This window comes from Nafulsella turpanensis ZLM-10, assembly GCF_000346615.1.
Lineage (GTDB): Bacteria > Bacteroidota > Bacteroidia > Cytophagales > Cyclobacteriaceae > Nafulsella > Nafulsella turpanensis.
The window spans coordinates 1-57,671 of sequence record NZ_ANNU01000024.1 but is presented as its reverse complement, the minus strand read 5'-3'; the positions used below and the strand labels follow the sequence as shown (position 1 = coordinate 57,671).

Genomic DNA, 57,671 nt, shown 5'->3' with positions numbered 1-57,671 from the left:
ATCCGCTGGCACATGATTGGCCACCTCCAGCGTAACAAAGTAAAATACATTGCTTCCTTCGTCCACCTTATCCATTCGGTCGATAGCTGGAGACTGCTAAAAGAAATAAACAAGCAGGGAGAGAAAGTGGGCAGGACCATCAACTGTCTTTTACAGGTTCATATTGCCCGCGAAGAAACAAAGTTCGGCTTGAGTGAAGAAGAATTGCTGGAGCTCCTGCAGTCTCCGGAATTTGCCGCCCTGGGGCACATCCAGGTTACAGGACTTATGGGAATGGCAACCAATACCGAAAACCTGGAACGGATACGGGAGGAGTTCCATTACCTCCGGGAGCTCTTCGACCGTATCAGGACAGACTATACCTTACCTAATGCGGAGATGAAGGAACTTTCCATGGGTATGAGCAGCGACTACCTTACCGCCCTTGAGGAAGGAAGTACGATGGTACGCATTGGTAGTGCCCTCTTTGGCAGCAGAAATTACCATTGAAAAACTGGCACTAAGGTACTATTGAAACAACACACCTGCCGGCCCCATTGGGACTTCCTTCCTGAAGATGAGCCGCTGCAGAATTTTCTGAAAACTAACCTCCACCACCTAACCCGAATGATATGCAAAAAATTTTCTTACTCTGGAGCGCTGCCCTCGGGGCGCTGGGAGTGATGATTGGTGCCTTTGGCGCACATGCCTTAAGTGCTATGCTCGAGCAAACCGGCCGCACGGCCACCTTTGAAACTGCCGTTAAATACCAGATGTACCATACGCTTGCTTTACTGGCTACAGCTTTACTCCTCGGCAGAGCAGAAAGCCGGTGGTTTGAATATGCAGGCTGGGCCTATATTGCCGGCATTATAATATTTTCCGGCTCACTTTACATTCTTTGCCTGAGCAATGTTGGCAAATGGGGCGCTGTAACTCCTATTGGTGGACTGGCGCTTATTGCTGCCTGGGTTTGCCTGTTTATAGGTGTTTTTAAGAACCTGTAAAAGAACTGCTCTTCCATCGGGAACCCCAAAAAAAAAGGGGCTGCTTTTTAAAGCAGCCCCTTTTCATTTCTCACTAATTCTATTTTTACTTAGTCTCCTCTTTTTTGGGAGGAAGTATATTGCCTACCATTTTTACCCTTTCCTGGGAGTTTACCGCATTGGAGATAATGGTAATCACTTTCGTTTGCCCTCCCATTTTTCCGGCACTGTTAAAAGTCACTTTCAATTGAGCAGTATCGCCTGGAGCAACAGGATTGCGGGGCCAGTCGGTAGCTGTACAGCCACAGGTTACATTTACGTTGGTGAGAATAAGCGGCTCAGTACCTGTGTTTTCGAAGGTAAAAACATGCTCAACCTTGTCGCCCTGGTAAATATCACCAAAGTTGTACTCGCTTTCTTCAAAAGTAATTCTGGGGCCGGCCTGAGTCGATTTTTCCGCCACAGGCTTCTGGGCAAATACGGCTACACTTACAAAAAGAGCCAGGATGGTAAATAATACTTGCTTCATATTTTTGTTGGTTATTTTGGATGATGTTTTCTCTACTACCACAGGCAAAAACAATGCCTTTCTCATTAACAAATATTACGAAAAAAAATTCTTATTGAAATTAATTAAATATAATTCTTTGGTGGCACGGGTAATGGCGGTATACAACCAGCGGATATATTCCCGGTCTACCATCTCTTCGGTAAGGTAGCCCTGGTCTACGAAAACCGCATCCCACTGCCCTCCCTGCGATTTATGGCAGGTAAGTGCATAGGCAAATTTTACCTGCAGGGCATTCAGATAGGGATCTTTTTTTAAGGCTTCGCGCAGCTCCTTCTTCTTCGACAGGTCGGCATAATCCAATTTTACTGCTTCGTATAGCTTCCGGTAATCTTCGGACGATAGGGAAGCCTGGGGCGTGTGAAGGGTGTCCAGAATAATTTTGGCTTCGAAAGGTGGCACATCCGGATAATCTGTCAGGCGCAGTTCCAGGGTGGCGAAGCGGTAGCCATAAAGGTCTTCGAAGTTCACAATCTTCATTACCTCCACAAAATCGCCGTTTGCCAGAAAGTTGGCTGGCGAATCGGGAGGCAGGTAGGTATAATTGTTACGAACTATCATCAGGTAGTCGCCGGCATCAATTTCGCTTTCGCTATACTGGATGACCCGCCGGATATACTGGTTATATTGCACTGCCGCTTTATTGGATCGGGTAATGATAATGGCATTTTCCATCCCGAATTTATTGTAGGCATAGCGGAGTCCATCTTCCAGCTTTTCACCCGTCATCCGGTAGGTATCTTTAAAAGTGCGGGTAACGAACTTAATAGAGAAAGCTTCTTTTTGCAGCTCATTCCGCAAATTAGTGGCATTAAACAAAATACCGCTATCATGCTCCTGCCGCATTACTTCTGTAAACTCTACCTCCTGTACCTGCAGCCGGAGGTGGCGCTGCAAATAATTAATATCCAGGGCAGGGCTTTGCTGCTGATGCACCGGTGGCAGCTGCGCACTGTCGCCAATCAGCAGTAGCTTATTATTTTCATGGGCATAAACAAAGTCAATTAAATCCTTCAGCAATCCGTTATGGCCTACCTCTGCCACATCAGACAGCATAGAGGCTTCGTCGATAATAAAAATGGTATTTTTAAAATAGTTCTTCTGAAGGTCAAACAGGAGATCATCTCCTCCTCCAGGTTCTCCTGCCTGCCGGTAAATAATCTTGTGGATGGTATAAGCCGCTTTACCGGTATAGGAGCTCATTACCTTGGCGGCCCTTCCGGTAGGGGCCATTAGTGCAAAGCGGTAATTGAAGAGCGGCAGCGTCTGCACCAGGGCGCTCACCACGGTGGTTTTTCCCGTACCTGCATAGCCACGCAACAAAAGGGCTTGCCGGCTACCTTCAGGCGCCTTTATAAAGCTGTCGAGCAGGTTAAAGAAACGCGACTGCCCACTCGTCGGCTGAAAAGGAAATTTTTTAAGAATGATTTGGGAAAATAAAGGCAAATTAGATGGATTTTAATGTCTGTTCTGAAAAGCTTTCAAGTTTGCTTTCCTGAAACATAAGTAAAAAAGAAGCGAAACCCTTACGGAGCCCTATCGTCCGGGAAAACGGTTGCCATGGAAGTAGTAGCCTTTGCTGCCAAATGGCGCACTTCCTGCCCCTTACTATCATAGCTGACATCCCACACCTCTGCTTCACAAAAGTTAATTTTCCTGCCCTGCTTTAGGACACTGCCCACCACATGCAGCTTTACTCCCACGGCAGGCCGGAAGTAGGAAACTTTTATTTCAGCCGTCACCACATGCTGATCTTCCGGCACCAGGGTGTAAGCCGCAAAACCAGCCGTAATATCGGCCAGGGTAGCAACTAAACCTCCATGAACAAAGCCTTTCTGCTGCTTATGCTGCTGCTCTATTTCCAGCCATCCCTCTGTCCTTCCTTCTTCAATTACACTTAAGTCAAAGCCGATCAGGTGCATGAAATGCTGTCCTTTTAAAAATTTTTTTACCCTTTCTTTATAATCTTTGTTATAGGTTTGAAGCATAATAAATTATTTTCTGCTGCAAATATAAAACATAAGCAGGAGCTTCCAGAGGATAAAAAAGCTTTTCGGAAGCAGCTTTGAATACCCAGAAGCATATAATAGGGGCTCTATAACAATAAATAGCATGAGCGATCGAGACTTCATACATCAAAAATACGGCAACCGTCTCCGACTCAGGGTTTGTGGCATTTGTATAGAAAACGGGCACATTTTACTGGTGCGCCACAAAGGGCTTGGAGAAGAAGGCGAATTGTGGCTACCCCCCGGCGGTGAAGCAGAATGGGACTCTTCCCTGCCTGATAACCTGAAGAGGGAATTTAAAGAGGAAACAGGCCTGGAGATTTCGGTAAAAGATTTTCTTTTTGTTCACGAACATTTACAGGCCCCGTTACATGCAGTAGAGCTTTTTTTTTCAGTGCAACGAAAAGGAGGGCACCTACACCGGGGAACAGACCCCGAACTTAGTTCGCAGGAGCAAATAATACAGGAAGTTCGCTTTATGAATTTTGACGAATTAAATAGGATGGGGATGAAGAAATTACATGCTCTTTTCCATGGCTGCAGCAGCATGGAAGAGCTAAATAATAAGGCCGGATATTTCAAATTTGAAAAATAATCAATAAAATAGCGACTTCATTCACTATGTTTTACACCATAAAATTTTTATACTTGCATTTAAAATCACGGAAAAATGACTAGAATATTTACTATTTTACTTTTTGTAGTAGCCATTGGGCTGGGATACTTCCTCTACGATTCTATCAGAACTGACATTAATCAGGAGCGGTTGATAACCTCTACTGAAGAAAGGGTTATACGCAAACTGAAAATGATTCGCGATGCCCAGATTGCCTACCAGGCCGTACGTGGTGAATATACCGACAACTGGGATTCCCTGCTGGGCTTTATTGATACCGGTAAAATGTATATTGTACAGAAAAGGGAAAGGGTTATAACGCTTGATTATGGTGCAGATAGTACCATCGTGAATTATGATACTCTTGGTACGGTAAGTGTAAGAGACTCCCTCTTTAACGAGAGAAAATATCCTGACTTTAACCTTGCGGAACTGCCGATAATTCCCGGAAGTGAAGGCAAACGTTTCGAACTTTTTGCCGACCAGATTACAAAGGGAACCGGTGCTGTCGTAGATGTTTTTGAAGTAAAAGATGTGCATGTAATTAATCCGGAGCGCCGAGGAGATGTTGGCCCTGGTCCGTTAAGAGTAGGTTCAAGAACAGAAGCCACCACTCAGGGAAACTGGGAATTTTAATTTGAATACCACCGAAGCATATTATAAACTACGCCAGAAAATAAAAGACGGTAAGTTCGACATTGACCAGCTGGAACAATACAACTTACTCTTACAGGCCGGCGATAAGGAATTTCAATTAATTATTGTAGATTCCAAAACTCACCATTGCCTTTTACTGGAGCATTATGATTTATTCGGTATAGATACAGAAGAAGACTACCTCCAGATACTGGAAACGCTTTTCCGTGACCATCACCTCCTGATGGCCGGCTTCTGGAATGGGGTTAAATTTTCTGTAAAAAACCATAAGTTTTGCCTGGTACCCGCCTCGCTTTTCGATAAAGAAAAGCTGGGCGCGTACCTACGGCTGAACTGCCATATTGATGAGCAGCGCGAACGGCTTTTTTACTACAAGCATATTAAAACAAATGCAGTAACCGTTTTTGCTGCCAATAGCCGCCTGATTGAGTGGCTCCACCAACGCTATCCTAACCTCCACCTACAGGTACTCCACCACACCTGCGCCTTTACCGAAGGCATCCTTCAGTATGAAGACCACAGCAGTCAGCAGGATCTCTTCCTGATGCTGGAGAATAATGTACTGACGGCCGTGGTTACAAACAGCAGAAAGCTGGAGTACTGCAATATGTTTTACTGTCGTACCGAACAGGAATTTGTACGGTATGTTATGCTCATCTTCCAGCAGTTACAGCTCGACAGAACCACTACCAAAACAATTTTATGGGGCAGCATCGATACCCAATCTTCTTACTTTAATGCCCTTGCCCCGTATATCAGAAATATTTCGTTTGGAGGCCGCCCCAGGTTTATCCGTTTTAATTATATGTTCGACGAAGTACCGGACCACCAGTTCTTCGACCTGTACAGCATTTACGTTTGTGAATAATGGATAATAACAAAAGAGTAGCCCTTTTCCCCGGCTCCTTCGATCCCTTTACAAAAGGCCATGAGGATATTGTACTTCGGGGGCTGAAGCTGTTCGACCAGATTATAATTGCCATTGGCTACAACAGCCAGAAACAAAACCGCTATATTGAGATCGACCGGATGATCGGCCTGATAGAAAAGAGCTTTGCCAATGAAGAGCGGGTAAGCGTAATAACCTACAATGAACTAACCGCCGGCCTGGCGCATAAAACAGGCGCTCGCTTTCTGCTGAGGGGCCTGCGCAATACCACCGACTTCGAATTCGAAAATTCGGTTTCGCAAATGAACCGCTACCTGTTTAAGGAACTTGAGACAGTTTTTCTGATTACCTCCCCTACTTATGCCGCTATTAGCTCTTCCATTATCAGGGAAGTACATAAATATGGTGCCGATGTTAATGAATTCCTTCCCTACGAATTATAGAGGCAGTTCTTTCAGATAAGCCTGGTGCTTAATTTGTGGTATTTCTTAATGACGTGCCGAATGCTCCTGTAAGAGTTCACCATCGCCTGGTTTACCCCCTTTTCATCCATCCAGCAAACATCTGTTATACTTTCCTCCAGCTGGGGCTTCATCTGGCTATCGTCCAGGCAGTCGAAACGGTACCAGTAGGTCTTTTTCAGGTGCTTTTTGCCATTCCGGACATACGTATGCCAGGTATGCGTAATTTTATCCGACAGCCGTACTTTTACATTACACTCCTCCTCAACTTCCCGTAAGGCGCCCTCTTTCTTTCCTTCCTTTTTCTCCAGCTTTCCTTTCGGCAAATCCCACTTCCCCTTGCGAAAAATCAGAAGAATTTTATCGTCTTTTTCTACGATACCTCCACCAGCCTTTACAATCTTGAACTGACTCCTTACGGCCTTCTTAATACTTTTGTACTCATCCGGTTCAACCGAAAAGGTTATGCTGTCAAGCTCCTTAAACTTCTTTTCCTGCATCAGGTTTATCAGGGCCTGCACCTGGCTCCGGGTAGCCTCTTTCACCAGCACATCATCAATCAGTTTTTTACTGTCTATATTATCGGTACGTCCATTTAGCTGCACATCATAAATATGGTGGCTGTGCTCTTCGGTCGCTCGAATAAGGTTAACAGAGATATCATTTATGAAGATTTTCATAGAGTAAGGGTTTGCCCTGCCACAAAGCAAAAGAAAGATGCTCTACCAGCAAAGACAAAAATGATTAATTTTATTACTTTTAATTTGTTTACGTAAATTCGCAGCATGAGCATTGCAGATAATACTACCCAGATTGCCCGTGATATCGCCACTAAGTTACTGGAAATAGGCGCCATAAAGCTTAGCCCGGAGCAGCCTTTCCAGTGGAGCTCGGGCTGGCATTCGCCCATTTATTGCGATAACCGCCTTGCACTTTCCTATCCCGATATACGCAACTTCATTAAGAGGGGTTTAAGTAGCTTAATCAGCCAGCATTTTCCTGCAGCAGAATCCATTGCTGGTGTTGCTACGGCAGGTATACCACAGGGAGCCCTGGTAGCAGATGCTTTACAACTCCCCTTCGCTTATGTTCGCTCAAAGCCAAAGGGCCATGGAATGGAAAACCTGATTGAAGGGCACCTGCCTGCAGGCCGGAAAGTAGTGGTGGTGGAAGACCTGGTCTCTACCGGAGGAAGTTCTCTAAAAGCAGCCGAAGCACTTAGATCGGCAGGTTGTGAAGTTTTAGGCATGGCCTCCATTTTTACCTATGGATTTGAACTGGCGAAGGAAAACTTTGCCGCGGCTCAGCTCCCTCTCTACAGCCTGAGCAATTACAACATTTTAATTGAGGAAGCAGAAAAACTCGGACTGGTAACAGCCGGTGAGATAGGTTCACTGGAAGCCTGGCGAAAAGCCCCCGAAAGCTGGAAGGGAAGGTAAATCCAGCTTCTTCCTTAAAACTTCTCCTCTACTCCTAATCCAAAAAGAGCGAAATCGTATTTTACCGGGTCGCGGGAGTCGAGCAGCTTTAAATTTTCGGTTAGCTCCAGGGCCGTTAACCAATCGGTTTGTTTGCGACTGATGAGGCCAAGTTTGCGCCCTACCCTGTCCACGTGCACGTCGCAGGGGCAAACGAGCTGAGAAGGCTGTATCTGTTTCCAGATGCCGAAGTCCACTCCATTATTATCGTGCCGAACCATCCAGCGAAGAAACATCAGCAGGCGTTTACAGGCCGCCTTCCTGGCAGGCGTTGCCACATGCTTGCGGGTACGCTGAGGAGCATAGGGCAGGCTAAAGAAGAGGTTATGAAAACCAATAAGACCCGGACCTACATGAGTATCGGCAGGTGATAAGTGCTGTACAAAGCCATCTTCCAGCGAAGGATACCTGCGATAATACCAACTCAGAAACTCGATAAAGTAAAGTGTATCGGTGGTATTAAATGTGCGGTGCTTAAACTGAAGAAAGCGTTTCAGGTCCTCCTCCTGGTGGTGGAGCATAAAATCATGAGGAGCCCAGTCCATCAGGGCAAATAGTTCCCTGCATTTTTTAATAATGGTTTTCCGCTGGCCCCAGGCCAAAACAGCTGCCCAAAAACCGCTGATTTCAATATCCTCCTTTTTTGAAAACAGGTGCGGAATACTTACCGGGTCATCAGGAATAAAGGAAGGCTGGTTATATTTTGCCACCTTCTCATCAAGAAAAGGCTTTAACTGCTTTATTTTTTCAGAAACTGCTTTATCCATTACACTAAATCTGCGGCTCGTATAACCATACGCTCTTTGCCGTTAAACCATTCGAGGAGCACCCGCTCGGCATCCAGCTGGCGCACCTCCCAGTCGTAAGTAGGTAAGGTACATAACTTCTTAAGCCTTCGCCGGACAGGATCGATATATACCAGATCAAAAGCTTCCAGCTCATGCTCCTTTACCGAGTGCCATTTTTGCAGCAGTGCACCCTCAAAGCAGGTGAAATGAAACTGCCCCCATACATGCTGTTGCAGGTCAGGAAAACGGGGACTGGCATTTAACTGAAAATAAGGAGGCCCGAATAAGACCTCATCAATTTTTCGTTTGCTTAATTGCAGGCCCTCCAGGTGAAGGAAAGTCTGCCATTCTTCCTCCTTTTCTTCCTCCAGCCCTCCGGCTGCTGATAACCGGGCCAAGAATGCAGAAAGGTGGGAAAGTAAAAGAATTACTCCTGTGAAAAAGAGCGAGAAAAGGGTAATAAAGGGGTATAGGACTATAAAAACAATCTTCCAGAGTATTTTAAAAATATTTTTCATTTGGCGCAAATACTAAAGCTTCAGTTACTCTTCCGTAGGTTTAACAGGAAAGAGACGGAAACCTCACACGCCGCGTAAAATATTTTGCAGAATAGGACCTATCCCACTGGCAAAAAACTCTACGGCAATTACCATAATAATCAGGCCCATGAGGCGCATCAGTACTTTATTTCCCGTAGATCCTAACACCCGAAGAATTTTACCGGCACTCAATAGTATCACCAGCGTTAGTACACTTATAAGAAGCATTACCAGAACGAGTGCCACTTTTAACCCGACTTCATGCGCATCTTCCATTAAAACAATCGAATTGGTAATAACACCGGGTCCGCAAATCATTGGTATGGCCAGCGGAGTGATGGAAATATCGTCTTCTTCATTACTACCTTCCATCTCCGACTGGGTAACCTTTATCTTTGAATTTTTGGCCTGCAGCATTTCATAGCCCATCTTAAAAAAGATAAACCCACCCACAATCCTGAGTCCATTGATGGAAATACCGAAAAAATTAAAAATAAGCTGCCCGGTAAAGGCGAAAAACACCATGGCTATAAAAGCCGCAATCAGGGCCTTTCGTGCCACTACAGCTCTTTCGGCAGAATCCAGCCCGGAAGTCATTCCCATAAAGACCGGCATAAGCCCCAAAGGATTCACAAGCGTTAAAAAAGAGGTAAAGCAAAGAAGAGCAAAAGAAAAAATTTCGTTCATGAAGAAAAGCAGTGTTTAAGCAGCGTATAAAATAAAAAGCCTGCAGATGGGTTCCTGCAGGCCGGGAATTTAGTTAATTTGTAGCCTTAAGGAACATAGGTGAGGCGAACAGGAAACTTATCATTATAAGCCCCCAACTTTTCAAATGCCTTTTGCGAAAGCATAATCAGTACCTTATCGTTGGCCCCTGTAGGAGGTAGAACCCCAACAACCCTAACAAATACACTAAGGTTATTCATTTCATTGTGTACCTGCATAATGGTACCAATAGGTGCGGTGCGGTGCAGTGCAAGGTATTTTTTGGTATTAATAGAATCGGTAATAACCATGGCCATTCCCAGCTCTGTCATTTTCCTGACACTGGTACGATCTGCAGTGGCATCCTTGAGCTCTGTCTGTGAAGGATCGCCAATCTGGCTAATGGTTACCGGGTTCCTGTTATACTGGTAGTCTGTGGGGGCTTCTTCTTTTTTCCCGTTCCGGATAAGCCGCTCCTCTTCTTTGCCGGCAATCCCTTTACTTATCCCTACGATAAGCTTCTGGCCTATGGCCAGGTTATTAGTAGCGAGATTATTCCATTCCTTCAGCTGCTCTTCGGTGGTGTCGAAAAGGCGGGAAATACTGTAGAGGGTTTCCTGGCTTTGCACAGTATGAATAATTTTTCCGGCATAATCGAGCGCGTTGTTTTTCGGCTCTCCTGCAGCAGTATTTGCACTGGTCCTGCTAGTTCCTGCATTAGTGGCAGGAGCGGCTACCAGCAGCCTATCCCCCAGGTTAATGGCATCGGTGGTTAAATTATTCCATTCTTTTAGCTGGTCAACCGTTACATTGTACTGCCGACCAATACTGTACAGCGTTTCAGATTTTGTAACAATATGGTACTTTTCTTCAACCGGAGCATGGAGAACGTATGGAACCCGGAGGATGGCTCCGACCTTTAAACCCGCTTCCGTCTCCGGATTATATTTCACCAATTCCTCTACAGAAACATTATACTTATTCGAAATGGCATAGAGGGTTTCCTTTGGTTCTACCTTATAGAGAATAAACGTTTTACCATTGATTATTTCAGATCCTACTGAATCGCCCGGAACGCTGTACCCGGCCAGCACCGGCGAAACAGCCGCAAGGGTTAACATCATCAATAATAAAATAAACCATCTATTACATTTCATTGCTTTCGCTGATTCTTTTTCCCTTTTCAAAAATACGCCTTTTGCATGCAACAAAAAAGAAAAACCCATTCCTTCCTTTTGCAGACCTTATTTTACTTCCTTCAGTAAGCGGCTGAAACATTAAATCTCCTGAAAAACTTTTCCCTATGTGCAGTATAATAAGAATAATGGTTTAATCAAAATTGCCCCGCCTTCTCCTTTAGCGGCTAACATTCACTGCCCGAACAGATTATATGAAACATCCAGCCCCTTTCCTGCTGTTATGAAAAGCAAGACTATACTTTTCATTTAGAGACAAAGGTATTGTGCTATCTTTTTCGTAAAATTAAAACTTTAACGATGGTTTTAAAACATGTTGAAAAAGAAATTTAAAACAGAGGCATGGAGCAGTATCTTTCTGCTACTCTGCCTTTTTACCCTAACGGTATCAGCACAGAATGCCCCTCCCGCTGAGGAGGTGAAAGTTTTTGTAATGGAGCTGCAGGGCCCCATTGATCCCCGCACCAATCGCTATACAAAGCTGGCACTGGAGGAGGCGACTGAAGAAAAGGCCGATCTGGTAATTATTGAGATGGATACCTATGGCGGCGCCTTAAATGATGCCGATGAAATCAGAACCCGCATTCTCGAGTATCCTGCGCCGGTATGGGTATTTATTAATAAAGATGCCGCCTCGGCAGGTGCCCTTATATCCCTGGCGGCCGACTCTATTTATATGGCAAATGGAGCCAGTATAGGCGCTGCTACCGTAGTAAGTGGCACGGGAGAAGCTGCCCCGGATAAATACCAGTCGTACATGCGTTCTATTATGCGATCGACCGCCGAAGCCAATGGCCGCGACCCTCAGATTGCCGAGGCCATGGTCGATGAAGACCTGGAAGTAGAAGGCGTCAGCAAAAAAGGCGAAGTTATCACCTTTTCCACCAGTGAGGCTATACAACATGGGTTTGCAGAAGGCCAGGTACAAAGTATTGAAGAAATACTGGAACGTAACGGGATAGAAAATTATGAAATCATTCAGTATGAAGTAAGCCTGACGGAGAAGATTATATCCATTTTCATCAATCCTTTTATCAGTGGTATCCTTATCCTTGTAATTGTAGGAGGCCTATACTTTGAGCTGCAGACACCAGGCGTAGGCTTTCCACTCGCCGCTTCCATTATTGCACTGGTGCTGTACCTGGTGCCTTACTACCTCAACGGCCTTGCCGAAAACTGGGAGATCCTCCTGTTCTTCGTGGGGCTGGGGCTTATTATAGCAGAGGTGTTTTTTATTCCCGGCTTTGGAATAGCGGGTATCAGTGGACTCTTTATTACCATTGGTACACTCATTATTATGATGCTGAATAACGATGCCCTCAGCTTTGAGTTTGTAGATGGGGAGCGTATTTTAAAAGCCGTACTGGCTACCATTGCCGGTATGTTAGGGAGCCTGGTGTTTATTTTTGCAGGCGGACTACGTTTTGTCAATTCCAATGCCTTCCGCAGGGTGGCACTCGAAGATACTCAGGATAGTAAACAGGGGTATACCGCCAATTACAGAACAGAAACTTTCATCGGCAAAAAAGGAACTGCGTATACGGTGTTGCGCCCGAGCGGGAAAATACTCCTCGACGGAGAAATTTATGATGCCTATACCAGGGGCGATTATATTGAACGGGGAGCCAAAGTGGTAATAGTAGATGATCGCGGTTCCTCCTTTAAAGTTAAACTGGAAGAATGAAAATAATAGGAATTATTCCGGCCCGCTATGGTTCCAGCCGCTTTCCGGCCAAAGCGCTGGCCAACATAAAAGGGAAACCGATGGTACAGTGGGTGTGGGAAAAAGCCAAAGCCTGCACTGTGCTGGATGAGGTAATTGTCGCCACCGACCACCCTGCCATTTATGAGGCCGTTGAAAAGGCCGGCGGAAAAGCCTGCATGACGAACGAATCGCACCAGAGCGGCACCGACCGCTGCCATGAAGCCCTCATGCAGCAAAAAGAAGCCTATGATTATGTGATCAACATCCAGGGCGATGAACCTTTTATTGACCCTGGGCAAATAAAAGCTTTAGCCGCTCTTCTTAATGGGCAGACCGAACTGGCCACGCTCATGAAGCGCATCAAGGATCCTGCCTACCTCTTCAGCCCGAATACCGTAAAAGTAGTGGCCAATGAGGTGGGGCAGGCCCTGTACTTCAGCCGCTCCCCCATTCCGCACATCCGTAACCAAAAGGAGGAGGAATGGCTGCAGGCTCATTCTTTTTATAAACACATTGGCATATATGCCTATCGGGCCGACGTGCTGGAGAAAATCACCCGACTCCCTCCCTCCTCCCTTGAGCAGGCCGAATCGCTGGAACAGTTAAGGTGGCTACAGGCAGGCTTTCGCATTCAGCTGGCAGAAACCAGCCTCGAAAGTATGGGCATCGATACACCCGAAGACCTGCAAAGAGCACTGGCCTTTTTAGACTCAAAGGACTTATGAAAAAAGGAAAAGAGGTATTTGTGGCACCTAACGCCACCCTTATAGGACAGGTGGAGTTGGGCGACGAAAGCTCCGTATGGTTTGGGGCGGTTTTGCGCGGCGATGGAGATAAAATAGTGGTAGGTGCCCGCTCTAACATTCAGGATGGGGCTATTGTTCATGTAGACCCGGGAGTTCCCGTTCATATAGGCGAAGATGTGGTCGTAGGCCACGGGGCCATTGTCCATGGCGCTACCGTTGACGATAGTAGCTTAATAGGAATGCGGGCTACCCTGCTCAACCGGGTAAAAGTAGGCAGAGGCTGTATTATTGGTGCTCATAGCCTGCTGACGGAAGGTACTGAAATACCTGATTATTCGCTGGTAATGGGCACTCCGGGCAAGGTAGTTAAACAGCTAAGTCCTGAACAGGCCGAAAAGATTAAAGAAAATGCCGCCCGTTATGTAGAACTAGGAAAAAGGTACTTGAAGGGGGAGTTTAAAGCGGAACCCACCAGGCTTTAAGTTTTCCTGCACTAGTCCATTTAACAAAAAAAGCCTTCCTCATTGCTGAAGAAGGCTTTCTATATCTGTAAAGAGTATTACTTACTGAATGCTTCCACCCTGTTATCGAGGTCGGTGCTGTAAACCGGGAAGCTGATTTTGATGAGAGCATACAAGCCTTTGCCGCTTACTCCGGGGCGATAGCCGAATTCTCCATTGTAGGCCCAGCTGAGGTTCCTGTTAAATTTACCGTCAATACCTGCCCTGAAGCCAAACTTATTCTTTCCAATGTTTTCTGCACTATAGGCAGTTCCATCGTGGTACACATCGTTAATACCCACATTGCCTGCTACAATAAAGTCGACATAAGTAGTTAAAATCAGGTCTTTAACCAGGTCGCTATAGCTACGGTCAGGGTCAATAGCCACATTTTTAATCCAGCTGTAAGAGGCTCCCACGTAACCGCCCTGCATGCTAACACTGGAGAAAGGGTGCTCGATAGTAGCCGGTAAAAGGTTTCCTTCCACATCCGGCAGTTCCAGTCCTTCTTCTATCAAGCGGTCGAGCGCAAAGTTTGATTTATAGGCGATGGCACCACCACGGGCACCAATAATTTTTCTCACCTTCGTCGGTATCATGGATTTTTCCGGAACCATGGATTTCCACTTATTGGCATTGGAGTACCGTTGTGAATATAAGTAGATAAAGGTTTCCGTATCCTCTTCCCAGTCTTTAATATGGTACGTGCCGCCTACTTCAAAGAAGTTAAAGATAGCCGGCTTATTATCGATATCAGGTGAGTTGTAATGGGCAATATTCCGCTGGTAGTCAGTCTGGCGGAGATACGGTTTACGGAAATGGGCGCGAAAGTCGAACTTATCTGCCCAGTAATAAGTCGCTTCCACTCCAAACCCTACATTTACATTGGTCGCGAACAATTCGGTATACACTGGCTGGAACTGCACCCACAGCTTATTGATTTCGTAGGGAGCATCATAAAGCGTTTCGTAGGTAAGTATCTTTTTCTCATTTCTGTTTCCCTGGGCAAATAAGCCATCGGTAACGAGCAGAAAAAAGAATAGTGCAGGTAGTAGTATTTTATTCACAGCGTGGGCATTAAGAGGTTAGGAGACTGAGCCTTCAATTCAAAATTAAATATACAAAAAGACTTTAATCCGGCACCATCATCGTCAGGAGCATGCAATGTTTTAGCAAAATTTACATTTTATCTTGAAAAAGATAAGACCTAACCAGATAAATAAATAGTAAAAAAATGCTACATTTATCTTAAATAACAAATGATTTTTGTATGCGCCACTTAGCCGGCCCCTGCCTCGATTGCGGAAAACCACTTACCGAAAGCGATCACTTCTGTCCTAACTGCGGACAGGAAAACCGGGAACTGCAGCTCAGGCTGAAAGACCTGCTAAGCGACTTCATGAGCAATTATTTCGCTTTTGACTCCAAACTGGGACGGAGCCTTCACCACTTCTTTTTGCGGCCCGGCTACTTAACCAGGCACTATAACGAAGGCAAGAGAGTGCGTTACGTGCACCCTCTACGCCTCTATCTTATTATCAGTGTACTCTTCTTTTTCTTTCTTTCCTACCTTCTTGCTTTTCAGCTTCAGGAAGCTTCCTTTCAGCTGATGGCCAATGAAAAAAGTTCGGTCACCAACGAAAAAGATAGTGTTGCCATGGCACAGCTTAGGGAAAATCCGCGATTTTCAGCGGCAGCCGATACGCTCATTCCTCAGGCCGAATCGAGCGTGGATGGATTTCAGAAGATACTTCAATGGATAGGGGATAAAGAGATGACGGATGAAGTCCTGATGGATTCTCTGGGCGTTCAGCAGGCAACGAGAAATAGTGAAAACTTTCAGCTCCTTTTAAAACAAAGCCGACGGGTAGTACAAAAAGACATGGATGTTTTTATCCCCTACGTGCTCAAAAACCTTCCGCTGATGATGTTCCTGCTCCTGCCCATTTTCGCCCTTTACCTCAAAATGCTGTTCAGGAATAAGCCAAATTTCTACATCAGCCACATTATCCATGCACTGCATATACATTCCATGGCTTTTCTTCTCCTCAGCCTTTTCCTGATTATCGGCTGGGCCAGTGGTTATTTCTTCTTCTGGGTAACTTTTCTGCTCATTACCCTTTATGCCTTTCTCTCTGTAAAACAGGTATACCAAAAGGGGTGGGCCCGAACCCTGCTTAACTTTTGCCTGCTCGGCATGTTCTACTTCAGCACTTTCTTTGTCTTTATGCTAGCCGAAACGGCTTATTCCTTCCTTACCTTTTAAGCAGAATGGATAGCTTTAAGGCTTTCGAGATTGGCCTGCTGCAGCTTTTCAACTTCTTTACCTGCAATAGCGGCCGAAACAAAGAGAGTTTCGAATTGCGAAGGCGCAAGATATACCCCCCGCTCAAGCATAGCCCTGAAATAACGACCAAAAAGAGCAGTATCGGACTTCCTGGCAGTTTCGAAATCCACTACCTCTTCATGGGTAAAGAAAAGGCTGTACATAGAACCGATTTGATTGATGGTGTAGGATAAATTCAGGCTGTTAAGGTTTTCCCGCATCCCCTTTACAATCGCGCCGGTGGTTTGCGCTAACTGCTCATAAACCTCCGGGTGCTCATTCAGGTAAGTAAGCATAGCCATACCTGCCGCCATAGCTACCGGGTTGCCGGAGAGGGTCCCTGCCTGGTAAACCGGACCGACCGGCGAAACAAAATCCATTATTTCTTTACGGCCACCATAAGCACCTACGGGCATTCCGCCCCCAATGATTTTACCTAAAGTCGTGAGGTCGGCCTGCACGCCAAAAACTTCCTGAGCCCCTCCTTTTGCCAGCCTGAAGCCGGTCATAACCTCGTCGAAAATCAGCACAATACCTTCCCTGTCGCACAGGTCGCGTAATCCCTGTAAATAACCTTCGCGCGGCAGCACACAGCCCATATTGCCGGCAACAGGCTCCAGAATAATCGCTGCTACCTTTCCTTTGTTCGCACTTACCAGCTCCTCTACTGCCTGAAGGTTATTAAAAGGTGCTGTAAGTGTATCCCTGGCGGTTCCTTCCGTTACACCAGGGCTATCTGGCGTGCCCATGGTTATCGCTCCACTGCCGGCGGCAATCAGGAAAGAATCGCCATGCCCGTGGTAGCAGCCTTCGAACTTAATAATTTTTTCCCGCCCGGTGTACCCGCGTGCCAGCCGAACCGCTGACATGGTAGCTTCTGTACCGCTATTGACCATGCGTACTTTTTCTATGGAAGGCACCATGCTGGTAATAAGCTCGGCAATTTCAATTTCCCGGGCTGTTGGGGCTCCGAAAGAAAGTGAAGCAGGAATGGCCTCCATTACCGCTTTATTAATACGCTCATGAGCGTGCCCCAAAATCATGGGCCCCCATGAGTTAATCAGGTCGATATAAGCATTTCCATCTTCGTCGTGCAGGTAGACCCCCTTCGCAGATTTAATGAACAGCGGGTTGCCGCCTACTGCTTTAAAGGCTCTTACCGGCGAGTTAACACCCCCAGGTATAAAATTTTGTGCGTTACTAAAAAGCTGGCTGCTTCTATCGTTCTTTAACATAAAAATGGTAATTCTATAAACTTAATAAATCAATTTATTGGCTGCTCCAGGCCTCTCCTCGGCTACCCACGCTTACTGGTAAACCAGCTCGAGGGCAGAATCCTTAAAGCGCACAATGGGTACGCACTGATTGTCGTTTCCTTCCGAAAAGTTATAACCGGTACACAGCAGGCCCTGCTGATAAGGACCGTTAACGGCACCCTTCTGGAAGAGATTACCTCTTTCGGCCATCATCCTTCCATAATACATCATCAGGTCGTAGCCGATATAGGCAAAGCGGGAAGGCATATGATTAACTTTTTCGAGATAGCGCTCTCTGAAATTCTTGAAGCTTTCGCCGGTATAATTAATATATTCGGGAGCGACAAAGTATACTCCCAGGCGCTCCAGCTGCTCGAAGGAGACAAAGTTTTTCCGCAGCCAGGCTTCCTGTCCAATCATGGGCAAACCATCGCCCCGGCTCATTAGCGCACTCAGAGAGTTGGCTACAATCAGTTCGTCTTCCGAGGCTACAAATACGTGGCCCAGAGAGTCCTTGCTAAGGCGATGGCCTTCCTTCAGCATCGTGCGGATGTCCTTCTCTTTTCCGTCTTTTTCTACCGGTACAGGAACCAGTAATTTTTTAATCAGGTTTTCTTCACCGGCAGGGATTTCTTTTATCATTTTAATGCGGAAGCCTGCCTCTTCAATCGCCTGCTTATAGCTGTATGCCAGCACCGAATCACGTTCTTTCGGGCCATAGAGAATAACGGCTGTAGAATCTTTAAAAGTTTTGGCAGCAAACTCAGCCGCTTTCTTTCCCTGGGTTTCGATGGAAGGTTTAAATAGAAAGGAGTATGGGTTGTTGCGAATCACTTCGGAATTAACCGAGAGAGGATTCACCATATTAATCCCTTCGTTATAGGCAAACTCGTATGCAAGCTGAGCCGGACCAGGAAAGAGCGGCCCAACCAGTAAATCCATCTTCTTCATTTCCGGCCTTGCCAGTAAACTTCTGGCCATCAGGCTATCGCGCTCCACATCGTAGGCATGCAGTTTTATATTAATGTTTTCTTCTGCCAGCTCCTGCTGGGCAATTTTCATCCCTTCGTACAGATCCAGCACAAAATAACGGTCATGCAAATTGGTGGCCGCCTCCAGATCTTTCATCAGAAAAGGCAGAAGCACCGCTACATGATACTGATCCTTACGTTCCGACTTACCCAACACCGGCTCCTCAAGCAATAACTCTCGGTCCAGCTGATAAGTCTGCACCAGGCTTTCAAGATATGCCTGATCCTGCGCATGCAAAGGGAGCCTGCTTATTTTTCCGGCGATTACCTTTGCAAGGTATTTAGCCTCCGGGTGCCCCTTCAGGAGGTTGCGCAGTAGCTTCAGGTCCTCTTCTTTGGCTAAAAAGAAAGCTGCCATCTCCTCTGCATCAGCCTTTACGCCGGCATTATCGATTTCTCCAATCAGTTCAACAGCTTTACGATAAGCCTCCTCTTCAAGGTATACCCTGCTAAGCCAGTAGTTCACCTCCGGCATTTTATCCCAGCCGGCATACTTCTGCCGTACCTGCTGCAGCATGGCTTTAGCCTGTCCTAATTCCCCACTTTTAATAGCAGAGAGGGCATAGTAAAAAGAGGCATATTCGGCAAACGAATTGTTCTTCTGCTGTACGGCCAGCTCCCGAAAAGCATCCATCGCCTGGTCCCAACGCTCCTGCTGATACAGGCTTTTGGCGCGAAGGTACATTTGCTGGTAATCATTTTTGTTCTGGCCAAAAGCAAGCTGCAAGGGCAGCATGAGTAGCAACAGAATTAAAAACTGGTTTTTCATGCACATAAAATTTATTCCCATTCAATGGTGGCCGGTGGCTTGGAACTGATATCATACACCACGCGGTTCACGCCTTTTACCCTGTTAATAATTTCGTTTGATATATCGCCCATAAATTCATAGGGCAGGTGATACCAGTCGGCCGTCATGCCATCGACGCTGCTTACCGCCCGAAGGGCCACTACAGATTCATAGGTGCGCTCGTCGCCCATCACTCCTACGGATTGAATCGGCAGAAGGATAGCGCCTGCCTGCCAGATCTCATTGTAAAGGCCTGCTTTTTTCAGCCCGTCAATAAAGATATGGTCTACCTCCTGAATTAAGGCCACTTTGGCGGCGGTAACATCGCCCAGAATGCGGATGGCCAGCCCCGGACCGGGAAAAGGATGGCGGCCAATGATGGCTTCGTCTATTCCGAGGGTTTTACCCACCAGCCGCACTTCATCTTTAAAGAGCGTATTAAGAGGTTCTACGACTTTCATCTTCATCCGCTCTGGCAAACCGCCCACATTGTGGTGCGATTTTATGGTAGCAGATGGTCCTTTTACACTTACCGACTCAATTACGTCGGGGTATATGGTGCCCTGTCCCAGCCACTTCACGTCCTGAATGCTGTGGGCTTCGGCATCGAACACCTCTATAAACGTACGGCCGATGGCTTTTCGTTTATCCTCCGGGTCTGTTAAACCTTCCAGGGCTGCATAAAAGGCGGCACGGGCGTCCACTCCTTTTACATTTAGCCCCATATGCTTGTAAGAGTCCAGTACCTGCTGAAATTCCCCTTTTCGCAGCAAACCATTATCTACAAAAATACAGTATAGGTTCTTTCCTATTGCCTGGTGAATAAGCATGGCTGCCACTGAAGAATCGACGCCCCCGCTCAAACCTAATACTACCTTATCCTCTCCCAGCTGTGCCTTTAAGCCATCAACAGTCTCTTCAATAAAAGTTTTGGGGGTCCAGTCCTGGCTACAGTCGCAGATGTGGACGACGAAGTTCCGCAGTACAATTTTACCTTCTGTAGAGTGGGTAACCTCCGGGTGAAACTGGATGCCGTAAGTCTGCTCATCCTGAATTTTATAAGCAGCCACCCGCACCGATGGGGTACTGGCAATAATATCGAAATTTTCGGGCAACTGCGAGATGGTATCACCATGCGACATCCACACCTGGGAGTTAACAGTAATCTCCTTCATCAGGTCCAGCTTATCGTTTACCTCATGGAGGCGCGCACGACCATATTCGCGGATGGTGGAAGGCTGCACATAGCCTCCGTTTTTGTGCACCATCAGCTGGGCGCCATAGCATACCCCCAACACAGGCACTTTGCCACGGTAGGCACTCAGGTCCACATCGGGCGCATCTGCTTCGCTAACCGAACAGGGGCTGCCGGAAAGGATAACTCCCTTTATATCTTCTGTTAAAGGAGGCGGATCGTTAAAAGGGTGGATTTCGCAATAGACATTTAGCTCCCGCACCCGTCGGGCGATGAGCTGGGTATACTGCGAGCCAAAGTCGAGGATAAGGATTTGTTCTTGCATGCCAACAAAAATAATACGACTGCAGGGTTTATACTAAAGATTAGAAGATAAAAAGCATTTATTTTCAGAGGGACTCCCCTGCTGCCTCTCCTACCTGCTGAAAGCCTTCCGTATTTGCGATTTTATTCCTATTAACCAAACCTAAAAAATTCATCCTGCCTATAATCCATCAAAAAATGAGGGTCATAAAAAAAGCCGCCCCGTCTGTTCACGAAGCAGCTTTCTCCTCTCGAATAAGTGTTTTACTGGATATTCCAGAAAATCGTAATCTGGTCATTCATTTCAATTTCCTTCACCTCCATACCTGCCGATTCCTGTTTAGGAGCTGCAGAAGCTGCACGCATGTCCATTTCGTACATTGGCAGGGGATGTACAGAAGGTTGCCCGTAGACAATGTGCTGGATTTTGCCTAAGGATACACCCGATGCCTTGGCAATAACTGCCGCTTTGCTCCGGGCATCCGCTATGGCACGCTGGATTAGCTTTTCCTCCGCCTCTTTCTTCGCTTCATCGGAAAGGGTAAAACCAAAATGAAAGAGCGCTTCCGCCCCCTGCTCTTTGGCAAAAGCTTCCATCAGCTTAGTAACTCTTTTGGGGTCGCGCTTAAACTTCAGCTCAATATGCTGAGTGGCGGCATAACCAATCTGCCGGTACTCCCCTTCGCGCCACTCTCCGTTTTCCTGCACATTGAGCTGGCTGGTCTTTATTTCCTCCCGCTCAAAGCCGGCTTTCATCAGCTTCTGCTGCAGGCGTTCTATTTTGGCATGAAGCTCTTTTACCGCCTGGTTAAAATCCGGGCTGGTGGCCTTAACCGTCATGTTGAGGACCGCCAGGTCGGGCACTACTTTAAGACTGCCTGTTCCATCAATTTTTAAGGAAAAGGTTGGCGGTAAGGGCTGAGCAGTGGTTACCTGTGCCTGGGCTATGCTCAGCGTAAGAAATGGCAGCAACAAAAAGAGATAAATAGATGCTTTTTTCATAATGATAAAAATTAGTTCAGGTTTTGAATGCAGGCACTACAAGCTACTAAAAATAAGCAGTCCTTTCAAATACATGCTCTTTTACCGGAGCTCCGGCCTTACAGGCAGTAAAGCAAATGCTATACCAATTAATCTTTAACCTGGCAGTCGCCTGAACGACACTCTTCAAAACATCACTCATCTGACTGATTACCAATGGATAAAAAAGTAGCAGGTAGTTTCTTCATCAAACTTCCACACCAGCACAACTAAAGGGAGATTTAATGCCTAACATTTTCTATTCCTCAGCAACCAGCCTCACAATACGCCTTTGGTACTCGGCAAATTCTGGAGCTGGTTCGGGTCCTGCCGAATAGCCATCCGAATAGAGCGAGCCAGTCCCTTGAAAAGGGCTTCGATTTTATGATGCTCATTTTCGCCCGAAACCTTCATGTGGAGATTGCAGCGGGCAGCATCGCTAAAGGATTTAAAGAAGTGGTAGAACATTTCGGTAGGCATATCCCCTATTTTCTCCCGCTTAAACTCTGCCTCCCACACGATCCAGGGGCGACCGCCAAAATCAATTGCCACCTGGGCCAGGGCATCGTCCATAACCAGGTGAAAGCCATAACGCTCCATGCCACGCTTATCGCCGATAGCCTTCGCAAAAGCCTCTCCTAAAGCCAAGGCAGTATCTTCAATGGTATGGTGCTCATCTACCTGGAGATCTCCTTTTACCTGCAGCTGTATGCTTACTCCACTGTGCCGGGCCAGCTGGTCGAGCATATGGTCGAAAAAGTGCAGACCCGTTTGTATATCGGCAGTACCTTTACTATCGAGCAGCAGCTGCAGCTGGATATCTGTTTCTTTTGTAGTGCGGCGGACTTCGGCCGAGCGGAAAGGCAGTAGCACGAAATCAGCTATTTCATCCCAGTTGGTCGAGCTAAGCTCCGCATCCGGAGCGCCTGATTCGCCGATAAAAATAGCTTTACAGCCCAGGTTTTTAGCCAGCTGCACATCTGAAAGCCGGTCGCCGATTACATAACTGTTGGTTAGGTCGTAATCGCCTGCCAGGTAAGAAGGAAACATACCAGTGCCGGGCTTGCGGGTATCCAGCCCTTCGTGCTCAAAGCTCCGATCAATAAGGATATTGTCGAACACCACCCCTTCAGCCTCCAGAATATCCAGCATTTTCTGATGAGCGGGCCAAAATGTTTCTTCCGGGAAACTCCCGGTACCTAAACCATCCTGGTTCGTCACCATTACCAGCTCATAATCCGACTGTTCAGCAATACGTCTGAGGTTAGAAATGGCTTTTGGGATAAAGGCGAGCTTTTCGAGCGAATCGACCTGAAAATCAGTTTTCGGCTCTACAATTATGGTTCCGTCCCTGTCTATAAATAAGGCTTTTTTCTTTTCCTCCATTTTATTTTCTTTCAAAGTGGAGCACCGTAACTGCTCCCTATTCCAATATTTTTTGATGCACGCATAAAAAACCAGGAAATATTATGCAGAATAGAGAGCGAGCTGCTCCAGTAATAAATCGTTTTCTTCGGGTGTTCCTACTGTTATCCTGAGGCAGTCTTCGCAGAGGGCAACTTTTGAACGATCGCGAACAATTATTCCCTGCTTTACCAGGTATTCATACACCTGCCGGGCCCCCTTTACCTTCAGCAATACAAAATTGGCATCACTCGGGTACACCTTTTCTACCAGTGCCAGATCCTCCAAAGCCTTCACCAGTCTTTCGCGCTCATGCAAAATGAGTTTAACATGCATTTCCATTTTATCGAAATTGCGCATGGCATTTAATGCCCGTTCCTGCGTAAGCTCGTTAATATTATAGGGAGGCTTAATCTTATTAAGAATGGCAATTATTTCCGGCGAAGCCATGGCAATACCCAGGCGGAGGGCGGCGAGGCCCCAGGCCTTACTAAAGGTCTGCAGCACTACCAGGTTAGGAAACTCCTCCAGCTTTTCGGTCCATGAATTTACCCGGGCAAAATCGATATATGCTTCATCGACCACCACCAGGCCCGGGAAGCTTTGAAGCAGGAGCCGAACAGCCTCCGGATTCTGCAGGTTGGCCGTTGGGTTATTGGGTGAGCAAATGAACAGGATTTTACTTTGTGCATTAGCCGCTTCCAGAATAGCCTCCACCCTTGGCTGAAAATCGGAGGAGAGGAGCAGTTCCCGAACCTCCACATTATTAATATCGGCACTTACCTTGTACATGCCGTAGGTGGGCGGCAGAATAATGATGTGGTCCTGCCCTGGTTCGCAGAAGGCGCGAATCAGCAGGTCGATGGCTTCGTCGCTGCCATTGCCCAGAAAAGTTTGCTCCTGTTCCACACATTTTATTTTTGCCAGCATTCGCTTTACGCGGTACTGGTAAGGATCAGGATAACGATTGTAGTTCTCCAGGGTGGCTGAACCAAGCGGGTTTTCGTTGGCATCAAGAAAAACAGCCGCCTCGCCCGAAAACTCATCGCGGGCAGAGGAATAAGGCACCAGCTTTTGGAGGTGCGGACGCAGTAGTTGAAGTAGTTCAGCCATTATTTTTTATTTGCTGTAGTCGGAGGCTTACGGCATTGGCATGGGCCTGCAGGTGCTCTGCTTCGGCCATGGTTTCAATTGCAGGGCCAATATTCTTAAGCCCTTCTGGACTAATTTCCTGAAAGGTAATCTTCTTCACAAAACTATCGACCGATACCCCGCTATAGGCCCGGGCAAAGCCATTGGTCGGGAGCGTATGGTTGGTACCCGAAGCATAATCGCCAGCCGATTCGGGTGAGTAATTCCCGAGGAAGACCGAGCCGGCATTTATAATTTTCTCCGCCACTTCCCCGTAATTATGCACGCTTAAAATCAGGTGCTCAGCGGCATAGGCATTCAGCAGGTCAATAGCATCTGCCTCCCGGGATACCACCAGGAAACGGCTGTTTTCCAGTGCCTGCTGTGCCATTTCCTTCCTGGGCAGGTCCTGAAGTTGCGTTTCCACCTCTTTCTGTATAGCTTCGGCTATTTCTTTGCTGGTGGCAACCAGCACCACTTGGCTATCGGCCCCGTGCTCTGCCTGCGACAACAGGTCGGCCGCCACAAAGGCAGGATGAGCAGAGACATCGGCATATACCGCTACTTCAGACGGACCGGCAGGCATATCGATGGCAATTCCTTCCTTTGCCGCTTTTAACTTGGCTGCTGTTACATACTGATTTCCGGGGCCGAAAATCTTATCTACTTTCGGAACACTTTCCGTCCCATACATCATGGCTCCAATGGCCTGTGCCCCTCCGGTTTTAAAAACTTTACGGATACCCAGCAAATGAGCAGTATACAAAATGGCCGGATGAATTTTTCCGCTACGGTCGGGCGGCGTACACAGCACAATTTCTTTACAACCTGCCAGCCGTGCCGGAATACCCAGCATCAGAACGGTAGAAAAAAGGGGCGCTGTACCTCCGGGGATATAGAGACCTACTTTTTCAATGGCGACACTTTTGCGGCTGCAGCGAACACCAGGCATCGTTTCTACGACCAACCGCTCCCCCATCTGGGCCTTATGGAAGGTTTCAATATTTTGCTTTGCCAGCTGAATCGCTTCCTTGAGTTCTCCATTGATTTCGTCCGCGGCAGACAGCAACTCATTGTCCGACACTACCACCTCTTCCAGATGAACCAAATCGAACTCAAGAGCAAATTTAAGCAGGGCGCTATCGCCATTTCGCTTCACCTTTTTCAGGATGGGCTTTATAATCTTCTTTATCCTTTTCTGTTCCTGCCTTGGTCTCTCTAATAATTCCGGCCATCGGCTCCGCTCCGGATTCACAATTATTTCCATTCCGTCTGTAATAGTTTTCAGAAAAATAAGCTATAAAATCATTTTTTCAATCGGGACTACTAAAATTCCTTCGGCACCGGCTGCCTTCAACTGGTCAATTACCTCCCAAAATTCCTCCTCCTGAATAACGGAATGCACAGAATTCCAGCCCTTTTCTGCAAGCGGCAAAACCGTTGGACTGCGCATACCTGGCAGTATCCGGATTATTTCCTGCAACTGATCTTCAGGCGCATTGAGCAGGATATATTTATTATTTTTGCCCCGCTGTACGGCATCTATCCTAAACAGCAGGCGATCCAGTATTTCCAGCTTTTCGGCAGATAAGGCTGTGCCTTTGATGAGCACCGCCTCTGATCGGAAAATGGTTTCCACTTCTTTAAGGCCATTCATAAACAGCGTACTTCCGGAGCTTACAATGTCGCAAATGGCCTCGGCCAAACCAATGCTTGGCGCAATTTCTACCGAGCCGCTAATTTCATGGATCGTTGCCTTTACCCCTTTCTCCTTGAGATATTGCCCGAGGATAACAGGATAAGAAGTGGCGATATTGCCACCTTCTAAATCTTCCAGGCTATTATACTGTGCATTTTTAGCAACTGCCAGCGATAACCGGCATTTTGAAAAGCCCAGCCTCTTGGCAATGGTAACCTCCCGACCTTTTTCCACTGCTACATTTTCACCTACAATACCAATATCAGCCACGCCATCTTCTACATAACCTGGTATATCGTCGTCGCGCAGGAAAAGGAACTCAATAGGGAAATTGGCTGCTTCGGACTTTAATTTACGCATGCCATTGGAGAATTTGATGCCACACTCACGGAGGAGGCTGAGGGAATCTTCGCTTAAACGTCCACTTTTTTGAACGGCGATTCTTATTTTTTCCATAAAAAAAGAATTTGGGCAAACTGCCTGAATAGGCGTGAAAGTAATTAAGTAAGGCTAAAAGGATTTTCCTGAAGAGGAAGAGGTGTGCTTATGCACAATGGTGATGGTGGTGTACATGAGTAGCCTGCCATGCTGTTGCGTGGTGATGATGGAGGTGGATATGTAACTGCATACTCATGTGGTGCAAATATAGGGAAGAAGCCGAACAATAAAAATAAACTTAAAAGAACAGGCCCTGAAAGAGATGCCTGTTCTTTTTAATTGCTTTGAAGTACATTTATTTTTTAGGGAGATGCTTTTCAAGATAGGAAGCCAGCATCCAGCTGTTTTTCTCCAGGTCTCCAACATAGCCCCCAATCAGGTCGATAGTTCCTTCGTCATTGGCATCGCCTGCAACCTCCAGCACTTCGCGCCCAAGGGCAATAAGAGCAGTAAAGTCTTTCAGTACCTCATTTACCATGGATGTATCGTCCATATCGCCGGAAACTTCTTTTATTCGCGACACTTTCAGGTAGTCTGAAAGCTGACTCAGGGGCTGCACTCTCAGCGTTAAAATACGTTCTGCGATGTCATCTATTTTTTCGTTGGCATCGTTATAGAATTCTTCAAACTTCTCGTGCAGCACGAAGAAGTGATTGCTTTTTAGGTTCCAGTGGAAATTTCTTAATTTCTGGTAGTGAAGATGGTAGGCCGCCAGTAATTCGTTCAGGCTCTTCGCTACATTATCTACTTTTTGTCTGTCTAGTCCTAAATAGTCCATTTTATTTTAGAAAAGTTCATTGAGTTCAACCGGCAAAGACATTCTTTGCCCTTCCTCTCTTTTTTAACTGTTGAAGGGCAGAAGAGTTTTGCTAAACATCAATTTAGAAAAGGACTGAAGGACACAGATAATCGGGCACCTGATGGGCAGGTAGTTTAAATTTATTCATAGCCAAAAAACAGGAGTCATTGTAAAATGGAAACCCTCTTATCCGCCAGCCTTTTTGGCTTTAAAGCCTTCTTTGTGCAGAATTTCCAATACCTTATCGCGAAAATCTCCCTGAATCAGAATTTCACCATCCTTTACCGTCCCTCCTACTCCACACTTGCTTTTGAGCAGCTTTCCCAGCTCTTTTAAATCGGCTTCGCTGCCTACAAAGTCGTAGACGACCGTTACTACTTTACCACCTCCCTTTCGGTCGAGGCTAACCCGCAAATCCTGCTGCTGAGGAGGCAGCGTTTCCTGTTCCTCCTGCCCTTCCTGCTGGTATTCAAAATTTGGGTCTGTAGAATACATAATCCCGACCCTGTTCTTTCCTTTATTTTTTTTACTCATTTGCTGCTTGCTCGTTGTTAGTTTGAACAAAAATACTGATTGGAGGAAGATGTTAAAATTTTTCTATTCTGATATTCCCTCATTCAGACATTCGATTATTTTGCCAAAAGGTGACCTATACCAAAGGTAATAACATACGCCAGGGTAGCCAGGGCCATTTGCTTCAGGTACGGATCAAGAGCCGAAGCTGTTTCTTTCTCTTTTACCGCTTTTGCATTGATTACCAGGAGCGGCACACTCAGCAGGAACAACCACTGCCAGGGCGATCGGTAATTGAGCAGCACATATATTGCCGATGCCAACAACCCGCCACCTAGAAGGAGCCAGTGGTAAAATACAGCAGCCCTGCGCCCAATACGCACCGGAATGGATAATTTTCCGGCAGCCTTATCGGAGCGGATATCGCGAATATTGTTGAGGTTGAGCACCGCCGTGGCAAAGAAGCCGCTGCTGGCTGCCGGAAGGAATAAGGCAGGCTCAACATAGCCTGTGTGGAGGTAAAAGGTACCCAACACTCCTACCAGACCAAAAAAAACAAATACGCTGATATCGCCCAGACCGGCATAGCCGTAAGGTCGTTTCCCGGAGGTGTAGGTAATCGCCGCAATAATAGCCAGCACACCCAGCCCCAGAAAAAATAAAAGTTCCTGCCAGCTGAAATCAATGGCTACGGCTAATAGTAAAACCCCGGAAATAAAAGACAAACAGGCAAATAGGATCATCGCCTTGCGCATATCTGCTGCAGAAATATGCCCCGCCTGCACTGAGCGGGAAGGCCCTTCCCGTTCCACACTGTCTGCGCCATGAATGCTATCGCCATAATCATTGGCCAGGTTCGAGAGTACCTGCAGAAAAACGGTTGTCAAGGCCGCAAGCAATAACACCTCCCACTCAAAAGCACCATAAAAAGCAGCCAGAAAGCTTCCTAAAAATATACTGGCCAATGCCAACGGCAGGGTACGCGGACGGGCAGCTGCTACCCATGCCCCCCTCTTACTTACTTTTTTCTCCATCCTTTAAATAATGGCTTGCTACTTCAGCACCACTTTTAGCACAAACTTAAGCCAATTTGCCATAAAAAAAGTGGCTGGCCTTTTCGGCTCGCCACTTTCTTATTTTACTTTTTGCGTTTATTTACGAACTTTCTCTACAATCTCGTCATCCATAGGGTTAACGCCGGATGGATAAAAGCCGATTACTTCCCCATTCTCATCAATCAGAAACTTGCTGAAGTTCCAGCTGGGCTCCTGCCCTGACTGCTCCCGCAACCATTCGTAGAGCGGGTGCTGGTCGGCTCCTTTTACACTTATTTTAGAGAACATCTGAAACTCCACGCCATAGTTCTTTTGGCAAAAGTCGGCAATCTGCTGGTTGGAACCTGGCTCCTGGCTGCCAAAATTGTTGGCAGGAAAACCAAGTACAGCTACCTTATCGCCATATTCCTCATGCAGTTTTTGCAGGTCTGCGTACTGCGGGGTATACCCACACTCCGAAGCCACGTTCACCAGCAGCACCTTTTTGCCTTTATAGCGCGAAAAATCAATTTCTTCGCCATTCAGGGACTTTAATCGAAAATCATAAAAATCACTCATATTCTTAAGCTGGTTTACACCCACTTCCTGCTCGCCGGTAGTCTCACTACAGGATTGCAACAGAAGCAGACAAATAAAAAATGATACTCCTAAAAAATCTCTCACTTCTCTTCCAATAAACGTCTTCTTCAATTTAAGAGATCATGGAAGCATATTATACTATGAACTGAAATGGAGAGCGGCAGTTCAATAATCAGCTCTCCCTGTATAACATAGCCTAAGCCTCCATCCCTAATCTACCTTTTTATGATACTTATCACATCCTTTCCGGCACCTCTATCCCCAGCAGGCCCATGCCCATCCGGATGGTGCGGGCAACGGCAGAGGAAAGGGCAATCCGGAAGTTTCGGCGCAGCTCATCCTCCGCGTTAAAGACCGATACATCAGTATAAAAACGGTTATACTCCTTTGCCAGGTCATACACATACTGCGCCACAACCGATGGAGCATACTCTTCGCCGGCCAGTCTCAGCTTATCGGGCCACTGGCTCAGCTGGAAAATCACTTCCCGCTCGCTGGCCTGCAGCTCTTTTATTGCACTATAATCCACATCCTGATAAGGAATTTCGAGCTGATCGGCCCTGCGCAGAAGACTGGAGATACGGGCAAAGGTATACTGGATAAAAGGCCCGGTATGCCCCTGGAAATCCACCGACTCCTGCGGGTTAAACAGCATCCGTTTTTTAGGATCTACCTTCAGGAGGTAATACTTGAGAGCACCCATTCCAATAATGTTGTAGAGAACTTCGGCCTCCTGGCTTTCGATATCTTCAAGCTTCCCTAACTCCTGAGTATATTCTTTTGCTGTATTCTGCATTTCCTGCACCAGGTCGTCGGCATCCACAACGGTTCCTTCACGACTTTTCATCTTGCCGCTTGGCAGGTCTACCATTCCATAGCTCAGGTGGTAATTTCCCTTTGCATAAGGTCGGTCGAGTTTGCTCAGCAGACTAAACAGCACTTTAAAGTGGTAGTCCTGCTCGTTACCCACCACAACAATGGATTTATCCATGCCAAAATCCTGGTACTTCAGGTCGGCAGTGCCCATATCCTGGGTAATATAAACAGAGGTACCGTCGCCACGAAGCACCAGCTTTTCATCCAGCCCTTCTGCGCTCAAATCTGCCCACACAGAGCCATCTTCCTTTTTAAAGAAAACACCTTTTTGCAGGCCTTCTTCCACAATATCTTTACCGAGCAGGTAGGTATTGGATTCCTTGTACATTTTATCGAAGCGTACACCTATTTTCCGGTAGGTCTCATCAAAGCCTGCATATACCCACTCATTCATCTTTTGCCAGAGCGCGACTGTCTCTTCATCGCCTGCCTCCCACTGCTGCAGCATTTGCTGTGCTTCTTTAATGAGCGGCGCTTCAGCTTTGGCTTTTTCCTTATCCATCCCCTCCTCTGCCAGCGCTTCTATCTGCTTCTTGTATTCCTTATCGAAAATTACATAGTACTTGCCAATCAGGTGGTCGCCCTTCATACCGGCACTTTCCGGGGTTTCGCCATTACCCCACTTCTGGTAAGCCAGCATGGACTTACAAATGTGAATGCCCCGGTCGTTCACCAGGTTTACCATGGCAACGGTATAGCCGTTTGCTTTCAGGATCTCCGAAACGGAAAAGCCGAGGAAGTTATTCCGGAGGTGGCCCAGGTGAAGGGGCTTATTGGTATTGGGTGATGAATATTCTACTACCACTTTTTTTCCGTTGGCCGGCTGCTGTCCCCAGTGGCTGTCGCGGGCAAGGTCGGCAAACACACGCAGCCATGCCTCTTCGGCAATTACCATGTTCAGGAAACCTTTTACGACATTAAAGTCGCTGATAAGGGCCGACTTTTCTTTCAGGAACTCCCCTATTTCTGTAGCGGTCTGGTCAGGACTTTTTCGGCTGATGCGGCTATAGGGAAAAGTGACGAAGGTATAGGTTCCTTCAAAGTCTTTGCGTGTGGGCTGCAGCTTAATTTCCTGCAACTCCAGGCTATGCTGGTACAGCTCGCTAAACGCCTGCTGAATATAAGGGGTAATCTCTTGTTCTAAGTTCATCAGCTTAATAGTAGTCTTTAGTCAATAGTCCTGAGTAAGGCCTTTTCTTCAGCCTGCCTTTTATCTAAAGTAGTAGTTCGGGTTCGGCCATTTATCTCATTTCTGCAAAAAAAAGCAGCCCAATCCGGACAAAGATAAAAAAGGAAAGTGACACTCCGTCAGATATATCCCCGGAATGCCACCCTCTTTTTGTTTTATTTATGGCTAAGTTAAATTTTAACCTCTGCCGAACGATTTTCGAGAGCCTTAACGGTCGATTCAATAATTTCGAAGGCAGTTTCGGCCATGGCATTGTGTTCGTCGAGGGTAGGGTTTACCTCCACAATTTCCCATGCGCATACTTTTGGGTGCTGCACAAGGAGTCGGTTCAATTCCTTGGCCTCATCTTCATATAAACCATTTGGCACGGGAGTACCTGTTCCTTCGCTAATTGCGTCGGGGTCCATGCTGTCCACATCAAAGGAAACATACACCAGGTCGCAATCGGCCAGGCGGGAAAGTGCTTCTTCTGCAATAGCTTTTACGCCTTTTTCACGCACTTCGCTAACTGTAAAATTGCGGATACCATGGTTTTCCATTAAACAGCGCTCCGGCTCTTCTGTACTACGAACACCAATAAATACCACATCTTCCGGTTTAATTTTAGGGCCATCCACTCCTATTTTTTTTATCTCCTCCCACTCCTGCAGGGTCGACTCTTTCGGGTTATTGACCCTGCATTCCAGGTTATCGATAGCCGCGGCAATGGCCAGCGAAAAGCCATGCATATTTCCGGATGGCGAGGTATAGGGAGTATGAAAATCGGCATGAGCATCGATCCAAATTACTCCAATGCGCTTATCCGGGTTGGCATTCTTTATTCCGCAGATGGTACCGGCAGCCGTAGAATGGTCGCCGGCGAGCACTACAGGAACAAAGCCTTTATTTATGGTGTCGCTGATTGTCTCGCAGGTCCGCTCCAGCATAATCCGCACTTCATGAATATGTTTGGCATACGGATTTTCAATATCCAGGAAGAGTGATTCGTTAATAGTGGGGACAGCAGTTGTTTTGTATTTACGAAAGAAATCTGAACCTTTATTAAGTGAAGCCGTTTTAATTGCACCTACGCCTAAGCTTGCTCCGCGGGTTCCGGCAGCCAGTTCCGAACTTACTTCGACTAATTTTAACTTTTCCATTTTGCAAAGATTATTATTTTAACCAAATTTTGCAGCTTAACCTATACAACCTAAATCCTTAGAATGAGAAGTTACGCCGATCTGATTCATCAGACCTTTTATTTTCCTACCGAAGAATTTAAAGTAGAAAATAACGAGTTGATTTTTAATGGTGTGCCTTTGATGGATATCATCAAAGAGTATGGAACACCGCTAAAGATCACGTACCTACCCAAAATCAGTAAGAATATTCAGCAAGCGAAGAAGCTTTTTTCGAAGGCTTTTGAAAAGCATGACTATAAAGGTAACTATACTTATTGCTACTGTACGAAATCCTCGCACTTCAGCTTTGTACTGGAAGAGGCTCTAAAAAATGACATCCATCTGGAGACCTCTTCAACTTTTGATATGCCCATTATCAAAAAGCTGTATGAGCGCGGAAAGATAAGCAAAGATACATTAATTGTTTGTAATGGCTATAAAAGAGAGCAATATAGTAGGTATATCACCGACTTTATAAATGAGGGCTTTAATAACTGTACGCCTATACTCGACCACCTCACAGAACTCGATTATTACGAGCAGCATGTAAAGGGAGAATTTAATGTAGGAATGCGGGTAGCCTCGGATGAAGAGCCAAACTTCGACTTCTATACCTCCCGCCTGGGTATCCGCTATAACGATATTATCGATTACTATAAAAACGTTATCAGCAAGAGCGAAAAAGCCAGGCTTAAAATGCTGCACTACTTTATTAATACCGGAATAAAAGACACCGTGTATTACTGGAGTGAGCTGAGCAAGTTTGTGCAGATGTACTGCGACCTGAAGAAAATTTGCCCTGAGCTGGATACCATCGATATCGGCGGAGGCTTTCCAATTAAGCTTTCGCTGCACTTCGAGTACAATTATGAATACATGATCGACCAGATTGTATTCAACATTAAGGAAATGTGCCGCGAGAACGATGTACCCGAACCCAATATCATTACCGAATTTGGCAGCTACACGGTAGGCGAAAGCGGCGCCACTATTTACTCAGTTATTGGTAAAAAGCTTCAGAACGATAAAGAGCTCTGGTATATGATCGACGGCTCCTTTATTACACAATTGCCCGATGTATGGGGACTGAATCAGAAATTCCTGATGATGTCCGTCAACCACTGGAACAACAACTTCCATAAGGTAAACCTTGGCGGGCTTACCTGCGACAGCCACGATTTCTATAATTCAGAGGCTCATACCTCGGAGGTGTACCTACCTAAAATAGAGGAGGGAGAAACGCTGTACATGGGCATGTTCCATACAGGAGCCTACCAGGAGTCGCTTGGTGGCTATGGCGGCATTCAGCACTGCCTCATCCCTGCCCCTAAGCACGTGATTATTCAACGTGATGAAAATGGCAATATCCAGTCGGAGCTTTTTGCCGCTGAGCAGGATAGCGAAAGCATGATGAAGGTACTGGGCTACTAGGGCCGTAAGAAGTATTAAGAGCTAAAAAGTGATTAAAATGAAGGCTGGTACAAACCGGCCTTTTTTATGCCCCTGATGTTTTAATAGTTCAATGGCTTCCTGATTTTCTCTTTTGAAAATCCTCTGTTCTGCCTTTATACCCTGCAGGGGAGCTGGAGGAGGCAGTTTAAAAGAATTCAGGACTCAGAGATAAAGTAGTGTTTCTGCACGGTCGGCTGTTACGTGACTGCCATTTTTCTTTGTTTGCCAGGGAAAAGCAATATTTACCAACACCCTCAATTCATTGTAATTCAATTATTTACCACTCATTGGTGTTATCATGGGAAAAGACATGGACTCCTGCATTCTAAAAAACTAAAGGTTTTTACTATTTTTGAATTTTCCTAAGCAAAACCGAAGTGAGTAATTGTATTGTAATTATACCGACCTATAACGAGATTGAAAACATTGAGGCGCTCATCCGAAGGATCTTTACTCTTCCGCGCGCCTTCGATGTGCTCATTATTGATGACAACTCACCAGACGGAACAGCTGCTAAAGTGCAGGAGCTACAGGCTGAATTTGGAACCAGGCTACACCTGCTGGAACGCTCCGGAAAACTGGGTTTGGGCACCGCCTACATTCTTGGCTTCAAATATGCCATTGAACACCAGTTCGAGTATATATTTGAAATGGATGCCGACTTCTCTCACAACCCGATGGACCTCATCAGGCTCCATGATGCCTGCGCTTCAGAAGGCTATGACCTGGCGATTGGCTCCCGCTATGTAAAAGGAGTAAACGTGGTTAACTGGCCGATGTCGCGGGTACTGATGTCTTACTTTGCCTCTCATTATGTTCGCTTTATTACCGGCCTTCCCATACACGACAGCACCGCTGGCTTTAAGTGCTACCGCCGAAAGGTGCTGGAATCTATTAACCTGGACAAGATTCGCTTTGTAGGATACGCCTTTCAGATAGAGATGAAGTTTACAACCTGGAAGTGGGGATTCCGGATTAAAGAGGTACCCATTATTTTTACCGAACGCGATAAGGGAGAATCTAAAATGTCCCGGCATATTTTCCGGGAAGCGGTGATCGGCGTCATTCAGATGAAGCTGAAGTCCTTCTTCAGGAAATACCAGCCTGAGCAAAAGAAAATTAAGGGAAAGGACAAAAATAAAAGTATACCAGCTTAACGAAATGAAGCAGGAGTTCCTCTGCAAAACAGGCTACTTGGTTTTGGTATAGCAGAAGCAGCTTTTTCTCCTTCTCAGCCTTTCACCTCTTGGACAGAACCCTTCTACTAGGAAAACTTAATGGCTTTAATTGGCCGGATACGGGAGATTACCATAGTAGGGACCAGCATCATTAATAAGCCTAAAATCAGCACCAACACGTTCAGCAGAATAATCAGCGACCAATTCCATTGTATCGGCACATAGTCCATGTAGTAGTTCTGCTTATCGAGCGGTATCAGGTGGAAGTAATATTGTATGGCCGCCAGGCCAAGCCCTATGATATTCCCCCACATAATACCCCTTGCCACCATCAGCATACCGTTATATAAAAAGATACGGCGCAACAGGCTGTTTTGAGCGCCTAAAGCCATAAGGGTACCAATCATACTGGTTCGCTCCATTATCAATATCAGCAGAATTGAAATGATATTGAAAAAGGCCACGAACAGGATAATGGTCAGGAAAATAACCACATTACGATCCAGCAGCCCCAGCCACTCAAATATCTGGATGTTTTTATCCGTAATTTTTTCAACGAAGTAATTGTAATCAGTCGCTTCATAGAGCGCTTCCTGTGCCGCATCCAGCTGGTCGAAATCCTTTACAAACACTTCGTAGCCTCCCACCAAAGTATCGGGCCAGCTATTAAGTTGCCGAATCAGGTTCAAATCACCTAAAATAATGGAGGCATCAAAATCTTCCATGCCGGTGCTGTATATTCCTTTAATTTGCAAAGGCCGAAAACGCGGAGGGTTTTGCACGAAGTACATCAATACTTCATCGCCCAACTCTAGCCTTAGCTGGTCGGCTATTTTCTGGCTCACCACCACTTCGGTCGATACGGCCGTATCGGTATACTGGGGAATTTCCCCTTCTACCATATTCTCAATGAAGTATTCCTCACGAAAATCCGGGCCAACCCCTTTTATCACCACCCCCTGCACTTCTTCTTCTGTCTTGAGCAAGCCGGGCTTATAGGCGAAGGCCTGTACATGCTCAATAAAAGGATATTCTTCCTGCTCAAGCGCAAAAGCCTGCCCGGAAGACAGGGGGTTCTCTCCAAATAAATTACTGGCCGTATAACGGGTTACCTGCAGGTGACCTCCAAAGCTTACCACCCTGTTCCTGATATTCTCCTGAAAGCCACGAAGGATTAGAAAAGAAATAAGCATTACCGCCAGGCCCAAACCTATACTGGCAATAGCAATTTTATAAATTACTGATGAGAAGGAGCTTACCTTACTTTTATTTATTCTCGAAGATATAAAATACGATAGATTCAATGTTGCTCGTTTTAAAACAGCCTGCGGCATTTGCTATTTCCGGATTGCCTGAAAAATAGCATCTTTGCAGCTAAGGCTACTCCCTGCCTGGAAAAAATGTTTTGCAAATTATAAAATTCTTCATGAAGCATCCATACCTCTTACTCATATTATGCAGTTTTAGTTTGCTTGCCTGTGCCCAACCTTCTCGCAACAAAGCTAAAACCGCTCAGGAGCAAACAGCGCTCCAGCCAGTAAAAGATGCGCCCCTTGTGTTAGGTGCTACCCGCACCGATCGCTACCTGCCTGCACTGGAAGGAAAAAGAGTAGGCCTCCTCATTAACCACACCTCCCTGCTGCCACAGGAAGGAGAGTATGTACACCTGCTCGACTTCCTGCTGTCGAAAGGAGTAAACGTTACGACCATTTTTACGCCTGAACATGGTTTCAGGGGTACGGCCGACGCAGGCGAAAAAGTGAACAGTGGGACCGATGCGCAAACGGGCCTGCCCATTGTTTCGCTTTATGGAAGCAATAAAAAGCCAACCGCCGAGCAGCTGAAAAACATCGATGTTCTTCTCTTTGATATTCAGGATGTAGGCGCCCGCTTTTACACCTATATCAGCAGCATGCATTATGCCATGGAAGCCAGTGCCGAAAATGATAAAAAGTTTATCGTCCTGGACCGGCCTAACCCGCATGGTCATTATGTAGACGGGCCTGTTCTGGAACCCGCATTCCGCTCTTTCGTGGGCATGCACCCTATTCCGGTGATCCATGGCCTTACCGTTGGCGAATTAGCACAAATGATCAATGAAGAAGGCTGGCTGGCCGGGGGTAAAAAAGTAGCGCTGGAAGTGGTGCCGATGGACAACTACACCCATTCCACCCCCTATACACTTCCGGTTAAACCCTCGCCTAACCTGCCCAACCAGCAGGCCATTATGCTCTACCCCAGTCTTTGCTTTTTCGAAGGCACCCCTGTGAGTGTGGGTCGGGGCACTTCCTTTCCTTTTCAGGTAGCCGGCTACCCGGCAGAGCGCTTTGGCAGTTTTACTTTTACGCCTGTCAGCACTCCTGGCGCTAAAAGCCCAAAGCACGAAAACCAAACCTGCTATGGCATTGACCTGCGCGAAGCGGCAGCCCCAAATCAGCTCGAATTAGCCTACCTTATCGACTTTTACAAAACCTATGAGCCCAAAGACGATTTTTTCATTCCATTCTTTAACCTGTTGGCAGGTACAGATGAACTGAAGAAACAAATCATAGCAGGGGCAACAGAGGAGGAAATACGGGAGAGCTGGGCTCCTGAACTGGAAGATTATAAGCTGCTCCGGAAGAAATATGCACTCTACCCCCTGGAGTAACATGCTTTGGTTTGCCTGACAAAACAGAAAATCTGTAGTTTTACAAAAAACACCTGACTGAATGAAAAAAGACCTTCGCATCATTTTTATGGGCACCCCTGATTTTGCCGTTCCGAGCCTCCAAATTCTCGTGGAAAACGACTACAAGGTGGTGGCGGTGGTTACAGCCCCTGACAGGCCCAAGGGTCGCGGACAAAAGGTCATTCCCTCGCCCGTAAAGGAATATGCGGTTTCCCAGAATCTCCCGGTACTTCAGCCCACTAATTTAAAATCGCCTGACTTCCAGGCTGAGCTAAAAGCTTTAGAGGCCAACCTCCAGATTGTAGTCGCCTTCCGTATGCTGCCGGAAGCAGTCTGGTCCATGCCTGAAATTGGCACTTTTAACCTGCATGCTTCCCTCCTGCCAAAATACCGGGGCGCTGCCCCTATCAACTGGGCTATTATTAAGGGGGAGAAGGAAACCGGCATCACCACTTTTTTTCTGCAGCACGAAATAGATACAGGCCATATCCTCTTCCAGGAGAAAGAGCCAATTCTGCCAGATGATACTGCCGGCAGCCTCTATGAGCGCCTCATGCACAAAGGAGCAAAGCTGGTGCTTAAAACTGTGCAGGCCATTGAGCAGGACGATTACCATCCAAAGCCGCAGGCCGACACTGCTGCCACGCATGCCCCCAAAATTTTTAAAGAGACCTGCCAGATTGATTGGCAGAAGCCTGGTGCGGAAATTCAAAATTTTATCCGGGGGCTGAGCCCTTACCCGGCTGCCTGGATGGAACTGAATGGTCAGCATTGCAAGGTTTTTGCCACAAGCCTGAAGGGCGATAAAGGAACCGAAAAGGAAGCCGGCGAAGTAGTAACAGACAATAAATCCTTTATTGCCGTAAAAGGAAAAGATGAGTTAATTTATTTAGACGAAATACAGCTGCAAGGCAAAAAGCGTATGCCTGTAGCCGACTTTTTAAGAGGAAACCAATTATGATCCGATCAATTATCGTAGCCCGTGCCAGTAATGGCGTTATCGGCAAGGACAATAGCCTTATCTGGCACATGCCAAACGACCTCAAGTTTTTTAAGGATACCACCACCGGCCATTATGTACTAATGGGAAGAAAGAGCTATGAAGCGATAGGCAAACCACTTCCGAACCGGCTCAACATCATCATAACCCGCAATCCCGACTATGTTGTTGAAGGCGCCATGGTCGTCCACAGCCTGGAAAGTGCGCTCCGGCTTGCAGAAGACCAGAAGCAGAAGGAAGCTTTTATTTTAGGCGGGGGCGAAATTTATCGGCAGGCCTTTAAAAATAACCTGGTCGACCGCATTTACCTGACAGAAATTAAAGAGGAGTTTGAGGGTGATACTTTTTTCCCGGAACTGGATGCCTCTCAATGGAAGGAAACCCAGCGGGAAGAGTTTAAAGCGGACGAAAAGAACCCCCACGATTATGCTTTTGTAATACTGGAGCGGAAGTAGAAGCTGGAAAAGCAAAGTTCCAGAAAGGATGTTGAAAAGTTAAACCATTCTGCATTGCAGACATAAACCGCTGTATTTCAGAAACTTTAAGGCCAGATATCAGTATAATCTGTAAATATCTTTTTAACTGATGTAGAACTAAAACCGATAGAACTATGTCACTGATGAGAAGATCCAACCAGCCTACATTAAGTAATTTTCTGGAAGACTTCTGGGATACCAGAGGACTGAGCACCGACCGGTCCCCTATATCGATGCCTGCCGTAAATGTATGCGAAACAGATGAACAGTTCAGGATAGATGTAGCGGCGCCCGGCTTTAACAAAGAGGATTTTAACCTCCATGTGGAAAACAACATGCTTACAATTTCTTCAGAAAAACAGCTGGAAGATAAAAAAGAAGAAGAAAATGTAAGCCGGCGTGAATTCAGTTATGGCGCCTTTCAGCGAACTTTTACCCTACCTGCTTCGGCCAATGCCGATAAAATAAATGCAAAGTATAATAATGGAGTTTTGGTCATTAACATTCCTAAAAAGGAAGAAGCTAAGGCCAAACCACCAAAGCGCATCGACATCAGGTAAAAACGGGTAAGAATAAGTAGTATCCCTGGCAAAAAGCCGGGGATTTTTTATGCTTTACTCTCCTGCACCTGCTCATTCCATAAACTAAAGCTGGAAAGCTCAGCATAGGCCATTCCTTCAATTCCTCCGCACTCTTACCATTATATTATACAGTTGGACAAGTGTCTCCGAAGTAAATGGATGCACGCGCTCTGTACACTTTTGCAGAAAATAGCGGAAGTTTGCTACTTTCCGGGAAAGCCTCTCCTCTCCACCGGCCGATTTCATTTCACAATTAGAGTTTCGCCATGTGCAACAAAAAAAGCCGGCAAAAGCCGGCCTTTTCTATTGCTTTCCTTTTCTATTGTCTATTATTATTTATTTATCTACTGCCTGTCTTAGGCCTTAGCCGGCTCTCTAAAGCCTACCCAGGTGAAGCGTTTCACCACATATTCGGGATTCGTAAAGCTGGCATTTCCTGCAGGGTTGCCTCCTGTTACGTGAAAGTCGGAGAAGCCTGCATTCTGGTTTACATAGATGCCGCCGGTTAGGTTAAAGCTTACGGGTGTAGCCGCCAGGCTCATTTCGTCGGCAATGGTTTCTTTCAGGCTTTCGTCCGTTACGTAGGCACCGCAGCTGATGGCTCCATGCGCCTGCGCCAGCTCTTTCGCCAGGGCAATGCTTTCGTCGGTACTTTTGGTTTTAATCAGAAGTACAATCGGGCCGAACAGTTCACTGCTGAACAGCTCCTTTTTGCTGCTATCTACCTCCAGCACCACAGGTGTAGCGGTACGGGCTTTCTTAAACATAGGGTTTTCGATGGTACGTGATTTCAGCAGTACCTTTGCATCCAGTTTTTCAGCATCGGCCACCCTTTCGCAGGTACGCGGATTCTGAATGGCACCGAGGACAAAAGGCCCCGCTTTCGGGTTATCGACCAGTGCATTCACCTGCTCAATAAACTTTTGGGCAAAATCATCAAAGCTAAGCGTTCCTTCGGGCGTTTTAATACCGCTCTCCGGTATATAAAAGTTCTGAGGGGCTGTACACATCTGCCCGCTGTATAGCAGCACAGAAAAAGCAAGGTTGGCAGCTACCTTATCTGCATCTTCCACAGAATCGAGGATAATGGAATTTACCCCTGTTTTTTCGGTGAAGACTGCCTTACCTTTCAGGTTTTCGAGGTAGTTACCAAACTCTGAGCCACCGGTATAGTCAATCACTTTCACCTCCGGGTGTTCTGCCAGTTCTTTGGTTATCATTTTGTCGAAAGTATCGGCCCCCAGCTGAATCACATTCGGGTCGAAACCTTCTTCCTTCAGTACTTTCTGTATTTCGGCTATTACTATGGCAATCGGCAAAATACCCCCCGGGTGCGGCTTAACAATTACCGGGTTCCCTGTAATAAGGCTGGCATAAATACCGGGAACGGAATTCCAGATGGGGAAAGTGGAGCAGCCTACAACAAGCCCTATTCCTTTTGGTACAGCCCGCCATTCCTTTTCCAGCTTTATATTGAACTTGCCCATGGGCTTATCCCAGGTAGTACCGGCCGGGACTCGCTTCAGCTCCTCGAAGCCGTAGGCAATGGCCTCCAGTGCACGGTCAGCAGCGTGAGGTCCGCTGGCCTGGAACGCCATCATATATCCCTGACCGGTGGTGTGCATGGTCGCATAGGCAATCTCGAAAAAACGTTCCTTCATTCGCTCCAGCGATTCCACCAGGATACCGGCACGGGTTTCAGGGGTGGCCTTCCGCCAAGCTGTAAACGCTTCCTTAGCGCGGCTGATAAGGGTTTCTGGAGAAAAAAGAGGATACTGAATATTTAGCGACTCCCCAAGGTAAGGTGATTCCTCCTGCCCTTTCCAGTCTTCAGCACCTGACTGCAAAAGCTCTTCATATTTTTTACCGATTCGGGATTGAAATTGCTTCCGGCCTTCTTCGTCGGCCGTTTCACCATATATTTTTGGTGATGGATGCTCCGGGTACTGCGCATAAAAATCGCGGCTGTGAAGGGCGTTAATGGCATTCTCCAGAATAGACTGATGCTTTTCAAAAAGTGACATGTAATTTTTATTTAAATCTGACTAAATAGATAAAAAGTTTCGTGCCGGCCTGCGCTATCTTACATCTAAAAGTAGTAGCATATGAGCAAAATAGGCAAAAACCAAATATATTTGATAAATACCGGTACCTGCAAGATAACAGTTTTATGCTAAAAATATTTACTAGCTGCCTAACTTTCCTCCTCTTCCCCTTCTTGCTGTATGCCCAGCCGGCTTTCGGCCCTGCAACCGCTCCCTACGCGGCAGGTATCGTTGTTTTCAAACTAAAAGGTGAGGAACTTCCCCCACTGTCTGCTGCCTCGGCCCGCACAGCCAGAGGTTTACAGGAACAGGCAAAAGCCCTCGCGGCCAGTGTAGGCGCAAAAGAGCTTGTTCAGCCGTTTGCCTCCCTTGGAATGCAAAAGAAAGGAATGAAATCGGCACGCCAGACAGAAAACAACCCACTTTCCAGTTTATACAAACTTGAACTACAGCCAGGCCAGCAGGTAGAGGAGGTTATCCGCCAGTTGCAAAGCAGTAAGCTGGTGGAGTATGCCGAGCCGTATTACCTCCCGCAGCTCCTTCAGCAGCCCGATGATGAATTTTTTGACCAGCAAGAGCACCTCACGAACATTAAAGCTTCCCTGGCATGGAGCATAAGCCAGGGAAGCAGGGATGTAGTTATTGGTATTTTAGATACGGGCGTAGACCTTAACCATCCGGACCTGAAACACAATCTGTACCTGAATGAAGCAGACCCTATTGATGGAATTGACAATGATAGCGATGGCTTTACCGACAACTATCATGGCTGGGACTTTGCCAATAACGACAATAACCCCTCGGCCGACAAAAGTGGCCATGGAACCATCGTTACAGGTTTTTCCTCGGCCTCCACTAACAACGATATTGGCATAGCAGGCACCGGTTACAACTGCCGCTATATGCCCATTAAAATTTTTCGTTCAGAAGATAACCGGTTTAGGAACGGCTACGAAGCCATGGTATATGCTGCCGAAATGGGTTGCGATGTTCTAAACCTGAGCTGGGGTGCCCCCGGTCTGCCCTCACAATATGTACAGGATATTATCAACTACCTGGTGCTGGAAAAAAATGTGGTAATTGTTGCTGCAGCCGGTAATGATGCAAAAGAACTGAACTTTTACCCTGCCTCCTACGAAAATGTGCTCTCCGTTTCCTCCTCCGACTATACCGATGCAAAGGCAGCTTACGCCACCTGGAGCCGCTTCGTTGATTTACTGGCCCCGGGTAAAGATGTTTTCTCTACCACCAATGGTGGAGGGTACGGAAATGGTACCGGCACTTCCTTTGCCAGCCCCCAGGTAGCCGGAGCAGCCGCTCTTGTCCGTTCTTACTTTCCTGAATTGAATGCCCTGCAGGTAATGGAGCGTTTAAGGGTTTCGTCTGATTCGGTAGACGATAGTGCTTTTCCTGAAAAAATTGGAAAGGGCCGCCTGAACATGGAAAAAGCCCTTTCCAGAACAGTTTCACCTGCCGTTCGAATGCAGCAGTTTAATATTTTCAATGGAACTGGTCCTTTTGCCTTTTACAACGATACAGTGGAAGTACGGATGGATCTGATTAACTTCCTTTCTGCTACTACAAAACTGAAATTAACCTTAAGCACCGAAAGCCCATATGTAACTTTCATCGATTCTGAAGTAAGCCCCGGCACCATTAACACCCTGGGCACTTACAAAAACGAAGCTACCCCCTTTCGCTTTTACCTCCACCCCAACCTCCCGAGTAACGAAGTAATTACCTTCCGGATTGGCTATTCCGACATCAATTATGAAGATTATCAATATTTTCAGCTAAGAACCAGTGGCTCTTATTTTGATTTTGCCTCCGACCAGCTCTCTCTAACCGTTTCTTCGGAAGGTAATTTGGGCTACAACTACAATTTCAACCTGCAGGGCAGCGGATTTCGCTTCCAAAAGGCACCACTTGCCCATAACCTTGGCCTGGTGCTGGCTCAAAGTTCCAAAGCAGTGGCCACCAATACCATGTACAATATCAGTCCTGCGGAACGTTATCTTGACTTCCGCCCCCTTGAGAGGCTGAAGCTTTTCACCAATTCCACCGCCAGCCGCGACGCCCGCTCTGCCTACGAGACCATTGTATCAGAAAATGTACCGCTGAATATAAGGGTGGAGCAGAAAATTCTCGGCTGGGAAGATACCCTTGCCAGTGCAGCCATGGTGATAGAATACCGGTTTATCAATAAAGCAGATACTGCTTATGAACAACTCCACACCGGCATTTTCACTGATTTTGATATCAATGAGTTTTTTCGAAACAAAGGAGGCTGGGATACTGCTACAAAAATAGGATATGCCTATGATTATGAGCAAAATCGCTATGCCGGAATGGCTCTTCTGAGCTCCCACGCCCCTTCTTTTCATGCCCTGGACATTGCTACCCGAAACGGCAATACCAGTGAGCTGGCCGATAGCCTCAGCCGTGCAGATCTTTATACCTACCTTTCTGGCGGGATAGGCAAACAAACAGCCGGCGTTGAAGGGAACGGAACGGATGTGGCGCAGTTTTTAGGAGGCACTATTCCTCTTCTGCAGTCAAAGGGCAGCGAAAAGGTAGCCTTTGCCCTGCTTACAGCTTCCTCGCTCGATGGACTGAAGAAGGCAGCAGAAGAAGTACAGAAAAAATACCTGCATTACCTGCAAACACCTCCACTAAACTCCCGGCTGCTGGCCTGCCCCGGCAGCCAGCTGGAAGTAAATCCTGCCAATGGGGAGCGGTTTCAATTTTACTCCGACCCCTACGGGCAGGAACTGATAGCTGAAGGCAGCACTATTATACTGGAAAATCTAACTACGGATACCACGTTTTATGTTGCCAATACCGATAATGAGTTCCCGGGCGATATTGAACGAATAGAGTTAATGCTAAAGGCACCACTGGCTCAATTTAGCATGAGTACCGATACCCTCTCCATTGAAGCCGGCGAAACTGGCATGGTTCAGTTAACCGACAAAAGTGAATTTCCTGCTGAGTGGTACTGGAATTTTAACAATGGCTATCAGAGCATTCAGCAATCGCCCAAAGCTTATTTTAACACCCCCGGCACCTACACCATTGAACTGGTAATGACGAATATTGCCGGCTGCTCCGATACGCTTAACAAACAGCTGGTAGTGGTGCAGCGGAATGCTCCCCCCGTAATAGATAATCAGCTGTTATGCGAACCAGGCAAAGCCATTTTGCTTACAGCAGATGGGACTCCTTTCCATTTATACGCCGATGAAGGAAGCAAGATGAAAATATTCAGCGGCACCGTGTTTGAAACAGCACAACTCACAAAAGATACAACTTTTTATGCCAGCAGCGGGCAGGGCGCTTACGAAAGCAGAAGCATAGCGGTTTCCATTGAAGTGTTTAGTGCAGATATAAACCTGCGCTACAGCATCGATACCCTTGCCGAAGCCCACCAGGCTCTACAATTTAAGGCCACTGTTCAGCAAGCGGAAGAGTTGGCCCGTATTGACTGGTTTGTGAATGGCGTACTAGCGCAACAGGGAGAGCAACTGCATTGGTCCTACACTGAGGAAGATGAAAGCATTTCCCTGCAGGTATATGCCTATTACCGGAATGGCTGCCAGGCGAGTGTTTCAGAAGAGGTTATGCTCGAAAAAAGCCCGCTGCCCCTGTTGGCTTCGCAGGAGCTGTGTAAAGGGGAAACCGCTTTACTCCGCCCGCAGGACGATGGCATCTATTACTTCTATTACAATGCTGAAAAAGACAGTCTGCTCAAGAAGGGCCGGGAGTATTTATTAGAGCCCGTGCAGGCTTCCCATACCTATTTCGTTACCAACATCAGTCTTGGCCAGGAAAGTGAAGCACTTTCCGTAGACGTTAATATACCCGAGGGCCTGGCCGATTTCACACTTTCTGCCGATACCATTTTTTTACATAGTGGAGAAGCTGTACTCTGCCAAAGCACTCATACCGAAGTGAGTGAATGGTTATGGAACTTCGGCAACGGAATTACCTCTTCCCTTCCAGCCCCGGAACACCCGTACAAAAATGCAGGCACCTACACCATTAGCCTCAGGGCAAAAAACCAAAAAGGGTGTACAGAGGTAGCCAGTAAAACGCTGGTGGTAATGCAAAATACGGCTACAGGTGAGGAAAAAAGTGCAGCATCAGGACTGGGGGTGTACCCAAACCCGGCAAAGGAGCAGCTACAAATTCAGGTGCCGGAAATTTCTGGCAAATCTGTTTTACACCTCCAAGATGCCAGCGGAAAACTGATAAAGACCTACTCTGTAAACGCCGGACAAAGCCTGTTCGAACTTTCAGTTCAGGCGCTGCCCCAGGGTTTATACTGGCTTCGCCTGCAAACAGAAAAAGGAACCTATACCAGCCGGTTTACCAGGCAATGATTTCACCTGAAGGCTAAAACTCACTATCCCTGGTCTTTAAATGCCCCAACAAAAAAGCCCTTCACACCCTTTAAGTGCGAAGGGCTTTTCATTTATTTAAATAAAAAGGTACTAAAAAACCGTTCTTACCACTACTCAGTCTGCCTGGGCAAACACTTTTTTCAGCAATTCGGTAGTACGGGCAACAGGGTTTTCCCTGATGTTCTTTTCTTCTTCCGCCACCAGCAGGAACAGACCATCAATGGCCTTTTGGGTGGCATAATCGGTCAGGTCGGGGTTTACTCTTGTTACACCCGGCAGGCGGTTATAAGTCGAAACAATATCGCCATAATAGCGGGTAGCCTCTACCTGGTCAAGGGCCCGGCTAATAACAGGCTCAAACTTTGCCCTTAACTGCTCCCCGGTCGTTCTCCGAAGGTATTCCGTAGCGGCATCATCCTCTCCTTTTAATATATTCCAGGCATCGCGGATGGTCATGCTGCGGATGGCATCCAGAAAAATAGGCTTGGCTTCTTTGGCGGCCTCTTCCGCTCCCCGGTTCAGCGTAAGAATAAACCGGTCCACCTGATTGCCCAGGCCAATTTGCCGAAGCTTTTCTTCTACTCTTTGAGCATCTTCCGGAAAAGGAATTTTAAGTCGTGGATTTTCGTAATAGCCTCCTTCCTGCGAAGCCTGCGCAGCCCCCTGGCTTATCCCTTTCGACAGCGCCTGCTTCAGCCCCTCTGCCACCTCTTCGGTGGTAAGACTTTGATTTTCTGCTAAAATCTCACCTAAAGTCTGGTTAATTTGCTGGGTTGTGCAGGAGACTGCAAAGAAAAGGAAGACCAAAAGGCCGATTCTGTTGATGTATCTCATAAAATTAGTTTTAGAGTAAACAATATTATTCCGTTTTGTTTTGAATAAGAGGAATGGATAAATCGTAATTTTCCATCTCAGTTAACAACCTATCAAAAATTCTACCAAAATTCAGGGGCTTACGCTCTTTATATAGATGAAAGAAATCAGGGCTGAAATTTTAACGATTGGCGATGAGCTGCTCTATGGCCAAATCACCGATACCAATGCTCAGTGGATGAGTGAAAAATTAAGTGAAGCAGGCATCCGGGTAGTCCGGAGAACCACTGTGGGCGATGAGGAAGAAGCCATACTCCATGCATTTGAGGAGGCAGAAAGCAGGGCCGATATTCTCCTCATAACCGGAGGGTTAGGCCCTACGGCAGATGACCTGACCAAACCTTTGCTTTCGAAATACTTCAATAGCCCCCTTAAAGTTCATGAAGATGCTCTGGAGAACATCCGTAAGATTTTTGCGCGCCGCGGCCTGGAGCTGACCGAGCGTAATCGCCAGCAGGCCGCCTTACCGGAAAGCTGCAGGTATATACCCAACCACCATGGCACCGCCCCCGGCATGTGGTTCGATAAAGAAGGGAAAGTTTTTGTGGCCATGCCAGGCGTTCCACATGAAATGAAGCATATGATGGAGTTCGAAATTATCCCGCTTCTCATTCGCCAGTTTAACCCGCCGGCCATTTTCCACCGCATGGTTCGCACTTCCGGCATAGGAGAATCATGGCTCGCAGAACATATACAGGAATGGGAGGAGGCGCTGCCCCCGAATATGAAGCTGGCGTATTTGCCCGGCCTTGGAGAGGTGAAGCTGCGCATAACCGCCTTTGGGGAACATATGGAAGGGCTGCAAAGAAATGTAGACGAAGAATTCCATAAACTGATGCCCCTGATTGAGCAATGGGTATATGGTGAGGGAGATGATACACTGGCCAAAGCCGTAGGACAACTCCTGCAAAAAGAAGGGAAAAAAGTGGCTGCGGCCGAAAGCTGTACCTCCGGCTTTGTCGGCTATACTCTTACCTCCGTGCCTGGCAGCTCTTTTTACTTTAACGGTTCCGTGGTGGCCTACCAGAACGAGATAAAGGAATCGATTTTAGGCGTAAAAAAAGAAACGCTGGAGCAGTACGGGGCGGTAAGCGAGCAAACAGCCCGGGAAATGGCCGAAGGGGCACGAAAAGTATTAAAGGCAGATTATGGCTTATCTACCACCGGCGTTGCCGGACCAGGAGGCGGTTCGGCAGAAAAACCAGTCGGCCTGGTATGGATAGCCGTTAGCAATGGAGAGCAAACGATTGCAAAAAAACTCAACTTCACCAAAGATCGTGACCTGAACATCCGCTATACGGCCGCTGCTCTATTGAACCTGTTCAGGCAAACTTTGGTAAAAAACGATTGGCAAAGAGCAGGAAAATAGTATTTTTGTAAAGCAAATACTCCTGGAGTGCAAAATATTCTGTAAACATTATTTGCCCCTTATTTATTTTTTACCTGATATAAGCATTTCATTTTCAGTAATTCAGAATATAATTTTGTTTTAAGCTATTTTTAAAATATAAGCATAATGGCAAAAGTAGAAATGGTAATGCCCAAAATGGGCGAAAGTATCATGGAAGGCACCATCCTTACCTGGTTAAAAAAAGAAGGAGATACCATAGAACAGGATGAATCTGTTCTTGAAGTAGCGACTGACAAGGTAGACACCGAAGTACCTGCCACTCATGCCGGAACCCTTGCTAAAATTCTGGTTCAGGAAGGCGATGTGGTACAGGTAGGAAAGCCTATTGCCATTATAGAAACCGAAGGAGAAGAAGCAGGCGACACCGCAGCACCAGCAGCCGAAAGCTCCTCTTCAGCCGAAAACCAGCAGGCAGCGGCCGCATCTGCCGCCTCCCGTTCTGCCGAACCGATGGAGAAGCCTGCAAGCGGCCGGTTCTATTCTCCACTCGTCCTGAATATTGCCCGCGAAGAAGGGATCAGCATGCAGGAGCTGGAGTCTGTTCCCGGCACTGGTAAGGAAGGAAGAGTTACCAAAAAAGATATTCTGGCTTATGTAGAAAACCGCAGCCAGGCGCCTGCCCCTGCACAGGCAGCTCCGCAGCAGAGCAGCAGCACTCCGGCAGCAGCAGCATCTCCACAGCAGGCGGCACCAAAAGTGTCTGTTTCTGTTAACGCCAATGACGAAATCATTGAAATGGACCGCATGCGCAAAATGATTGCCGACCGTATGGTTGACAGTAAGCGCATCTCTCCGCACGTTACTTCTTTTGTAGAAGCCGATGTTACGGATATCGTTTTCTGGCGGAACCGTATGAAGAACGAATTCAAGCAGCGCGAAGGCGGCAACCTTACCTTCACTCCTATCTTTATAGAGGCAGTGGTTAAAGCCATTAAGGATTACCCGATGATCAATGTTTCTGTGTCGGAAGACGGAGGCAAAATTATTAAGCGCAGAGACATTAATATAGGGGTTGCCGTAGCCCTGCCTACCGGAAACCTTATTGTGCCGGTTATTCACAAGGCCGACCAGCTGAACATTGTTGGCCTTACCAATAAAGTAAATGACCTGGCAAAAAGAGCACGGGAAAACAAGCTGAAGCCCGATGAGCTTTCCGGCGGAACCTATACCGTTTCGAATGTTGGCTCTTTTGGCAATGTAATGGGAACGCCTATTATTATGCAGCCCCAGGTGGGTATACTTGCTCTTGGCGCTATTGTAAAGAAACCTGCTGTAATTGAAACAGCTAATGGAGACGCCATTGCTATCCGCCATAAAATGTTCCTCTCCCACTCCTACGACCACCGCGTAGTAGATGGCTCACTCGGAGGCATGTTTGTACGCCGTGTAGCCGATTACCTGGAACGATTTGACACGAAAAGAGGAATTTAAGAATCCTTTCCAAAACCGGAAGCCCTGCTATTTCCATAGCGGGGCTTTTTTATTTCCACCTTGCTTTCTGCCAGCAAAACATGAAACGAAAAATGTTTGCTTCCCTTTCAAAGGAATGATGGCAGATCAAAAAAGATGACACACCTGCCCTGCTAGCGCTTTTCTGCTCCCTGAAAAATTATTTTTAAAATATCCGGTATAATTTTTTCAATCCACTATCATTCGTATATCAATTCTTTTATATTTACTACTGATAAAAGAGGATTAGATTATTGCATGAGAAGTACCTGGCTCTTCGTTTTTCTTTTTTGTAGCAGATTCCTTTTTGCCGGCAGCTCGACAGGTACCGACAGCCTTCAAAATCTTCTCCAAAACGAACTCCCCGACACGCTCCGGCTCCAGGTATTAAATGAACTTGCTTTCCAAACTTCTACATCGGACCTTAGCAGCTCCCTCACTTATGCAGAAGAAGGGCTTTTACTGGCCGAATCTTTAAAGGACCGAAGGCAGAAGCGCCAGATACTACACCTCATGGGTATTGCGCACCACCGCCTCGGTAATTATGACCAAACCCTCTCCTATTTCAGGCAGGTGCTCAGGATGTTCGAAGAAGATGAAAACTTATCGGGCATTGGTGCCATGTATAACAACCTGGGTATCCTCTACAGGGATATTAAAAATCACCAGGCTTCACTGGAGTATTATCAAAAAGCCCTTTCTATTAAACAGCAGCTGGGCGATAGCAGCGCTATTACCAGTACGCTCAGCAATATTGGCATAGCTTTTATGGAACTGGGCCAGTATGATAAGGCCTACCGGAATTTCACCAGGTCGCTGAACATTGACCGTAAGCTACAAAATGTAGAAGGGCAGATGTATACCTGCGAAAATCTGGGAAAACTTTTTTCTCAGCAGGCACAGTACGATTCTGCAGGCTTTTATCTCCATCAAAGCCTGGCGCTGCTACCCGAAGAGGGGCGGGAATATGAGCATTCCCTCATTTTAAACAGCCTTGCCCAACTTTATCTGGCGCAAAAGAAGGCACAAACGGCTGTAAAATACCTGAAGAAGGCCATTGACTTAGGCAATAAAGTTCAATCCAGAACTGCCTTGAAAGAAAGCTACAAAATGCTGGCCGACGCCTATGCCCAACAGTTAAATTACAAAAGAGCCTTTAACTGTTACCAGCAGTACATTGCCCTGAAGGACTCCATCTTTAATGAGGAGAACCTGGAGCGCATCAGCCAGATTGAAACAAATTACCAGTTGTCGAAGCGGGAGAAGGAGATTGAAATACTCAAAAAGGATGCCCGTATCAGTCACCTTCAACTAAGCCGGAACCAGATGGTGAACTACTACCTGTATACCGGGCTGTTTCTGCTTATCTCCGTTTCGTTCTTCCTGTTCTTTCAGTTTAAGGCAAAGAGAAATTCGAACCAACTGCTCAAAAAAACAAACGATGCCATTGCAGCCCGTAATTTGAACATCACCAGCAGTATTGATTATGCCAGGACAATTCAGGAAACCCTGCTCCCCCAGGAAAAGCAGTTGCTGACCTACTTTAAAGAAGCTTTTGTATTTTGCAAAGCCCGTGATATTGTTAACGGAGACTTTTACTGGTGTTATAAAAAGGGAGATAACTGCCTGCTGGCCGTAATTGACTGCACCGGTCATGGTGTTCCCGGTGCGCTGATGACAGTGATGGTCAATTCCCTGCTCAACCAGATTGTGATCGACAAGCATGTTTACTCCCCTGCCGAAATTCTCAACCAGCTGAGACAATACCTGCGACAAAACCTTCGGCAGGAGCAGGAAACGGAAATATCGGCCGATGGGCTCGACCTGGCCATTTGTTCAATTGATACCAAAGAAAAGCAGGTAACTTTTGCCAGTGCCAAACGGCCCCTGTACCTTGTCCAGCACCATGAACTTCGGGTTTATAAAGGAAATAAAACAACTTTTGGTGGCCCCCTTTCGCAGCCGGCAGAGCAGTTTCGCGAAGGCTCTTTTTACTACCTGCCCGGGAGCTGTCTGTACCTTTTTACAGATGGGATTACCGACCAGTTTGGAGAAGCAAGCGATAAAAAGTTTATGCACTGGCGACTACAGGAACTCATAAAAGAAAATTATGAGTTCCCCATGCAGCAGCAGAAAAGAAAAATAGCTGGAAGTATAGAACAATGGCAGGGGAAGCTGGAGCAAACAGACGATATGCTGCTCCTGGGCATTCGCCTCCCATAGCTCCTCTTAAAAAATGCTTCCGCTTTCATTCTGTATTTACAACTTATCCAGTAATTCCTCTATAGCACTGTAAATCCTGTCCAGCTCCTCTTCCTTAATTACATAAGGAGGCAGAATATACAGGGTATTTCCTAATGGCCTGAGTAAAATATCTTTATCGAGGAAGAAGGTATACAAACGATTTCTTTTGGAATTAAAGTAAGAAGTTCCCTCTTCCGTGCGAATATCCAGCGCCATAATGGTCCCGAGGGAACGGGCATTCTGTACCTTCGGATGATCACTCAGGCGGTCGGCAAACAGGCTCTGCTGGTAGGCGATGCGGGCTATGCTCGACTGGCAATCATCGGACAGCAACAGCTCCATACTGGCATTTGCCACCGCACAGGCCAGTGGGTTGGCGGTAAAGGAATGTCCATGAAAAAAGGTCTTCATGATGTCCGGATCACGAAAAGCGGCCTGAATTTCTTCTGTACAGGTAGTAACACCTAAGGGCATGGTTCCGCCGGTAAGTCCTTTGCTCAGGCAGAAAATATCCGGTTGATGCTGAAGGTAATCGGAGGCAAAAATTCTGCCCGTTCGCCCGAAGCCGGTCATTACCTCATCGGCAATACAGATGACTCCTGCCTCTCTGGCTATCCGGAGGAGTTCATCGAGCACAGCAGCCGGATACATGCGCATGCCGCCAGAACCCTGGATAAGCGGCTCGAAAATAAATGCAGCCACCTCTCCGGTATCGACTAATTTCCGGAAGCGGGCCATCAGGGCTTCATTATTCTCACCATCCGGAAAGGGAAGAGAAGACACCTCGAACAGAAAAGGCTTAAAAGGCTGCACAAAAGCATTCCTGTCGCCTACAGACATTGCCCCGAAGGTATCGCCATGGTAAGCACCTTCCAGGGCAATTACCTTAGTGCGGGCGCCGCCCTTATTATGCCAGTACTGGAAAGCCATTTTAAGCGCAACTTCTACCGCCGTACTTCCATTATCAGAATAAAAAACCTTTGCCTGGCGGGAAGGAAGTATGTTGAGCAAGCCTTCTGCCAGCTTAACCGCAGGCTCGTGGGTAAAGCCGGCAAAAATAACATGCTCGAGTTCCCGGGCCTGCCGGCTGATGGCTTCGGCGATATATTCATTGCTGTGGCCATGGATGTTCACCCACCAGGAAGACACAGCATCCAGTATAGCTCTTCCACTGTCGGTATATAAATAAACACCTTTGGCCCTCCGGATTGGCAGCACAGGCAAGTCCTGCAGCAAAGGAGTAAAAGGATGCCATACAACTTCCTTATCGCGTTCCTGTAAATGATTAGGCATATAAGTTCTTTTTTATCTGTTGAGCATACATCTGCACCAGGGCAGCATCTACCTTTTTGTGACGGGCCAGGCGCAAGAGGCATCGGTAGCCCGTGCGCTCCAGTATAACCTCCTCAGTACCGGGCATGGCATCGCCATTAAATAGGATTCCTTCCACCGGATAGTTTCGCTCTTTCAGCAATTCGGCCGTCAGTAATGTGTGGTTAATTGAGCCCAGGTAGTGGTTTGACACCAATACAACCCTGGCTTTCAACTGAGGCACCAAATCTATTACGGAGTCCCGCTCATTGAGGGGCACCAGGCAACCGCCTGCCCCTTCAATAACCAAAGGGCTTCGTGCTCCTTCCGGAAGCTGAATATCTGATAATTTAAGCGCCCTCCCTTCGGCTGCGGCTGCCGCATGTGGGGAAGCCGGCATTTTAAGTCGAACAGCCTCGGGAAGAATGCGTGTACGGGAATTCGTCAGCAGCTCGCGAACAGTATCACTATCGGCCGGAAGGCCGGCCTGAACAGGCTTCCAGTAATCGGCCTGCAGGGCTTCTGCAAGAATGGCACTGACAAGCGTTTTGCCACTGTCGGTTCCAATGGCGGTTACAAAATAATTCATACTAAAGCAGCGGCCAGGCTCTCAACCAGGCCATTAATTTCAGTTTCTGTATTATAAGCATGCAGGCAGATGCGCAGGCGCTCCTTGCCCTGCGGCACAGTAGGAGAAACAATGGGGCGAACATCAAAGTCCTGCTTCTGCACCTGAAGGGCTACTTCCCGCAATTTATTTACATCGGGTATTACGATGGCCTGCACCGGGCTGTAGCTTTCTATCTGACAGCTACTATCCAGCAATGGCAGTAGTTTTTCCTTCTTCAATACCTGAAACCATTCGATTCTCCTGCCCAGCTCTTCAATCAGCTCCTGGTGGTTCGAAAGGAAGCGGAAAGACTCCTGCAAAGCGACCAGCGAATGAGGCGGTAAGGCAGTGGTATAGATAAAAGGTCGTGCAAAGTTAATTAAATATTCTTTTAAGTCTGCTGTACCTGCCACACAGGCGCCGTGGCTCCCCATCGCCTTCCCGAAGGTATATACCCGCGCCCACACTTTCTCCTCAAGCCCTAAGGCACAAACTAAGCCTTTGCCTTCTCCGAAAATGCCCGTACTGTGCGCCTCGTCCACCACCAGGGCCGCTCCCTGGGAGTCGCACAGCTCTGCGAGCTCCGCCAGCGGTGCAATGTCGCCATCCATTGAGTAGACAGACTCCACAACCACAAACACCTGCCCACTCGCCCGCTTAAGGCGATTTTTAAGGCTCGGCACCTCATTATGTTTAAAAGAAAAACGTTGTGCCATACTGAGTCGGCAGCCTTCTTTTATGGAGGCATGCACCAGCTCATCATAAAGTATCGTGTCGTTTTTTTGTGGCAAGGCAGACAGCAGGGCCATATTAGCCATATAGCCGGAATTCATGAGCAGCGTGCTTCCTGCCTTAAAAAATGAAGCCATAAATGCTTCCAGCTCTTCTGCCAGGGCAGAATGACCGCAAATAAGACGGGAGCCTGTAGAACCATTCATAAGTGCCAGTTCCTCAAAGGCCTGGCTGATTTGCCTGCTCAGGTCTTTGTTTCGGGCCAGCCCCAGGTAGTCGTTAGATGAAAAATCTATTTTCCTGCTTTCCGGATGGAGCCTGCGAAGGGTTCCATCCTGCCTGCGGCTTTCGAGTTTTTTCTGTATGTGCTCCTCTATAAGCTTCATAAACAATTATGATGGTGTTCAAAAGCATTTTAAATGCCTGATCTGCTAAAAGTTTACCAACCAGTAACCGGCTATATTCGGCCAGTGCAGGAACTGAAAGCCAGAACGAATGCCACTCATGAGGGCACATCCTCTTTTCCTTTCCACCTGATTGCTTAACAAAAACAGCCTGTTCATATACTTTTTGTGTTTACACTCGTACTTTTGAACAGGAAAAGCACATCTGTTATTAATGAATGTGCGTTAGCTAAATATCATTTTTAAACTTTTCTTTCAACTATGAAAAAATTATTTTTTATTATAAGCCTGTGTTCCCTTAGCAGCTTTGCCTATGCCCAAAGTTTTACAAAAGGCCTGAAAGTTGGAGCCGGACTAGGCTCGGCAAATGTCGAGAAGGTACAAAACGGCTGGGAAAACGATGGTATTACAGCCGGAATACATGCCGGGGTTTTTGGCAGACTCAAGTTAGGCCCTCTTTTTGTTCAGCCCGAAGCTTACTATACCTTTACCAAAGCGGTGCTGAGTAAAGAAGATCTGCAGGGCGGCTCGGTACCGGACAGGCTTGAGCTGGATTTTCACCGTCTGGATGTTCCGGTAATAGCAGGCTTTCGCCTGTCGAAACTTTTGAGGGTCAACGGAGGCCCTTTTGCAAGTTTCCTGATTGATACTGAAGCCGTAAGCGAAAGCTCAACAGTAGTAGCGCGTGCGGATGAGTATTATGAACGTGCTATTTGGGGGTGGCAGGCCGGCCTGGGGCTGGACTTTCTCCGCTTTACCCTTGATGCCCGCTATGAAACTACTATCGGCAACTTACGTGATTATAATCCGGAAAACACCAGCATCCATACCTATCTTCCCAATGAACAGCAACAGCAACAGTTTGTAGTTAGCCTGGGATATTTCCTGAATTAATACCCTCCTGTCCCGGATAGCTTCTGCGACACTTGCATAACCATTTAAAAAAATCATCCTGAAGTTAGTTTCAGGATGATTTTTTATTCTGCTTTTCCGGTTAAGCCTCTGCCTGGGCTGATGGAATCTGCTGAAACTTGACCGCTTCTTCCCCTTCTTTGAAAGCCTTTCGTGGTTTAAGGTTCAGCACCTGGAACATTTCCTGATCTGATACCACATTTGGGTTAGGCGTTGTCAGCAGTTTATCGCCGGCAAAAATACTGTTGGCACCAGCCATAAAGCAAAGGGCCTGCTCTTCCGTATTCATGCGAACACGACCGGCAGAAAGGCGCACCATAGCTTTTGGCATAATTATGCGGGCAGTGGCAATCATGCGCACCATTTCCCACACCGATACGCGTGGCTGTTCTTCCAGGGGAGTTCCTTCCACCGGCACCAGTGCATTAACCGGAACCGACTCCGGATGCTCAGGCAGCGTAGACAAGGTATGCAGCATACCAATCCGGTCTTCCATGCTTTCGCCAAGACCTATAATACCGCCGGAGCAGACAGATATTTTCGCCTGCCGTACATTCTCCAGGGTATCGAGGCGATCTTTATACGTTCGGGTACTGATGATATCGCCATAATGTTCTTCGCTGGTATCGAGATTATGGTTGTAAGCATAAAGTCCTGCTTCTTTAAGCTTATTGGCCTGTTCTTCGGTAAGCATGCCAAGGGTACAGCACACTTCCATGCCGAGCTTATTTACGCCTTTTACCATATCGAGCACTTTGTCAAAGTCGCGGTTATTCCGCACCTCGCGCCAGGCAGCGCCCATGCAAAAACGTGTGCTGCCGGATTCCTTGGCCTCCTGTGCTTTTCCCAACACTTCTTCCACTTCCATTAGCTTATGTACCTTTACATCTGTGTGGTAGCGGGCAGCCTGGGGACAGTAAGCACAGTCCTCGGGGCATCCGCCTGTTTTTACCGATAAAAGAGTACATACCTGCACCTCCTGTGGGTCATTAAATTCCCGGTGAACAGTCGCCGCACGGTAAATTAATTCCAGCACAGGTGAGTTGTATATTGCCGCGATTTCCTCGCGTGTCCAGTTATTTCTTATTTCGCTCATGCTTCTTCACATTAGTTAGAAAAGTCAGGGTATGAAATAAGCTATTGCGCCGGCAAAATCCAAATAAAGCAGCAGGATAATCACCTAATCTTTGTAAAAAAAACAGCCCATTTGAACTGATGCAGCAACAAAAAAGCCCTGTACGATGGCACAGGGCTTCTTAATTTACTTTTTTGTCCCGTCCTGAAATAGCGATACACAAAAAGAAACGTTATGAGACAAGGAGAAGAGCCAGAG

General features: G+C 46.9%; 52 protein-coding genes (1 of these 52 running past the window's edge). 22 read left to right on the top strand and 30 right to left on the bottom strand.

Translation table 11 applies throughout. From position 1 onward, the window contains the following. Positions 1–489, top strand: the 3' portion of a protein-coding gene (locus tag F752_RS0111070) for a YggS family pyridoxal phosphate-dependent enzyme (RefSeq protein WP_026135671.1). Its footprint begins 186 nt before the window's first position; the window shows 489 of its 675 coding nt (coding positions 187–675); its start codon lies off the left edge, out of view; it ends in the stop codon at positions 487–489. Between the two features lie 122 nt (positions 490–611). Further along, positions 612–986, top strand: a complete 375-nt coding sequence (locus F752_RS0111065) for a DUF423 domain-containing protein (protein WP_017731808.1) — start codon at positions 612–614, stop codon at positions 984–986. Positions 987–1,071: 85 nt separating this feature from the next. On the opposite strand, the gene F752_RS0111060 is transcribed toward F752_RS0111065, so the two are convergent. The 3 genes from F752_RS0111060 to F752_RS0111050 all read right to left on the bottom strand — a co-directional run bounded on the left by F752_RS0111060 (position 1,072) and on the right by F752_RS0111050 (position 3,521). Further along, entirely contained in the window at positions 1,072–1,494 is a 423-nt protein-coding gene (locus F752_RS0111060) for a DUF1573 domain-containing protein (RefSeq protein ID WP_026135670.1), read from the bottom strand. 75 nt (positions 1,495–1,569) lie between these two features. Then, entirely contained in the window at positions 1,570–2,979 is a 1,410-nt protein-coding gene (locus tag F752_RS0111055; RefSeq protein ID WP_017731806.1) for an ATP-dependent DNA helicase, read from the bottom strand. Between the two features lie 80 nt (positions 2,980–3,059). Then, on the bottom strand, positions 3,060–3,521 hold the full coding sequence (locus F752_RS0111050; RefSeq protein ID WP_017731805.1) for a PaaI family thioesterase: 462 nt from the start codon (positions 3,519–3,521) through the stop codon (positions 3,060–3,062). A 124-nt stretch (positions 3,522–3,645) separates the two neighbouring features. On the opposite strand from F752_RS0111050, the gene F752_RS0111040 reads away from it, so the two are divergent. From F752_RS0111040 to coaD, 4 genes are all read left to right on the top strand, one after another. Continuing rightward, positions 3,646–4,137 (top strand): NUDIX domain-containing protein, encoded by a 492-nt coding sequence (locus F752_RS0111040; protein WP_040664537.1) that lies wholly within the window; start codon positions 3,646–3,648, stop codon positions 4,135–4,137. A 75-nt stretch (positions 4,138–4,212) separates the two neighbouring features. Continuing rightward, positions 4,213–4,794, top strand: coding sequence for a hypothetical protein (locus F752_RS0111035; protein WP_017731802.1), 582 nt, complete (start codon positions 4,213–4,215; stop codon positions 4,792–4,794). Between the two features lies 1 nt (position 4,795). Then, positions 4,796–5,683 (top strand): DUF3822 family protein, encoded by an 888-nt coding sequence (locus tag F752_RS0111030; protein ID WP_017731801.1) that lies wholly within the window; start codon positions 4,796–4,798, stop codon positions 5,681–5,683. Next, positions 5,683–6,147, top strand: coding sequence for a pantetheine-phosphate adenylyltransferase (coaD, locus tag F752_RS0111025; protein WP_017731800.1), 465 nt, complete (start codon positions 5,683–5,685; stop codon positions 6,145–6,147). Before F752_RS0111030 ends, coaD begins: the two co-directional genes overlap by 1 nt. Before the next feature lie 11 nt (positions 6,148–6,158). Here the strand turns inward: coaD and F752_RS0111020 are convergent, their stop codons facing one another. Next, on the bottom strand, positions 6,159–6,845 hold the full coding sequence (locus F752_RS0111020; RefSeq protein WP_017731799.1) for an NUDIX hydrolase: 687 nt from the start codon (positions 6,843–6,845) through the stop codon (positions 6,159–6,161). A gap of 105 nt (positions 6,846–6,950) precedes the next feature. Here F752_RS0111020 and pyrE point away from each other — a divergent pair, with 105 nt between their 5' ends. Continuing rightward, positions 6,951–7,604 (top strand): orotate phosphoribosyltransferase, encoded by a 654-nt coding sequence (pyrE, locus tag F752_RS0111015; RefSeq protein ID WP_017731798.1) that lies wholly within the window; start codon positions 6,951–6,953, stop codon positions 7,602–7,604. A 14-nt stretch (positions 7,605–7,618) separates the two neighbouring features. Here the strand turns inward: pyrE and F752_RS0111010 are convergent, their stop codons facing one another. From F752_RS0111010 to F752_RS0110995, 4 genes are all read right to left on the bottom strand, one after another. Next, complete coding sequence (locus tag F752_RS0111010) at positions 7,619–8,410, bottom strand: TIGR02757 family protein (protein ID WP_017731797.1); 792 nt, start codon at positions 8,408–8,410, stop codon at positions 7,619–7,621. Further along, positions 8,410–8,829, bottom strand: a complete 420-nt coding sequence (locus F752_RS0111005; protein ID WP_160164108.1) for a hypothetical protein — start codon at positions 8,827–8,829, stop codon at positions 8,410–8,412. The genes F752_RS0111010 and F752_RS0111005 overlap by 1 nt, the downstream gene beginning before the upstream one ends. A gap of 183 nt (positions 8,830–9,012) precedes the next feature. Beyond that, a complete protein-coding gene (locus tag F752_RS0111000) occupies positions 9,013–9,657 on the bottom strand; it encodes a MarC family protein (protein ID WP_017731795.1) in 645 nt (214 codons plus the stop codon). Between the two features lie 86 nt (positions 9,658–9,743). Next, positions 9,744–10,832 carry a LysM peptidoglycan-binding domain-containing protein gene (locus F752_RS0110995; protein WP_152425110.1) on the bottom strand — a complete coding sequence of 363 codons (1,089 nt, stop codon included), beginning with the start codon at positions 10,830–10,832 and terminating at the stop codon, positions 9,744–9,746. Positions 10,833–11,184: 352 nt separating this feature from the next. Here F752_RS0110995 and F752_RS0110985 point away from each other — a divergent pair, with 352 nt between their 5' ends. From F752_RS0110985 to F752_RS0110975, 3 genes are read left to right on the top strand one after another with little or no spacing between them, the layout of a single operon-like run. Further along, a complete protein-coding gene (locus tag F752_RS0110985) occupies positions 11,185–12,555 on the top strand; it encodes an NfeD family protein (RefSeq protein WP_017731792.1) in 1,371 nt (456 codons plus the stop codon). Then, on the top strand, positions 12,552–13,301 hold the full coding sequence (kdsB, locus tag F752_RS0110980; RefSeq protein WP_017731791.1) for a 3-deoxy-manno-octulosonate cytidylyltransferase: 750 nt from the start codon (positions 12,552–12,554) through the stop codon (positions 13,299–13,301). The genes F752_RS0110985 and kdsB overlap by 4 nt, the downstream gene beginning before the upstream one ends. Further along, the gene (locus F752_RS0110975; RefSeq protein WP_017731790.1) at positions 13,298–13,804 is read left to right on the top strand and encodes a gamma carbonic anhydrase family protein; all 507 of its coding nucleotides are present in this window, start codon (positions 13,298–13,300) and stop codon (positions 13,802–13,804) included. The genes kdsB and F752_RS0110975 overlap by 4 nt, the downstream gene beginning before the upstream one ends. A gap of 77 nt (positions 13,805–13,881) precedes the next feature. Here the strand turns inward: F752_RS0110975 and F752_RS0110970 are convergent, their stop codons facing one another. Next, positions 13,882–14,889, bottom strand: coding sequence for a hypothetical protein (locus F752_RS0110970; protein ID WP_017731789.1), 1,008 nt, complete (start codon positions 14,887–14,889; stop codon positions 13,882–13,884). 203 nt (positions 14,890–15,092) lie between these two features. Here F752_RS0110970 and F752_RS0110965 point away from each other — a divergent pair, with 203 nt between their 5' ends. Further along, complete coding sequence (locus F752_RS0110965; protein WP_017731788.1) at positions 15,093–16,088, top strand: DUF3667 domain-containing protein; 996 nt, start codon at positions 15,093–15,095, stop codon at positions 16,086–16,088. Here F752_RS0110965 and hemL read toward each other — a convergent pair. The 14 genes from hemL to F752_RS0110890 form a co-directional block, all read right to left on the bottom strand. Next, the gene (hemL, locus tag F752_RS0110960; protein ID WP_017731787.1) at positions 16,085–17,383 is read right to left on the bottom strand and encodes a glutamate-1-semialdehyde 2,1-aminomutase; all 1,299 of its coding nucleotides are present in this window, start codon (positions 17,381–17,383) and stop codon (positions 16,085–16,087) included. The two genes, F752_RS0110965 and hemL, sit on opposite strands and share 4 nt — an antisense overlap. 72 nt (positions 17,384–17,455) lie before the next feature. Beyond that, positions 17,456–19,204: an ABC transporter substrate-binding protein gene (locus F752_RS0110955; RefSeq protein ID WP_160164107.1), complete on the bottom strand. Its 1,749-nt coding sequence runs from the start codon at positions 19,202–19,204 to the stop codon at positions 17,456–17,458. 11 nt (positions 19,205–19,215) lie between these two features. Beyond that, positions 19,216–20,745, bottom strand: a complete 1,530-nt coding sequence (guaA, locus tag F752_RS0110950) for a glutamine-hydrolyzing GMP synthase (RefSeq protein WP_017731785.1) — start codon at positions 20,743–20,745, stop codon at positions 19,216–19,218. Positions 20,746–20,987: 242 nt separating this feature from the next. Further along, positions 20,988–21,725, bottom strand: coding sequence for an SIMPL domain-containing protein (locus F752_RS0110940; RefSeq protein WP_017731783.1), 738 nt, complete (start codon positions 21,723–21,725; stop codon positions 20,988–20,990). A gap of 297 nt (positions 21,726–22,022) precedes the next feature. Next, the gene (gene hisB, locus F752_RS0110935; protein ID WP_040664540.1) at positions 22,023–23,129 is read right to left on the bottom strand and encodes a bifunctional histidinol-phosphatase/imidazoleglycerol-phosphate dehydratase HisB; all 1,107 of its coding nucleotides are present in this window, start codon (positions 23,127–23,129) and stop codon (positions 22,023–22,025) included. Between the two features lie 81 nt (positions 23,130–23,210). Then, complete coding sequence (hisC, locus tag F752_RS0110930; protein WP_017731781.1) at positions 23,211–24,260, bottom strand: histidinol-phosphate transaminase; 1,050 nt, start codon at positions 24,258–24,260, stop codon at positions 23,211–23,213. Continuing rightward, positions 24,253–25,545, bottom strand: a complete 1,293-nt coding sequence (gene hisD / locus F752_RS0110925; RefSeq protein ID WP_017731780.1) for a histidinol dehydrogenase — start codon at positions 25,543–25,545, stop codon at positions 24,253–24,255. The genes hisC and hisD overlap by 8 nt, the downstream gene beginning before the upstream one ends. A gap of 30 nt (positions 25,546–25,575) precedes the next feature. Next, complete coding sequence (gene hisG, locus F752_RS0110920; RefSeq protein WP_017731779.1) at positions 25,576–26,433, bottom strand: ATP phosphoribosyltransferase; 858 nt, start codon at positions 26,431–26,433, stop codon at positions 25,576–25,578. A 277-nt stretch (positions 26,434–26,710) separates the two neighbouring features. After that, positions 26,711–27,193 (bottom strand): Dps family protein, encoded by a 483-nt coding sequence (locus F752_RS0110915; RefSeq protein WP_017731778.1) that lies wholly within the window; start codon positions 27,191–27,193, stop codon positions 26,711–26,713. Positions 27,194–27,400: 207 nt separating this feature from the next. Continuing rightward, the gene (locus F752_RS0110910) at positions 27,401–27,748 is read right to left on the bottom strand and encodes a translation initiation factor (RefSeq protein ID WP_017731777.1); all 348 of its coding nucleotides are present in this window, start codon (positions 27,746–27,748) and stop codon (positions 27,401–27,403) included. Positions 27,749–27,843: 95 nt separating this feature from the next. Then, positions 27,844–28,761 carry a 1,4-dihydroxy-2-naphthoate polyprenyltransferase gene (locus F752_RS0110905; protein ID WP_017731776.1) on the bottom strand — a complete coding sequence of 306 codons (918 nt, stop codon included), beginning with the start codon at positions 28,759–28,761 and terminating at the stop codon, positions 27,844–27,846. A gap of 117 nt (positions 28,762–28,878) precedes the next feature. After that, complete coding sequence (locus F752_RS0110900) at positions 28,879–29,445, bottom strand: glutathione peroxidase (protein WP_017731775.1); 567 nt, start codon at positions 29,443–29,445, stop codon at positions 28,879–28,881. A 151-nt stretch (positions 29,446–29,596) separates the two neighbouring features. Continuing rightward, positions 29,597–31,387, bottom strand: coding sequence for an arginine--tRNA ligase (argS, locus tag F752_RS0110895; RefSeq protein WP_017731774.1), 1,791 nt, complete (start codon positions 31,385–31,387; stop codon positions 29,597–29,599). Positions 31,388–31,596: 209 nt separating this feature from the next. Further along, the gene (locus tag F752_RS0110890; RefSeq protein WP_017731773.1) at positions 31,597–32,565 is read right to left on the bottom strand and encodes an arginase; all 969 of its coding nucleotides are present in this window, start codon (positions 32,563–32,565) and stop codon (positions 31,597–31,599) included. Between the two features lie 63 nt (positions 32,566–32,628). Here F752_RS0110890 and F752_RS0110885 point away from each other — a divergent pair, with 63 nt between their 5' ends. Next, complete coding sequence (locus F752_RS0110885) at positions 32,629–34,017, top strand: type III PLP-dependent enzyme domain-containing protein (RefSeq protein ID WP_017731772.1); 1,389 nt, start codon at positions 32,629–32,631, stop codon at positions 34,015–34,017. Positions 34,018–34,415: 398 nt separating this feature from the next. Next, positions 34,416–35,195 carry a polyprenol monophosphomannose synthase gene (locus F752_RS0110880; RefSeq protein ID WP_017731771.1) on the top strand — a complete coding sequence of 260 codons (780 nt, stop codon included), beginning with the start codon at positions 34,416–34,418 and terminating at the stop codon, positions 35,193–35,195. A 107-nt stretch (positions 35,196–35,302) separates the two neighbouring features. On the opposite strand, the gene F752_RS0110875 is transcribed toward F752_RS0110880, so the two are convergent. Continuing rightward, entirely contained in the window at positions 35,303–36,520 is a 1,218-nt protein-coding gene (locus F752_RS0110875) for an ABC transporter permease (protein WP_017731770.1), read from the bottom strand. Between the two features lie 122 nt (positions 36,521–36,642). Here F752_RS0110875 and F752_RS0110870 point away from each other — a divergent pair, with 122 nt between their 5' ends. The 4 genes from F752_RS0110870 (at position 36,643) to F752_RS0110855 (ending at position 39,923) form a co-directional block, all read left to right on the top strand. Continuing rightward, entirely contained in the window at positions 36,643–37,866 is a 1,224-nt protein-coding gene (locus F752_RS0110870; protein ID WP_040664536.1) for an exo-beta-N-acetylmuramidase NamZ family protein, read from the top strand. Positions 37,867–37,927: 61 nt separating this feature from the next. Next, a complete protein-coding gene (gene fmt, locus F752_RS0110865) occupies positions 37,928–38,848 on the top strand; it encodes a methionyl-tRNA formyltransferase (protein WP_017731767.1) in 921 nt (306 codons plus the stop codon). Continuing rightward, the gene (locus F752_RS0110860) at positions 38,845–39,342 is read left to right on the top strand and encodes a dihydrofolate reductase (protein WP_017731766.1); all 498 of its coding nucleotides are present in this window, start codon (positions 38,845–38,847) and stop codon (positions 39,340–39,342) included. The genes fmt and F752_RS0110860 overlap by 4 nt, the downstream gene beginning before the upstream one ends. A 164-nt stretch (positions 39,343–39,506) precedes the next feature. Continuing rightward, a complete protein-coding gene (locus tag F752_RS0110855; protein WP_017731765.1) occupies positions 39,507–39,923 on the top strand; it encodes an Hsp20/alpha crystallin family protein in 417 nt (138 codons plus the stop codon). Positions 39,924–40,300: 377 nt separating this feature from the next. On the opposite strand, the gene paaN is transcribed toward F752_RS0110855, so the two are convergent. Then, positions 40,301–41,968, bottom strand: a complete 1,668-nt coding sequence (gene paaN, locus F752_RS0110850; RefSeq protein WP_017731764.1) for a phenylacetic acid degradation protein PaaN — start codon at positions 41,966–41,968, stop codon at positions 40,301–40,303. Between the two features lie 146 nt (positions 41,969–42,114). Here paaN and F752_RS25355 point away from each other — a divergent pair, with 146 nt between their 5' ends. Continuing rightward, entirely contained in the window at positions 42,115–46,371 is a 4,257-nt protein-coding gene (locus tag F752_RS25355; protein ID WP_017731763.1) for a S8 family serine peptidase, read from the top strand. A 135-nt stretch (positions 46,372–46,506) separates the two neighbouring features. On the opposite strand, the gene F752_RS0110840 is transcribed toward F752_RS25355, so the two are convergent. Next, positions 46,507–47,226 carry a DUF4197 domain-containing protein gene (locus F752_RS0110840; protein WP_017731762.1) on the bottom strand — a complete coding sequence of 240 codons (720 nt, stop codon included), beginning with the start codon at positions 47,224–47,226 and terminating at the stop codon, positions 46,507–46,509. A 136-nt stretch (positions 47,227–47,362) separates the two neighbouring features. On the opposite strand from F752_RS0110840, the gene F752_RS0110835 reads away from it, so the two are divergent. From F752_RS0110835 to F752_RS0110820, 3 genes are all read left to right on the top strand, one after another. Next, on the top strand, positions 47,363–48,634 hold the full coding sequence (locus F752_RS0110835; RefSeq protein WP_017731761.1) for a competence/damage-inducible protein A: 1,272 nt from the start codon (positions 47,363–47,365) through the stop codon (positions 48,632–48,634). A gap of 147 nt (positions 48,635–48,781) precedes the next feature. Continuing rightward, positions 48,782–50,107: a dihydrolipoamide acetyltransferase family protein gene (locus F752_RS0110830; RefSeq protein WP_017731760.1), complete on the top strand. Its 1,326-nt coding sequence runs from the start codon at positions 48,782–48,784 to the stop codon at positions 50,105–50,107. Between the two features lie 276 nt (positions 50,108–50,383). Further along, positions 50,384–52,348, top strand: coding sequence for a tetratricopeptide repeat protein (locus F752_RS0110820; RefSeq protein ID WP_017731759.1), 1,965 nt, complete (start codon positions 50,384–50,386; stop codon positions 52,346–52,348). A 36-nt stretch (positions 52,349–52,384) separates the two neighbouring features. Here the strand turns inward: F752_RS0110820 and bioA are convergent, their stop codons facing one another. Genes bioA through F752_RS0110805 form a run of 3 tightly spaced genes read right to left on the bottom strand, consistent with a single transcriptional unit; the run spans position 52,385 to position 55,408 of the window. Continuing rightward, on the bottom strand, positions 52,385–53,662 hold the full coding sequence (gene bioA, locus F752_RS0110815; protein WP_017731758.1) for an adenosylmethionine--8-amino-7-oxononanoate transaminase: 1,278 nt from the start codon (positions 53,660–53,662) through the stop codon (positions 52,385–52,387). Continuing rightward, positions 53,655–54,269, bottom strand: coding sequence for a dethiobiotin synthase (gene bioD, locus F752_RS0110810; RefSeq protein WP_017731757.1), 615 nt, complete (start codon positions 54,267–54,269; stop codon positions 53,655–53,657). Before bioD ends, bioA begins: the two co-directional genes overlap by 8 nt. Then, positions 54,266–55,408, bottom strand: a complete 1,143-nt coding sequence (locus tag F752_RS0110805) for an aminotransferase class I/II-fold pyridoxal phosphate-dependent enzyme (protein ID WP_017731756.1) — start codon at positions 55,406–55,408, stop codon at positions 54,266–54,268. Before F752_RS0110805 ends, bioD begins: the two co-directional genes overlap by 4 nt. Before the next feature lie 279 nt (positions 55,409–55,687). Here F752_RS0110805 and F752_RS0110795 point away from each other — a divergent pair, with 279 nt between their 5' ends. Beyond that, positions 55,688–56,320 carry a porin family protein gene (locus F752_RS0110795; RefSeq protein ID WP_017731754.1) on the top strand — a complete coding sequence of 211 codons (633 nt, stop codon included), beginning with the start codon at positions 55,688–55,690 and terminating at the stop codon, positions 56,318–56,320. 100 nt (positions 56,321–56,420) lie between these two features. Here F752_RS0110795 and bioB read toward each other — a convergent pair whose 3' ends face one another. Continuing rightward, entirely contained in the window at positions 56,421–57,434 is a 1,014-nt protein-coding gene (gene bioB / locus F752_RS0110790) for a biotin synthase BioB (RefSeq protein ID WP_017731753.1), read from the bottom strand. Positions 57,435–57,671 lie beyond the last annotated feature (237 nt).

Excerpts from the sequence above, each read along its gene's own strand:
- F752_RS0110870 (WP_040664536.1), top strand. The coding sequence starts at position 36,643 with ATGAAGCATCCATACCTCTTACTCATATTATGCAGTTTTAGTTTGCTT.
- bioA (WP_017731758.1), bottom strand. The coding sequence starts at position 53,662 with ATGCCTAATCATTTACAGGAACGCGATAAGGAAGTTGTATGGCATCCT.
- hisC (WP_017731781.1), bottom strand. The coding sequence starts at position 24,260 with ATGGCTGAACTACTTCAACTACTGCGTCCGCACCTCCAAAAGCTGGTG.
- pyrE (WP_017731798.1), top strand. The coding sequence starts at position 6,951 with ATGAGCATTGCAGATAATACTACCCAGATTGCCCGTGATATCGCCACT.
- F752_RS0111035 (WP_017731802.1), top strand. The coding sequence starts at position 4,213 with ATGACTAGAATATTTACTATTTTACTTTTTGTAGTAGCCATTGGGCTG.
- F752_RS0110890 (WP_017731773.1), bottom strand. The coding sequence starts at position 32,565 with ATGGAAAAGTTAAAATTAGTCGAAGTAAGTTCGGAACTGGCTGCCGGA.
- F752_RS0110805 (WP_017731756.1), bottom strand. The coding sequence starts at position 55,408 with ATGAAGCTTATAGAGGAGCACATACAGAAAAAACTCGAAAGCCGCAGG.
- F752_RS0110885 (WP_017731772.1), top strand. The coding sequence starts at position 32,629 with ATGAGAAGTTACGCCGATCTGATTCATCAGACCTTTTATTTTCCTACC.
- F752_RS0110940 (WP_017731783.1), bottom strand. The coding sequence starts at position 21,725 with ATGAAAAAAGCATCTATTTATCTCTTTTTGTTGCTGCCATTTCTTACG.
- hemL (WP_017731787.1), bottom strand. The coding sequence starts at position 17,383 with ATGTTAAAGAACGATAGAAGCAGCCAGCTTTTTAGTAACGCACAAAAT.
- kdsB (WP_017731791.1), top strand. The coding sequence starts at position 12,552 with ATGAAAATAATAGGAATTATTCCGGCCCGCTATGGTTCCAGCCGCTTT.
- F752_RS0110910 (WP_017731777.1), bottom strand. The coding sequence starts at position 27,748 with ATGAGTAAAAAAAATAAAGGAAAGAACAGGGTCGGGATTATGTATTCT.
- F752_RS0110915 (WP_017731778.1), bottom strand. The coding sequence starts at position 27,193 with ATGGACTATTTAGGACTAGACAGACAAAAAGTAGATAATGTAGCGAAG.
- F752_RS0110840 (WP_017731762.1), bottom strand. The coding sequence starts at position 47,226 with ATGAGATACATCAACAGAATCGGCCTTTTGGTCTTCCTTTTCTTTGCA.
- F752_RS0110995 (WP_152425110.1), bottom strand. The coding sequence starts at position 10,832 with ATGAAATGTAATAGATGGTTTATTTTATTATTGATGATGTTAACCCTT.
- F752_RS0111000 (WP_017731795.1), bottom strand. The coding sequence starts at position 9,657 with ATGAACGAAATTTTTTCTTTTGCTCTTCTTTGCTTTACCTCTTTTTTA.
- F752_RS0111010 (WP_017731797.1), bottom strand. The coding sequence starts at position 8,410 with ATGGATAAAGCAGTTTCTGAAAAAATAAAGCAGTTAAAGCCTTTTCTT.
- F752_RS0110855 (WP_017731765.1), top strand. The coding sequence starts at position 39,507 with ATGAGAAGATCCAACCAGCCTACATTAAGTAATTTTCTGGAAGACTTC.
- F752_RS25355 (WP_017731763.1), top strand. The coding sequence starts at position 42,115 with ATGCTAAAAATATTTACTAGCTGCCTAACTTTCCTCCTCTTCCCCTTC.
- F752_RS0110860 (WP_017731766.1), top strand. The coding sequence starts at position 38,845 with ATGATCCGATCAATTATCGTAGCCCGTGCCAGTAATGGCGTTATCGGC.
- F752_RS0110835 (WP_017731761.1), top strand. The coding sequence starts at position 47,363 with ATGAAAGAAATCAGGGCTGAAATTTTAACGATTGGCGATGAGCTGCTC.
- F752_RS0111060 (WP_026135670.1), bottom strand. The coding sequence starts at position 1,494 with ATGAAGCAAGTATTATTTACCATCCTGGCTCTTTTTGTAAGTGTAGCC.
- fmt (WP_017731767.1), top strand. The coding sequence starts at position 37,928 with ATGAAAAAAGACCTTCGCATCATTTTTATGGGCACCCCTGATTTTGCC.
- guaA (WP_017731785.1), bottom strand. The coding sequence starts at position 20,745 with ATGCAAGAACAAATCCTTATCCTCGACTTTGGCTCGCAGTATACCCAG.
- bioD (WP_017731757.1), bottom strand. The coding sequence starts at position 54,269 with ATGAATTATTTTGTAACCGCCATTGGAACCGACAGTGGCAAAACGCTT.
- bioB (WP_017731753.1), bottom strand. The coding sequence starts at position 57,434 with ATGAGCGAAATAAGAAATAACTGGACACGCGAGGAAATCGCGGCAATA.
- hisB (WP_040664540.1), bottom strand. The coding sequence starts at position 23,129 with ATGGAGGAAAAGAAAAAAGCCTTATTTATAGACAGGGACGGAACCATA.
- F752_RS0111040 (WP_040664537.1), top strand. The coding sequence starts at position 3,646 with ATGAGCGATCGAGACTTCATACATCAAAAATACGGCAACCGTCTCCGA.
- hisD (WP_017731780.1), bottom strand. The coding sequence starts at position 25,545 with ATGGAAATAATTGTGAATCCGGAGCGGAGCCGATGGCCGGAATTATTA.
- argS (WP_017731774.1), bottom strand. The coding sequence starts at position 31,387 with ATGAACTTAGAACAAGAGATTACCCCTTATATTCAGCAGGCGTTTAGC.
- coaD (WP_017731800.1), top strand. The coding sequence starts at position 5,683 with ATGGATAATAACAAAAGAGTAGCCCTTTTCCCCGGCTCCTTCGATCCC.
- F752_RS0110955 (WP_160164107.1), bottom strand. The coding sequence starts at position 19,204 with ATGAAAAACCAGTTTTTAATTCTGTTGCTACTCATGCTGCCCTTGCAG.
- paaN (WP_017731764.1), bottom strand. The coding sequence starts at position 41,968 with ATGTCACTTTTTGAAAAGCATCAGTCTATTCTGGAGAATGCCATTAAC.
- hisG (WP_017731779.1), bottom strand. The coding sequence starts at position 26,433 with ATGGAAAAAATAAGAATCGCCGTTCAAAAAAGTGGACGTTTAAGCGAA.
- F752_RS0110905 (WP_017731776.1), bottom strand. The coding sequence starts at position 28,761 with ATGGAGAAAAAAGTAAGTAAGAGGGGGGCATGGGTAGCAGCTGCCCGT.
- F752_RS0110795 (WP_017731754.1), top strand. The coding sequence starts at position 55,688 with ATGAAAAAATTATTTTTTATTATAAGCCTGTGTTCCCTTAGCAGCTTT.
- F752_RS0110965 (WP_017731788.1), top strand. The coding sequence starts at position 15,093 with ATGCGCCACTTAGCCGGCCCCTGCCTCGATTGCGGAAAACCACTTACC.
- F752_RS0110830 (WP_017731760.1), top strand. The coding sequence starts at position 48,782 with ATGGCAAAAGTAGAAATGGTAATGCCCAAAATGGGCGAAAGTATCATG.
- F752_RS0110975 (WP_017731790.1), top strand. The coding sequence starts at position 13,298 with ATGAAAAAAGGAAAAGAGGTATTTGTGGCACCTAACGCCACCCTTATA.
- F752_RS0111065 (WP_017731808.1), top strand. The coding sequence starts at position 612 with ATGCAAAAAATTTTCTTACTCTGGAGCGCTGCCCTCGGGGCGCTGGGA.
- F752_RS0110985 (WP_017731792.1), top strand. The coding sequence starts at position 11,185 with ATGTTGAAAAAGAAATTTAAAACAGAGGCATGGAGCAGTATCTTTCTG.
- F752_RS0110820 (WP_017731759.1), top strand. The coding sequence starts at position 50,384 with ATGAGAAGTACCTGGCTCTTCGTTTTTCTTTTTTGTAGCAGATTCCTT.
- F752_RS0111020 (WP_017731799.1), bottom strand. The coding sequence starts at position 6,845 with ATGAAAATCTTCATAAATGATATCTCTGTTAACCTTATTCGAGCGACC.
- F752_RS0111050 (WP_017731805.1), bottom strand. The coding sequence starts at position 3,521 with ATGCTTCAAACCTATAACAAAGATTATAAAGAAAGGGTAAAAAAATTT.